This window comes from Flavobacterium sp. W22_SRS_FK3, from assembly GCF_052113665.1.
Classification (GTDB): domain Bacteria; phylum Bacteroidota; class Bacteroidia; order Flavobacteriales; family Flavobacteriaceae; genus Flavobacterium.
The window spans coordinates 173,015-230,685 of sequence record NZ_JBGQOF010000008.1 but is presented as its reverse complement, the minus strand read 5'-3'; the positions used below and the strand labels follow the sequence as shown (position 1 = coordinate 230,685).

Below are 57,671 nucleotides of genomic sequence, written 5' to 3'. Positions count from 1 at the left end.
CATTTGCTTTTTCTTCAATTCCTGTGGCTTCAGCAACGGCTTTTTCACGTACTACCTCTGCTTCAGCAAATCCAAGATCTTTAGAAGCAATTGCTTTTGCTTTCATTCCTGCTGCTTCCGCAAGTGCCATTTTTTCAACAATAACGGCGTCTACAATACCCTGACGTTCGTTAGCATCTGCTTTTGCATGCATAACCTGTGCTTCAGAAAGTCCAAGCGTTGCGTCTTCTTTTGCTTTAGCCTCTGCCAAAATTTTTCTTGCTTGCGCTTCTTTTTCGCTTGCAACCATTTGAGCTTCGGCATCAATGCTGGTTTCTTCTGCTCTTTGTTTTGCGGCTTCTTTTTCAGCTTCTGCAGCTCTAATGCGTTTGATATAAATCTCTTCACTATCTTTTTCAGCAAGTGTAATAGCTACTTTTTTCTGTCTGTCTGCTGTTTTGAAAGCTTCAATATCTTTCATGTTTTCTTGTTCCTGAACTACTCCTTTTTCAAGTACGACACGGTCTCTGATAACGTCCTGAATATTCTTGCGTTCAATCTCAACTGCTTTTTCTTTTTCGATCTGTGCTAAAGTCACAATTCGTTCACGTTCCGTTTGTTCCAGCTCGCGATCTTTTTCTACTCTTTCGGTTTCAACAGCTTCCGTACGTTGCTTGTTCTTTAAAGCCACAATTACCAATCTATCCTTATTTTCTTCGGCAATGGCTACTTTTTCAGAAGTATTGATTCTTGCTGTTTCAGATTTCAATCGTTCCTCTTCGGATACTTTTAGAATTTCTGCCTCCTCACGCGCCTTAATATTGGCTATTTCCCGTTTTTGCTGTTCTTCCTTCTCCGCAAGCTGACGATCCAGTGCCAAGATGGCTTCTCTTGCTTCAACATCTTGTTTGCGAATCGTTTTTTCTTCGTCTCTACGAATTAAATTCGACTTGATGTTTTGAGCTGCTGTCAGTTCGATAATTTTTTTAATACCTTCAGAATCAAGAATGTTATCTGATTTTAAATGAGCCAAAGGCGTTTGCTCTAAGTCATCAATGGCACAATCATCTAGTACATATCCGTTTAAATCGGTACCGATTATCGAAATAATTTCTTCTCTAAATTCACTTCTTGCTTCGTATAATTCAATAAAATCAAACTTTTTACCAACCGTTTTTAATGCTTCTGAGAATTTAGCATCAAATAGAGTTCGTAAAACTTCAACCTCCGAAGCTCTTTCACAGCCAATTGTTTGCGCTACATTTATAATATCCGTTGTTGACTTATTAATTTTTATAAAAAAAGTGACTTTTATATCTGCTCTAATGTTGTCTTTGCAAATTAAACCATTGACACCGGTGCGTTCTACATCTAATTTTTTAACAGAAATATCCATGATTTCCATTTTGTGCAAAACGGGTACTACAAGTCCGGCATTATAAAAAACGACTGTCCCTCCGGCTCCGGTTCGAACAATGACTTTTCCCTGAATGATTTTTTTGTACATTGAAATGATCCATACGAGCAAGCCAATTATGACTACAATTATTGCAATCATTGTAATAAGTAGAGAGTTTCCTAACATTTTTTTGGGTTATTAATTAAAAGGTAAATGATTATAATAATGAAATAAAGAGTTGGTTGTGTTATTAATTTAGCTTTCTAGTAATCAAATTTTTCGACGTAATAATATTTTTTATCTTCATTTTCTCGAACGATAACTGCTTGTTGTCCTGCTATTAATTGCTCGTCGGTATTACTTCGCGCCGATAAGCGAATGGGATCTCCATTAACACTTAACTGTACTTGTCCCGTTTTTAAATTATTCAAGGCAGAAAAAACAACGCATCTTCTGCCAAGAAAATCAATTTCGGGCTCTCCCTTGTGATTTACTTGTTTGTAAAAATAGGAAATAGGTTTGCTGAAAATTTTAACGACAAAAAGACTTAACAGAAAGTTTGGAATCAATAATAAAAAGCCAATCAGTATACTGTTGATACCTAAATAATAAGTGGTATTAATACTTATAAACCACATACTAAAAAAGATAATCGTCAGGATAAACATCAACGGTAATTCATCAAAATTGAAGTATTCCAAAATTTTCATGAAACCATTTCCGTCTGAGCTTTCCGGACGGTCAGGTATATCGTTTGTATGATGATCCAAATCGGTTTCGAGATCAGCTGAATCAAAATCAATATCGAACAGATCAGGATCAATGCCTGCTATAATTACCAGGATCCAATACAAGAATAGTATTATCGACATAATGCTAAAAAAAGCATTTACAGGTGAAAAGGAAATTTCTATAAGTTCTTTCATCGGCCTGGATTATTCTCTTGCGCTAGAGATGCCTAGCTGTTCTTTTAATTTCTCAAGTTCACTTATTGCCTTTGTTTCAGAAATATTTATTGCCTTGTCAATTTCATCATCAATTGATTTTGAATTCCCGGCAATTTCGCCGTAAGCTTCTGCCAGTGCTTCTTCCTGAGCAACTTTTTCTTTCATACGTTCCAATAAAGCAACTGTTCCGTTGCTGTCAATCTGGGCCATTTGTTTATTCAGACTTTTAGTAGCATCGGCTACTTTTACTCTTGATCGTAAAATTTTAAGTTCATTTTCCCATTTGGAAATATTTTGCTTAATGGTTTTTACGTTTGATTCCATTTGCAGCACATTCTGATCAAATTTTTCTTTGTCAGCAATGGCTCTTTTTTGCCCAGTAAAAGCTTCTTCTTTTTTGATCAAAGCCTCAGTAGCCAGACGATCAGCTTCAGCAGGGATTAATCCTCCAGACTGGGCTTTCTTCAAAATCAGCATGGCTTTTTCGTTATAATCTTCTCCTTTATTAGCATATTCTTCCACTTCGTTTTTGGCTCGAATACTCATTGCTTTCACCTGTGCCAAAGCTTCTAAACTTTTATCCAAGTCCGCTTTCATGTCTCGAATCCCTTGTTCAGTCATTTTGATGGGATCTTCTATACCATCAATTGCAGAATGCACTTCTGCTTGTCCTATTTTGAATAATCTTTTTAAAAATTGCATAATTACCTGTTTTTTGAAAAATTAATAATTTGATCTGAATATTCACTTAATAAAACACTAAGTGAATTTATGGTTGCTTCAAATTCATTTTGATCCAGATTTTCTATTTGCAGCGAATCCCTAAAAATTACTTTTCTGCCTGTGTCATCTAGCACAAAGGCACCGTGGATAATGTCCCGGTTTTTTTGCAAAAGTGACTTGTAAATATGATTTCCATCTTCTTTGATTTCAAAAATAAATTGTTCAAAAATCACGATAGGGTAAGCTACACAAATAATCAAATGGAAAATTCCCTCCGATTCATTGTTAACAATAAAAATCCCTTCTTTCGGATTCTCATGGTTAATATCCAACTGGAGATTTTGAAGAAAACCTTTAACACAAGCGTAATAGTCTTTCATAAATGTAAAATAATGATTTGATAAAAATCGGCTATTTAAGAAATAGTAACAAGTTAATTTTTACTTTTTATTAACAAAATGCAATAAAAAACTATTTAAATAACTCAAATGATTAGCAAAAAGTTGTATTTTTGCTAAATGTATTAGGCAAATATACGAAGATATTTTATAAATGCAAATAAAATTAGCAAATGATATTGATGTTTGGAAAAAATTTAAAGAAAATCAGAAATGTTCATAGCATGAGTCAACAGGAGTTTGCGGATATTTTTGATCTAAAGCGTGGTACATTAGGCGCTTATGAGGAAGGAAGAAGTAACCCGAAACTGGAAACAGTAATAAAAATTGCTAATCATTTTAGCATTGGAATAGAGGAATTACTAATTAAAGAATTAACCGTAAACAGACTACTGAAATTCAATGAACTTCTCGCAGTAGAAAGTAATGCTTTTAATGTTGTAGATTTTAATGCAATTCCATGTGTTTTACCCAATGACAAATATGATTTTATCAAGACATTTTCATCAGGAGTTAATTTAGATAAATTTCCTGTTATTAAGATACCGAATGTTGATAATGTCAATCGTATGGCTTTTTCAGTAGATGATTTATCGATGACGGGTGGTGCAATAGAATTTTTTCCAAAAGATATTCTTATTGGTACTGAATGTGATAAATTGTTTATTGATGCCAATACCTTTGTTGTGGTGCTTACTCAAAATGAGCTCTTATTTAGAAAATTTTTTAAAGTTGATGATCATTTCATTTTAAAAGCAGATCATCATGCGGTAGCAGATTTAGTGCTTTCTGTGAAAGATGTTGTTTTTATTTGGAAAATTGAACACATTATTCAGTACGGCATTAGTTCAAGAGAAATTTTTCTCGAAAATCGATTAGCGACTATCGAGCAAACTATTGCTTCTCTAAAGAATAACAAATAGATTCAGATCTTTAATAAAGGTTTTTACTTTATTTTACAAATTGAGAAATCAATTTTAATTATGCATAAGTTTTCTAAAATCAAAAAAACAATCTTTTTTTAGTTTTTTTATTCAGTTGGGCTTTGTTAATTTTCATGTGAGTATGGTGTTGTTTACTATAAAAAAAATAAAATTTATAAGAAACCCCGAAATTGAAAAAAAATAGTCAAAGGCTAGTTTATAATATAGAATGCTAATACATAACTTGGCTTTTAGTGGAAATGTCATTTTAATTCGTATTTTCGTAAATCCGAAAATACCGGTTCAAGATTCCCAAATCAAAAATTTTAAAATGAAAAAAAACTTAATAACCCTTCTATTTGTATTTACTGTAATAAATATATTTGGGCAAACGCCTACCGTTTCAAAATCTGACGAAACAGCTTCGACCGTTAATGATATGGTCACTAATAAAACGATAAAACCTGTTACAAAAGTTCCGCTAGATGAAGCTTTAATTCTTATTTATGATTACGACGGCAACCTTTTTACATTTGATTTAGAATCTGAAACAATTGCCTGGACTGTAAAAGCTACAGATTCCTATACTGAAATGTGCGCAAATGCAGTCGTATTGATTGATGGAGTTTTGTACGTTCCATTTATTAATGGTGAAATTTTTGCGATTGATAATTCAACCGGGGAAATTTTTTGGAAATCAAGATTAGGTACTGTTACAGATCAAATTGTATTAAAAAATCAAATTCCAGTTATAAATAATGGAAAACTGTTTATAACTGCTCAAAGTCCAATTAACAATATTTATGCTCTTAATACAAAAGATGGCAGTTTAGCATGGAAGTACAAGCTGGATTCAACAAATAATGATATTCCGGTGCTGTATTTTGACAATAAGATTTTTACCAAAAGTGGATCTAATGTTTATAGTTTTGAAGCTAATACAGGAAAACTTCTAAATCAAAAAGGCTTTGAGGAAGCGATGTCAGGAAAGCCTGTCACTGATGGCGAAAATGTATTTATAGCAAGTGAAAAAAATGGAATTTATGCCTTAACTCCTGATAAATTAGATGTTTTATGGGAATTTAAATTTGATGAAAATCAACATAGTGTCAAGGAACGTATATTTTGCAAAGAGAATAAAGTATATTTTGCAGCGCAAGGTCCAGAAGTTTCTTCTCTATATGCTGTGGATTCAAAAACAGGAACTCAGATCTGGAAAACAGACTTTAAAAATGATAATATAGAATATGTTATTGAGGAAAGTGATAATATTTGGGGATATACCCGTAAAAAGAAACTTTTTCAAATAGACTTAACCAATGGTGAAATAGCATCCGAGGTAAAACTGACAACACAGCCTATTTCAAATTTTGAATTTTTTGATGATAATTCCTTGTTTTATTATTCTGATGCAGCCTTAATTCAATTTGAATTTAGTACACATGACGAAAACGAAATGTATCTGAGAACCTCTATTAAAGATGATGTGTATAGTGCATATATAAAATTAATTCGATAACAAAAGAAGCCGTATCAAGATAATATTAATACGGCTTCTTCTTTTTACATTTTGCTTATTTCAGGAGGCAGGCTAAAAATAGTATGATTTGCTTAAATTATTAAAATCAATTTCTTTGTATAAAAATTTTTAAAGAGATATTCAAGTTCAGATTACTTTTCCATATTTCTAAAACTAAAGTTTCCCTAAATTGATTTGAATGTATTTTTAATTATTGTGAATTACCTTAGCTTAAAACAAAACTCCACTCCTAAGTGCAGTTTTGTTTATAATTTTTAGTATTAAAAAAAATTTAGAGTTGTTTACTGTACGTTTCAATCTCAAAAACTAAAGTTGCATTTGGCGGAATTACTCCTCCTGCACCTGCTTCTCCATAAGCTAAATTTGAAGGAAGAAAAAATATTGCTTTTTCTCCATCTGTCATCATATCAAGTGCTTCAATAAATCCAGGAATCATACCGTCTTTTTTACCTACAGTAAAAGGAAGAGCTTTGTATCCGCCTTGAGCATCTCTATTGGCATCGTATTTTCCATATGCTTTCGCTACGCTCGGCATACTGCTGTCAAATAGATTTCCATTTTCAAAATAACCTGCATAATGAAAATAAATTGTTGATCCTTCAGCACCTTTTACTCCGGTTCCTTTTTGTGTAATCACATATTTTAATCCGGAAGCAGTTGTGGCGGCAGTTGCTTTAGTTGCTGCAAAATAAGCAGCTTTCTCTGTAATTACTTTTTGAGATTCTAATTTTTTAGCTTCTTCTTTTTTAGCATCCTCTGCAATAACTTTTACAGCATCAAATTTTTTGGCTGCAGCACCTTTGCGTGTAATGGTGATTTTTGTCATAATATCGTCCTGAACAATTTTATTTACATTATCCATTCCTGAAACTACATGACCAAAAATAGTATGTTTACCGTTTAACCACGGAGTTTCTTTATGTGTGATAAAAAACTGACTTCCATTAGTAGCCGGACCGGAATTGGCCATTGCCAAAATACCGCCTTTATCAAATATTAATTCAGAAACGAATTCATCCTTAAAAGAAAATCCTGGACCTCCTGAACCATTTCCATCAGGATCACCACCCTGGATCATAAAATCATTGATAACTCTATGAAATTTTAATCCGTCATAAAATGGCTTTCCTTTAAGTTTCTCCACTTTTACATTCGGGTTTTTACCTTCTGCCAAAGAAATAAAGTTAGCAACAGTTACGGGTGCTTTTACATATTCTAAAGACAAAACGATATCTCCTTTACTGGTAGAAATTGTAGCAAAAATTCCTTCAGTCAGTTCTGGTTTAGCAGCTGGCTTTGTAGTTGCTGGTTTTGGTTTGGCAACAGGTTTTTTGGTAGTTTGCGCTTGGATATTAAATATTGCAAGGCAAAATAAAAATAAAAATTTAAATTTCATTGTATTTCAATTTATGTCTGTATGTGCTTTTAAAATGCATTATTGTGGCTTCTCTAATAATTGTATTTCAAAAATAATATTTGCGTTTGGCGGAATTACTCCTCCGGCTCCTGTAGTTCCATATGCTAAATGAGATGGAATAAAAATGACAGCTTTATCTCCAAATGACAGCTGCTCAATTCCTTCTATAAATCCCGGTATTAAACCTTGTTTACTTCCGGCTGTAAAAGGTATTGGCTGATATCCATTTGCCTGAGCTTTTTCTTCAATAAACTTTCCGAATGTTTTTGAAACCTCTTCTGAGCTTGAATCGAATAAAGTTCCGTCTTCTAAAAAGCCTGAGTAATCAATGTATACTTGCGTACCTGTTGCCGGTTTTTTGCCTGTTCCTTTTTCAGTAATTACGTATTCTAAACCTGTGTTTGTTTTTGTTGCTTTTGCTTTTAAAGCAGCCAAAGCAGCTACTTTTTCCTTTTGAACTTCAACATATTTGCTTTGTTCTTTCGCTACAGTTGAAAAATAATCATGAAATACTTTTACAGCATCAAACTTCTTTGCAGCTTCTCCATTTCTGATAATAGTTACAGAAACAATAGTGTCATCCTGTTTTACCTGATTTACTACTTCTTGTCCTTTTTCAACTACATGACCAAATATAGTATGTTTTCCGTCTAGCCAAGGTGTTTCAACATGTGTAATAAAAAATTGGCTGCTGTTGGTTGCAGGACCATTGTTGGCCATTGCTAAAACTCCGGCTTTGTCAAATTTTAAATCGGTAAATTCATCTTTAAATTTATATCCGGTATCTCCAGAACCGGTTCCTTCAGGATCTCCGGTTTGAATCATGAAATTTTCAATAACTCTGTGAAATTTTAATCCGTTATAAAAAGGCTTGTTTTTTAGATAATCTTTAGTTACAAATTCATTTTTCCCTTCTGCAAGGGTTACAAAATTAGCAACTGTAATGGGTGCTTTTTTATAATCTAATTCAACGATAATATGTCCTTTGTTTGTTTCAATGTCAGCATACAAACCATCAGGTAAATTGCTATGCTCGTTTTTACAGGAATAGAATAAGGTAACGGCTAATAGAAATAATAAAATACTTTTTTTCATTTTTAAAATGTTGTTTTATGGGGTTATTGTATCTTTTTTAGTTTTAACTGCTGGTTTTGCCTCGACAGGTTTTTGAGTTTGCTGAGCTGTTGTTTGTACTGGTGTAGCTGTAGATTGCGCTGCAGTTTGGTCAGGAACAAAATTGCGTAATGTAACAATACAGATTAACGATTGATTGGTTCCGATTTTTTTGTTGTCTCCATGATAGCCATAAGCAATATGAGATGGAAATAAGAAAGTTACGGTTTCATTCTTATGCATTAATTTAATTCCGTCTCTTAATCCCATCATAATATCCTGTTTGTCTACATAATATGTTTGTGGACCAAGTTCAGCTTCAGAATATATAGTTTTGCCTTTGATATCTTTTATTTCTAAATTATAATAAGCGATATCTCCTTTTTTAGGGGTTTGCGTATCAGTTAGATTTTTTTCGTCATAAGACAGCCAATATCCTTTTCTGGTTGCATAATATTTTACTTTCGGATTGCTTTTGATGATTTTTTTAATAATATCTTCTTCGCTTGCAACCAGTTTTTTGTTTCTGTCAGCAGATTTCTTCATAAACGTACCGGAAGCTTGAGAAACAGGTCTTCTGGCTTCTTCGTGTTGTTTGCAACTAACACATAAAACAGTAATAAGCAACGTATAAATGCTTAGTTTTAAGTAGTTCATATTGGGTTATATTTTTAATTTAATTACTAAATCTTCAAATTTTTTCAAGGTTTCTTCCATAGAGGATTCTGATCTTCCTCCAGCAGCATTGATATGGCCTCCGCCATTAAAATGATCTCTGGCAAACTGATTTACATCAAATCCGCCTTGAGAACGAAAAGATATTTTAATAATATTCTCTTCTTTATTTTCTATAAAAATAGCTGTAAAAACAATATCTTTTATACTCAATCCGTAATTAACGATTCCTTCAGTATCACCTTTTACATAATTAAAAGAATCAAGTTCTTCCTGAGTTAACGAAGTATAAGAAGTTTTATGTTCTGATAAAACTTTCATATTCTGCAAAGCACACCCTAATAATTGTAAACGGCTATACGAGCTATTATCAAACAATAAAACCGGGATTTCAGTATTTTCTACACCTAAATCAATTAATTCAGCCACGATACGGTGCGTGTTTCCTGTTGTTTTAGGAAAACGAAAAGAACCTGAATCAGTTAATATTCCGGTGTAAATGCAAGTCGCAATGGTTTTGTCTATATCTCCTTTTTTGTTTAAAAAAAGAATAAAATTATAAAGCATTTCGCAAGTAGAACCAAACGAAGTATCAGAGTAAGTATAAGCAGCATAATTATCCGGTTTTTCATGATGATCGATCATGATAAACGGAGCTGTCATCTTGGCTAAAGTATATCCCATTTCACCAGTACGGTGCAAAGCATTAAAATCAAGTGTAAAAATCAACTCGGCTTCTTCTAATATTTTAGTGCAGTTTTGAATGTCCTTTTCAAAGACTTTTACTGTTTCAGAACCCGGAAGCCAGGCTAAGAAATCAGGAAAATCATTTGGTGCAATAACCGTTGGCTGATGATTATTTTTTAATAAAAAATGGTATAGTGCTAAGGTTGAACCCATGGCGTCACCATCTGGCCCTCTATGCGGAATTATTGCAATTTTCTTTGGTGTCGCAAGCAACGACTGTATTGCCTGAATATCTTGTATTTTCATAGTGTGCGAATTTACATTTTTTTAATGTAATGTTGAAAACATTTTCTAGATTAACACACTTTTATAAGTTGGAAGTTATTAGTTAAGAGTTATAAGTTTTGAATTATGAAATTGGAGATGTTGTTTCACAGAGATTCGCTAATAAACGACAGGGATTCGCAGAGAATTTAAAATATTAGTCACTATGAAATGATTTGATATCAGTTATTCTTGAGTATTGGAATTTGGATTTTTAAACTCAAAGATTTTTTAATTCTTTTCTTTGTATTTTCTGATATAATTTATATTTGGCCCCTTTTACAATTTGTGATTTATAAATTCCCACAGAACCTGAAGAAAAATAGGCGGTTGTACAGGCTATCGCAATGAAAATTCCGGGCTGAATTCCAAATAATTCCATTCCCATAATAGTGCAGGCGATTGGAGTATGGGTTGCACCTGAAAATACTGCTACGAATCCTATTCCTGCTAAAAGAGCTATTGGCATTGGAATAATTAAAGACAAAGCACTGCCTAAAGTAGCGCCGACAAAAAATAAGGGTGTCACTTCACCACCTTTAAAACCGGCACCTAAAGTAAATCCGGTAAATAATATTTTGATCAAAAAATCATACCACGGATTCGCATTTGAAAACGAATCTATAATTACAGGAACGCCTAATCCGGAGAATTTTGTAAAGCCAAAACCAGCAATTGCAATGGCTAAAATGATTCCTCCAATAAAAGGTCTTAATGGCGGGTATTTAATATTTTTTGAAAAAAGAGAACTCCAAAAATGAGTGCTTCTGGAAAAAAGTAAAGCAGCTAAACCGGATAAAATTCCAATAATAACAGTATAAAGCAAAGTAGTGAAATTGAATTCAGATACAACCGGAATGCTGTAATGTGTATGTTTTACCTGCCAAATTTCAACAGTAAAATATGCGACAAATGCTACTGAAAAAGATAAAAGAATACTTTTAAAACTGATTTTACTGAAATATAAAACTTCCAAAGCAAAAATAGCACCAGCCAAAGGTGTTCCGAAAACAGACGCAAATCCCGCGCTTATTCCGAGAATAATCAGAATCTTTCTTTCTGAATTATTTAAATTGAAAATTTTTGTAAATTGATCTGCAATGGCACCGCCCATTTGTACCGCAGTTCCTTCACGTCCGGCAGATCCTCCAAATAAATGTGTAAGTAATGTTCCTAAAAGAACTAAAGGAGCCATTTTAAAAGGAATTATATCCTTAGGATTTTCATATTCTTCCAGTAATAGGTTGTTGCCTTTTACAACAGATTTTCCCCAATAATAATAACTTAATCCAACCAATAAGCCCCCAATAGGCAAAAACCAGACAATCCAGCCGTGATGAATTCTAAATTGTGTAACAAATTCAAGTGAAATTAGAAATAAAGCTGATGCAGATCCTGAAAAAAAGCCAATTAAACTACAGATAAAAATCCATTTGAAAATTGTCAGGAGTATTTCTTTTGGTTCTTGAAAATTCATTTATAAAAGTTTGCCACGAATTTCACTAATTAAAACGAATTTTAAAAGCTCTTGTTTATGAAATTTTTTAATTTGGGTAATTTTCTTAGGTAATTGAAAGAAAATTTAAGTAGAGAAATTCGTGACAAAAAATTATTCCTGAACAACAGCTGTAAATTCAATTTCAACTAAATATTCAGGTGCAACAAGTTTACTGATTTCATAAAAGCCCGTTGTTGGTTTTACATCTTTAAAAAAAGCTGCGTGTGCTCTGGCTACCTCTTCAAAGGTACCAATATTGGTAGTAAAAATTCGGGTTCTGATAACATCTTGCATTCCAACATTCAAATCTTCTAATACTTTTTCAATGCGTTCCAGAATATTATAAGTTTGTGCATAAGCATCATTAGCTTTTACTTTTTCTCCATCAACTATTGCCACAGTGCCCGATACTTCAATAATATTACCAATTCTTACGGCACGGCAATATCCCATTTTGTCTTCCCACGGTGAGCCTGTTAAGATGTTTTCTCTTCTCATTTCTTCAGTTTTATTGAATTGGTTTATAAAATTTTAAAAACGAATTCAGGTTATTAATTATGCTGCAATTTATAAAAGATGAGGATGAAAAATAGATAAAATTGTTTGAAATCATGTCGTTATTCACTCTTTTTTGTGATATTTTGAGATCCTTTTTTAATTTATTTTTGAAACTTAATATCATAAAAAAGCCAATAAAGAAAATATAAGCAAGTTCTAAACGATTTGTTTTAATGATTTATTCTGTTTCGTGCTGTTCAAAAAGTCGAAGTTTGTTTTGTGCAGCATTAAGATTTTGCTGCAAAACTTCAATTCTGTTAAGTAAATGATAAATGGCGTCTATCCCTTCAAAATTTATTTTAAGATCGAAATGCATGCGTATCATTTTTTCTACTGTAGGCAATTGTTCAGGCTGTAGATATTCATCTTCTTCTAAAACAATAATCTCAATCAGACCATAATTATTAAGTTCTGTTATAAAAGTATTTTCAATTTCGTGATACAGACAAAATTGTTTTATCTGAATTAAGTTTTTACTGTTCATGATTTCTTATTTTAGATAATTCCTGAAATAATTCTTTCTCTTTTTCGGATAATTTGGTTGGGATTTTTAATCTATAAGTAATAAACAAATCACCAAACTGATTTTCTTTTTTATAGACCGGAAATCCTTTGCCTTTTAGTTTAACTTTTGTTCCGGTTTGGGTTTCTGCAGGGACTTTTATTTTTACTTTTCCATCAAAAGTATTTACGAAAGTTTCACCTCCTAAAATCGCTGTATATAAATCAAGATCAACATCAGCATACAAATTATTACCTTCTCGTTTAAAATCAGAATTGTTTTCAATTAAAAAAGTAATATATAAATCTCCATTTGGACCTCCATTTGCACCTGGGCCTCCATGTCCGGGTATTTTTATGATTTGACCATTTTCTACACCAGCGGGAATTGTGATTCTGATGTTTTTACCATTTACAGTTAGATTTTGTTTAATGGTAGTATAAGCAGAAGCTAAATCTAACTGTAATTCGGCGTTAAAATCCTGACCCCGGTATTTAGACTGATTTCGGGAGCTTCTTCCTGAACCATACATTGAATTAAAGAAATCTGAGAAATCGCTTTCAGAGAAATTAGCTCCTCCAAAACCAGAAAAGTCCTGATTATTCTGTTGCTGTCTGGAGTATTGTTGCTGGTTAGGATCATATCCGGCTTTTTCAAATTCATCAGCATGTTTCCAGTCTTTTCCGTATTTGTCGTATTTTTTACGATTTTCAGGATTGCTTAAAACTTCATTAGCCTCATTTATTTCTTTGAATTTTTTCTCCGCTTCCTTGTCATTCGGATTCAAATCTGGATGGTATTTCCTTGCCATCTTTCGATATGCCTTTTTGATTTCGGCTTCACTGGCTGATTTGGTTATCTCTAATGTTTTATAATAGTCTATATAATCCATTTTTTTGAGTTTTAATATAAAATTAATTTTGCTATTCAAGGTATGAATAAGTTGTTAACTATCAAAATGATGTGATTTTTTTTAATTAAAAAATAACGTATTCATTTTTGGTTTAAAGTTTAGGGTCGGTCGCTAGTTTCGTATTTGGAATTTTTATATTTTTTTAAAACTGGAATTTCAATGATAATTTTTGGCAGGTTTTTTGATTCCAAAAATTAGCCTAATATATTGTTATAAAAGTCTTAAAGTTGAAGTGAGTAATTAATTTATGCTATTTTTGCTTTGCTACACTATTAATTTTATAAAATTTTTAAAAGCCGATTCGATAATGTTTTCAATGAAACACATTTTATTTTACATATTATTTTTATCCGTCTTTACTGCTTCTGCTCAGGCAGAATTTAACTCGGGTTTTAAATCTATTCCAGCTCCGAAGTTTGATGCTAAACCTAAAAAAATAACAGCCCCTGAAGTAAAAAATCCACAAACGGAAAATGCTGACATACCAAGTATCAAAACGCCCAATGTTTTTGAAAATACAAGTATAACTCCAAAATCTAAATTTCAGATTGGAGAAGAGAAAAGCAAATTTACGATGTCTACAGAGAATGATTTTGCCAATCCGGGAGATCGTTATATTCCTAAAATGGAAAAAGATCTGGACAAAGCTTTAAGGGAAGCTGGACTAAAAGAGGGTAGAGGAGAATTAGTAAAGAAGAACATATCTTTGGGTGATTTTAGAACTAAATCAGCTTATTTTATTGTCAAATTCAGAGATTTTGGAGCGATCGATGGGGATCTGGTCAAGGTTTCTTCAAATGATATTGTCATACAAAATCAAATATTTTTAGAGAGCAATTTTAAGCAAGTCAAAATTGTACTTTCAGATGGTTTCAATAAATTGGATTTTGAGGCATTAAATATAGGCTCTCTAGGAGGGAATACTGCTGAAATTCAGGTTTTTGATGACAAAGGAACTTTAATAACCAATGATTACTGGAACAATCTCGCAGCAGGTTTTAAAGCTTCGATTATTGTTACAAAAGAATAAAGCAAGGATCAAAGCAAAAAGTTTTTATACTTTTAAAACACTGATCCTTTGTTTGTTGCTGTAAATTTTTTAATAAAAAAACTATTCTACAATCCTTCTTTTAAGTGTTTGTAATTAGACTTAACAGTATCTAAAACTTCTTCCATTTTACCACCAAGCATTAATCTGGTCATTGATTTTGCCATCCCAATAACTTGTTCCCATTCCACTTTTGGAGGCATTGCCAGTGCATTTGGATTAGTAAAAATATTAAGTAAAACAGGTCCGTTATGGCGAAATGCATTTTCAATTGCTCCCTCAACTTCTTCCGGCTTATGAACATTTACGCCCTGAAAACCCATTGCCTGAGCAATTAGACTAAAATCCGGATTGACCATATTGGTTTCATTATCGGGTAATCCACTAACTTCCATTTCAAGTTTCACCATACCCAAAGCGCGATTGTTAAAAACAATAATTTTAACAGGAATGTTATATTGGTGAATTGTTGCTAAGTCTCCCAATAACATCGACAAGCCTCCATCGCCACACATGGCAATAACTTGCTTTTCGGGATGTGCGAGAGATGCTCCAATAGCCATCGGCATAGCATTTGCCATCGATCCGTGATTGAATGAACCTAGCATTTTTCGCTCTCCGGTACCTTTAATAAAACGTGCCCCCCAAACACAGCTCATTCCGGTATCTACTGTAAAAATAGCATCTTTATTTGCTAATTTATCTATGATATGTGCAACATATTCCGGCTGAATAGTGTCTTCTCCGCCATTATCATCAATATACGTGTTCATGTTTTCTTTTACACTTGCATATAATTTAAGTTGCGCTTGTAAAAAACTATCATCTGTTTTAGTTTTTAGCAATGGTAATAAAGATTCGATAGTATCGGCAACATTACCACATAAGCCCATGAAGAGATTTGCTCTTCTACCTAAACGCTCAGTACTTGTATCAATTTGAATGATTTTGTTATCTGAAGGCATGAATTTATCATAAGGAAAATCAGTTCCTAATAACAACACCAAATCTGACTCGTGCATGCTATGATAAGCAGAAGGCTGACCGAGCAGACCTGTCATTCCTATTTCGTTTGGATTGTTAGGCTGGATACTCATTTTTCCACGGAAAGAATATCCAACCGGGGCTTTGATATGATGCGATAATTGCACTACCTGATCGTGTGCCTTATCAGCTCCAATTCCGCAGAATAAAGTGATTTTATTGCTCTCATTTATAGCTTTTGCTACTTGTTGTAATTCGGAATCAGAAGGTCGAATAACGGGATTACAATGAAAATACTGAGTCGAAATATTGCTTTCAACCGCTTTTAATTGAGAAACATCACCGGGTAGTCCAATAACAGCAACACCTTTTTTTCCCAATGCATGTTGAATTGCTGTTTGTATAATTCGAGGAGCTTGTTCAGCAGTCATAATCATTTGATTGTAATAACTGCAATCGTCAAAAAGTTTAACAGTATTGGTTTCCTGAAAATAATCCATTCCCATTTCACCTGTATTTATTGTTGAGGCAATGGCTAATAGAGGAACGTGTGATTTGTGAGCATCATACAAACCATTAATTAAATGAACATGCCCCGGACCGCAACTTCCGGCACAAACAGCAAAACCGTCTAGTTCTGCTTCGGCTGCTGCTGCATAAGCGCCTGCTTCTTCATGGCGAACATGAATCCATTTTATTTTTCCATTTCTTCTTATCGCATCATTAAAATGATTTAAACTATCACCAGTTACCGCATATACTCGTTTTACTCCGGCCTCTACCAACATTTCAACTAATTGTTCTGCAACTATTTTACTCATCGATTGTGTTTTTAATTAATAATTTTTGTGGTATACTATTGGTTTTTGTTATGTTGGTTTTAGTGAGAAGTAAATACTAAATTCATAGAGGAAAGTAAGGAAGGTTTAATTCTCTTCTATAAATTTAATAAAAAAGAACTAGGTTTTTTCTGTTTTTTTGAATATTTGGCTTTTAATTACCGTTTATGAATTTTTTTGGAAAAAATGGCGAAGTTTTGGAGTTTTTATATTTTTTAAACTTTTAGAGTTTTAACCTTGGGACCTAAAAATTGGAACAATGAAAAAAAATATTGGTTTTTTCATCATTCCGATTTTTCATTTTCGAATATAAAAAGTATTTTTGCGCATGCAACACAACGTACTTATTTTAGATTTTGGATCGCAATATACTCAGCTTATTGCGCGTAGAGTTCGCGAATTAAATATATTCTGCGAAATCTTCCCTTACAATCACTTTCCTAGTGATTTATCAAGTTATAAAGCCGTAATTTTAGGAGGCAGCCCTTTTTCTGTTAGGGGAGAAGATGCTCCACATCCTGATTTATCTCAGATTAGAGGCAAACTTCCAATGTTGGCAGTTTGTTACGGAGCACAATATTTGGCACACTTTAGCGGTGGAGAAGTAGCAGCTTCGAATACCAGGGAATATGGTAGAGCCAATTTATCATATATTAAGGAAAATGAAGTTTTCTTTAACGGAGTTTCAGAAAACAGTCAGGTTTGGATGAGTCATAGCGACAGTATCAAGGCTTTGCCAACAAATGCAGTAAAATTAGCAAGCACGCATGACGTAGAATTTGCTGCTTACAAAATTGAAGGCGAAACTACTTATGCTATTCAGTATCATCCTGAAGTTTTCCATTCTACAGATGGTTCAAAAATGCTAGAGAACTTTTTGGTAAACATTGCCGAAGTACCTCAAAATTTTACGCCTAACGCTTTCGTGGAAGAGATTGTGGCTGAAATGCAAGAGAAAATTGGTAATGATAAAGTAGTTTTAGGACTTTCTGGTGGAGTAGATTCCACTGTAGCAGCTGTTTTATTACACAAAGCGATTGGTAAAAATCTATATTGTATTTTCGTAAACAACGGATTGCTTCGTAAAAATGAATTTCAAAGTGTTTTAGATCAATACCAAGGAATGGGATTGAACGTGAAAGGAGTTGATGCTTCCCAGCGTTTTTATGATGCTTTGGCTGGAGTTACAGATCCAGAATTAAAAAGAAAAGCGATTGGAAATGCTTTTATCGAAGTTTTTGATAACGAATCACACAAAATTGAAGACGTTACCTGGCTAGCCCAAGGAACAATATATCCTGATGTAATCGAATCAGTTTCTGTAAAAGGACCTTCGGCAACAATCAAATCACACCACAATGTTGGAGGCTTGCCTGATTATATGAAATTGAAAATTGTTGAGCCTTTGCGTATGCTTTTCAAGGATGAAGTACGAAGAGTTGGAGCAACTTTAGGAATTGATCCAGAATTGTTAGGAAGACACCCTTTCCCAGGACCTGGATTGTCTATTCGTATTTTAGGAGATATTACTCTGGAGAAAGTACAAATTTTACAAGATGTTGACAAAGTTTTTATAGACGGATTAAAATCTTGGGGTTTATATGATAAAGTTTGGCAGGCCGGAGCAATTTTGCTTCCTGTGAATTCTGTTGGTGTCATGGGCGATGAACGTACTTACGAAAAAGTAGTGGCGCTTAGAGCTGTTGAGTCTACAGACGGAATGACTGCTGACTGGGTTCATTTGCCTTACGACTTCCTGATGAAAGTGTCTAACGATATTATCAACAAGGTAAAAGGCGTGAATCGTGTGGTTTACGATATAAGTTCAAAACCACCTGCAACAATTGAGTGGGAATAATACGGTTTTTTAAAATTAAGGTCTTACATTTGTAAGGCCTTAATTTTTTTACCTACTATTTATGAGAGAACTTTTAACAATTTCTCTTGTGTTTATTTTGTCTTTTAACAAAATAACTGCGCAAGATTTAATTATTGAGCATAAAATTCAAAAAGGAGAAACTGCTTATTTTATTGCCCAAAAATATAAGGTTTCTATAAATGAAATTTACAAACTCAACCCCGAATCGCAAAGCGGAATAAAAGATAGCCAAATTCTTAAAATTCCGGTTCATGTTGCAGAAAAACCAAATCAAAATCAAAAAAAACATATTGTTGGAGCAAAAGAAACTCTTTTTGGTTTATCGAAACAATACGGTATTTCTGTTGAAGCGCTTCAAAATGCAAATCCTATTCTTGACAACGGACTTCAGATTGGTCAGGAATTAGTTATTCCGCAAAACACTTCAAATACTGTAAAAACTGAAATTACAGCTTCTTCGAAAGCCACACATTTAGTTGTAGCAAAGGAATCGTTATTTAGTATTGCCAGACAATATAATGTTTCGGTGCAGGATTTAGAAACTCTAAATAAAGATCTACTTCAAAACGGATTACAGATTGGTCAGACAATAGTAATTCCAAACAAAAGAAAAACCCTTGACGGAAGAGTTCGTGTTATTAATCAGGAAACTGTTTTTCATGTGGTTGAACCAAAGGAAACCAAATTTTCGATTAGTAAAAAATACGGTATTTCGATTGATCAGCTTGAATCTCAAAACCCAGAAATTGTAAACGGATTGGTTATGGGCAATAAACTGGCTATTAATACAAAAGAAATTAAACCTGCAAACGAGAGTGAAGAATTGATGCTGGCCCTTGCCGAAAAACAAGTTGTAGTTGAAAAAACTAAAGCCAAAACAGTTGAAATTGATGATTTAAAAGACAGATTGATTGTTCAGAGAGATATGAATCAAAAAATCATAAAAATTAATGATTTAAAACTCAATTTGAGTAACATGAATGGTTCCAAGGAAAATTCGGTTGAAAAACTGCGTCTGGTTTTAGAAGCAAATAAAAATGTTCAGGATATTTTAATGGCAAAATTAGATTCATTGGTCAATACGATGAATAATGATTTGGTTGAATTAAAAGGAATGGATATTTTAAATGTTGATGAATCAAAACGATTAGAAAGACAATCGTATGAAAGTATCGGAAAAACGAATGAATTATCTTCTCAGCTAAAAAAAGAACTGGCTGAAAATAGAAAAGCATACGCCGGTTTAATGAATAAAGTAGAAAAAATTGCTGTCCAAGAAAATCAGGAATACAAGAAGAAAATCCGAGAAAGCGAAAAGAATAACAATGTTATCTCATTACAACAGCGCCTTTCATTAGAAGAAATAAAACATTATAAAATAGAGCAGGAGCAAGGAGATGCACAAAATCAGTTTTTGATTGCAAAAATTGATTCGCTCGACACCCAGAAAAAAATCGAGGTAAAAAGGCATATCAGCAAAGCTTTTTATTATAGCATGGAAGCCAGGAAATTTGATGATAAACTGGCTTTGATAAAACTGAAAAAATATCAGGATGAGGTAATTAAAAAATCAGCTCCTGCAGAAACTTCAAAAGCGGTTTCATCTGAAGAAATCATGAACGAGCTTAAAGGCAATCCGCTTAAAAAGGATAAAACAATAAATGTTGAAGTTTTTGATAATCTAAAAGAAGTCTCTAATGGCTATTACTTAGTTTTGGGTATATTTACAGAAGCAGTACCAAGAGACAACTTAATTATGAAACTCATTGATTCAGGTAATTTTAATGCCAGTTTCTTCTTTAATATTAACAGTCTTTCGTATTATGTGTATTCGGATAAATACAATAATATGGAAGAAGTTCTATATCAATGCAAGAAAAAGGAAGAAGATGAGTTATATAAAAGCATTGTTATTGCCAAGACAGAAATTGATCTGAGAGAATAATTAGTAATGAATTAACTTTTGGACAGATTTTTGTTTTAAACATAAATTAGTATCTTGTTCACATTAATGAATAATTGTTTTAAAATCTATTATGAAATATTTTTTCGCCATATTTACTTTCGTTTTTTTTATCACATGTAATGCTTTTTCTCAGGAAAAAGTAGTTAAATACAAAGTGTCAAACGGAGAGACAGTCAATCAGATTGCACAGAAATTTAAGGTTACACCTTATGATATTTACCAGTTAAATCCGGATGCCAGAAATGGAGTAAAGCCTAATACAGTTTTATTAATCCCGAGTAATACTGATAATGCTGCTAAAAAAGAAGTTGCAACTACCAAAAAGGCCACTTCTCAAAAAGGAGTAATGCATGAAGTTCAGCCAAAAGAAACACTTTACGGGATTGAAAAAAAATATGGAGTTTCTGATGAGGCACTAAAAACTGCAAATCCTTTTTTAGTAACAGATGGTTTGCAAATTGGTCAGACATTAGTTATTCCGTCAAAAGATGCAGTTTCAAAAACGAATACATCTAAAACAACCGTACAGGAAAAATATGTGTTTCATGATGTTTTACCAAAAGAGACTAAATATTCAATAGCCAAACAATACAAAACTACTATAGAAGATTTAGAAAAACGTAATCCTGATATTGTGGCAAATCTTCCGGTTGGATATCGTCTGACTATTAAAGGAACGCCTCCTAAACCTCAGGTTATGACCAATATTTCTAAACCGGCTGATAGTTCAAAAAAAGTGACAACTTACATGGAATATCAGGTTAAGCCAAAAGAGACTTTTTATAGTTTAGGTAGAACATTTCATATCTCTCAGGAAGAGTTGATAGAGTTGAATCCAGCACTTTCTGAAGGAGTGAAAGAAGGTATGGTTTTAAAAGTTCCTTCTGGTTATTTAGTACCAGTTCCAATCATTGTTCAATCACAGCCAATTGAAAAAACGGTTGAAAATCCATCTGGGATAAAAATACTTGAAAAAGTAAAATCTGAAACTGTTTCGGCTAATCCTGAAGTGGTGGAATTATCTAAAAAGAGAGGCGAAAACGAACGTAAAAAGTTAGTTCTATTGTTACCTTTTAATTTAGCAAAAATGCAAAATGACACTGTAAGTTCTGTTAATAGAATAAAAAATGATAAATTTTTGAACATGACCCTGGATTTTTATTCAGGTGCAATGATGGCAATTGATTCTGCAAAAGTTTTAAAATTACCAATTGATATTTCAATTTATGACTCGGAAGAAACTAAAAACACCTCAAATGTTTCAGGTTTAATCATGCAAAATAAATTGCAGAATGCTGATGCAGTTATAGGTCCGTTCTATCAAAGTAATGCAGAGGCAACGGCTAATTCTTTAAGATTGTATAATGTACCGGTAATTTCGCCATTATCAAAAGATACAGCAAATCCAATTGATAATTTGTATCAGTCAATCCCCTCTAATGATGTAGTTAAAAATACAGTTTTTGATTATATGCGTTCTAAAAACGGAAATATCGTAGCTGTAGTGGATAAGAAAAAAGAATCCGTAATTAATTATATTAAACAAAATCAAAAAGGAGTTGTTTTTGCTTCTTTAACAGAGAATGGAAGTTTGGATGTTGCTAGTTTGAAGAGCTTATTATTACCTGAAAGAATGAATTATGTAGTAATGGAAACAGCCAATACCGCTATGGTAAAGTATACTATAAAAGCTTTGGTTGAGGCCCAGAAGACCTGTCAGGTGCAATTGGTAATTTTAGAACCCAATAGTACTTTGGATACTGATGAAATTTATTTTGAAAATTTAGTAAAATTAAAGCTGATGTATCCGTCTGTTTCCCGCGAGAGCGACGAACCCCGAGTATTGATTTTTGAAAAAGATTACACCTTAAAGAATAAAGTGAGTCCCAATACTTATGCAACTCGCGGTTTTGATGTAACTTTTGATACGATGATGCGTTTAGTTCAGGGGAAAACATATCAGGAAACTGCAGATTTAATGACAACAGAACAAGTCGATAATAAATTTCAGTATTATAAAAAAGAAGATGGCGGCCACGCTAATAAAGGTGTTTATCTTTTATATTATGATTCAGATTTAACTTTAAAAGTAGCAAATTAATGACATCCAAAGTAACCTATTTAGGCGATTTAAGAACAAAATCAATACATGTGCAATCAGGAAGCGAAATTATTTCGGATGCACCATTAGACAATAACGGAAAAGGAGAAGCGTTTTCTCCAACAGATACAGTTGCTAATGCTTTGGCAAGCTGTATGTTTACGATTATGGGAATTAAAGCTCGTGATTTAAATGTAGATTTAATTGATTCAACAGCCGAAGTAACAAAAATTATGAATGCTGAACCACGAAGAATTGGTGCTGTTGAAATTGTTTTTGAAATGAAAAGTAATGCTGATGAAAAAAACAAAACAATTTTGGAACGTTCGGCAATGACTTGTCCGGTTTTTTTGAGTTTAAACACGGATATAGAAAAGCGCATTACGTTTAACTGGAAATAAAACAAAAGAACGATTGAATTTTTAGAAGCGAGGAAGGGAATAAAAACTGTATTCTTTTTTCTTGCTTCTTTTTTCTTTTAAAAAATGGGACAAGATAAAAAACTGCTTATAAAATTAGCTCATACCAAAATGCCTTTCGGAAAATACGAAGGGCGTTTTTTAATTGATTTACCCGAGTATTATGTGGTATGGTATCACAATAAGGGTTTTCCAAAAGGCGAATTAGGGCAACAGCTCCAGCTTATTTATGAGTTAAAGCTTAATGGATTAGAAGAATTAATCAGAAATATTAAAAAGCAATATCCTAAATCTTAAAATAATTAGATAATGAGAAAATTAGATAATGTTTAGAGAGATAACTTTAAATATTTGGTTTAAAATGAATTTGATTCATTGTTTTCTAATTATCACTTGTCTATTTCTTAAATTTTTAAATTGGCACATTTTCTAATTTTCTAATTAGTAAATTGTCTAATTAAATTTGTACTTTTGCCAAGTTTTTTACACAACTACAATACAAACTACAATAGAATGAATCAAACAAAATATATTTTTGTTACAGGCGGTGTAACTTCTTCATTAGGAAAAGGGATTATCGCAGCGTCTTTAGCGAAATTGTTGCAAGGAAGAGGATATCGTACCACTATTCAAAAATTCGATCCGTATATCAATGTGGATCCGGGTACCTTAAATCCGTACGAGCATGGTGAATGTTATGTAACAGATGATGGCGCTGAAACAGATTTAGATTTAGGTCACTACGAACGTTTTTTGAACGTCCCTACCTCTCAGGCAAATAATGTTACTACAGGAAGAATTTATCTTTCTGTTATTGAAAAAGAAAGAAGAGGAGAATTCCTTGGAAAAACGGTTCAGGTTGTTCCTCATATTACAAACGAAATCAAAGACAGAATGCAATTACTGGGGAAATCCGGTGATTATGATATTGTTATTACTGAAATTGGCGGTACTGTTGGTGATATTGAGTCATTACCTTATATTGAGTCTGTTCGTCAGCTGGTTTGGGAGTTGGGAGAAAACAACGGAATTGTTATTCATTTAACATTAGTTCCTTATTTGGCTGCAGCGGGTGAGTTGAAAACAAAACCTACACAACACTCTGTAAAAACGTTGATGGAAAGCGGTATTAAAGCTGATATTTTAGTTTGTAGAACTGAGCATGAATTGTCACCGGATCTGCGTAACAAATTAGCTTTGTTTTGTAACGTGAAAAGAGAAGCAGTAATTCAATCTATTGATGCTTCAACTATATATGAAGTTCCAAATTTAATGCTTGAAGAAGGATTAGATATTGTGGCTTTAAAGAAATTAGATTTACCTAAAAAAGCCGCTCCGGATTTAAAAACATGGAATACTTTTTTACGTAGATTAAAAAATCCAAAACACACCGTAAATATTGGTTTGATTGGTAAATATGTTGAAATGCAGGATTGCTATAAATCTATTTTAGAGGCGTTCATTCATTCTGGAGCTGCAAATGAAACTAAAGTAAATGTGATCTCAATTCACTCGGAACACATTACAGCAGAGAATGTTGAAGAGAAATTAGGGCCTCTTGACGGAGTTTTGGTTGCCCCTGGTTTTGGTGAAAGAGGTATTGAAGGAAAAATCGAAGCTGTTCGTTTTGCACGTGAAAATAATATTCCATTTTTTGGAATTTGTTTAGGAATGCAAATGTCGGTTATTGAATATTCCAGAAATATTTTAGGTTATGCTGAAGCGAATTCTACTGAGATGAATGATAAAACAAAGCATCCGGTTGTGAATTTGATGGAAGAGCAAAAAACAATTACTGACAAAGGCGGAACAATGCGTCTTGGAGCCTGGAAATGTGATATTAAACCAAATACTTTAGCCCACAAAATATACGGTCAAAAAACAATTTCAGAACGTCACCGACACCGTTATGAGTATAATAACAAGTATAAAGACGAATTACAAAAAGCAGGTTTAATTGCTTCCGGAATTAATCCGGATACTGGTTTGGTAGAAATTGTAGAATTGGAAAACCATCCGTTTTTTATTGGTGTACAATATCATCCTGAATACAAAAGCACAGTTGCAAATCCACATCCAATTTTTGTAAACTTTGTGGCTGCTGCTATAAATTCACATAAAAAATAATATTAATATTCTAAGGGAATGTAATCTTTGAGTCTAGCTCATCACTAATAACCTTTAACGAATAACTTTTTTAAAATAATAATGGAAGAAAAAAAATTTGATCTTAATTCAATCATTGGCTTTGTATTGATATTCGGAATCCTGATTTGGATAATGTACCAAAATCAGCCTTCTGAGAAAGAGATTACTGCTGAAAAAGCCAAGAAAGAATTAGTCGCCAAACAAGAAGCTCAGGCGGAAGCTGACAAAACAAAAACAACTGTTTTACCAGTTGCTGCAGTCACTCCGGGTGATACTGTTCAATTAGCACAATTACAAAAAAAATTAGGTGGTTTTGCTTACTCTGCAACACTTCCTTCCGCTAAAGAGTCTTTTACTACTATTGAAAACGAAAAGATAAAACTTAAAATAGCTAATAAAGGAGGTTATATAGTTGAAGCTACACTTAAAGAGTTTGAAAAATTTGAGAAAGGTTCAGGACAATTAGTAGAATTGATTAAAGATAATAATTCGAATTTAAATATTCAATTATTAACAACTGATAACAGAACTTTAAATTCTAAAGATCTATTTTTTGAGCCAGCGATTACTAAAATTGGTGCTGATCAAATTTTGACAATGCGTTTAAAATCGGGTACTAGTGAATTTTTAGAATACAAATATACATTGAGGCCAAATGATTATTTAGTTGGTTTTGATATCCGTTCTCAAGGATTAAATAAAGTTTTAAATTCTGCTAAACCATTAGATTTAGTTTGGGATTTAAAATCGTATAGAAACGAGAAAAGTATTTCTATCGAAAAGCGTTTTGCTCAGCTTGAATATGAATATGGAGATGAAAAATACAGCTCGGTAAGTGACGGTGTAGGAAAAGAAGATACTCCGGAAAAAGTGAGTTATATCGCTTTCAAGCAGCACTTTTTTACTGCTATTTTGTCGACTGACAAACCATTTGAAAAATCTAAATTACAATCTGATGCTTTAGTAAAGGATGAAAAAATTGATACTACTTATATCAAGCAATTTAGAGCAACAGTTCCTTTGGCTTTTTCTAATGGAGAAATCGATTATAAAATGAGCTGGTATTTTGGTCCAGCTGATTATAAAGTTTTAAAAGCTTACGATAAAAACTTCGAAAAAATAATTCCGTTAGGTTGGGGTATTTTCGGATGGATTAACAAATGGATTTTTATTCCATTATTTGGATTCTTAAGTTCTTATATTGCCTACGGAATTGCGATTATCATCTTTACTATTATCATCAAATTGGCGATGTCGCCAATTACATATAAATCATTCTTATCACAGGCTAAAATGAAAGTTTTACGTCCGGAGATTACTGAATTGGGAGAAAAATTCAAAAAAGACCCAATGAAGAAACAGCAGGAAACGATGAAATTATACAATAAGGCAGGAGTAAACCCAATGGCAGGATGTATTCCGGCATTGATTCAATTGCCGTTTATGTACGCATCATTCCAGTTCTTCCCTTCTGCTTTTGAGTTAAGACAAAAAGGGTTTCTATGGGCAGACGATTTATCATCTTTTGATTCAGTTGTAAAATTACCTTTTCATATTCCATTGTATGGAGATCATATCAGCTTGTTTCCAATTTTGGCAGCAATTGCGATTTTCTTCTACATGAAAATGACTTCAGGAGATCAGCAGATGGCTGCTCCTCAGCAGGAAGGTATGCCGGATATGGCAAAAATGATGAAAATCATGATTTATGTTTCGCCATTAATGATGTTAATTTTCTTCAATAGTTACGGTGCTGGTTTGAGTTTGTATAACTTTATATCCAACTTAATTACTATCGGAATTATGTTTGTAATTAAAAACTACATTGTAGATACAGATAGAATTCATGCTCAAATTCAGGAGAATAAGTTGAAAGAGCCAAAAAAACAAGGTAAGTTTCAACAACGTCTTCAAGAAGTTATGGAACAGCAGGAAGCTGCTAAAAAAGCTCAGAATAAAAAGAAATAATATAGTTCTCAAATAAAAAAGGTCGAAATTAAATTATTTAATTTCGACCTTTTTTTATGATATCAAACCTTAAGTAATGGGATGAAAATTATTTTATTCCCATTGTGATAAATCTTTTCGGTATGTTTTTCTTTGACAATGGATTTTTGGATCAAAGTTTTTCCACAGCAAATGAATAGCGTTGTTTTCTAATAGTTCTGGAGTTCTAATGCAATTCTGAATTCCTTTTTCAGAGAAAGTCTTGTAATATTCATCAAAAATAATTGCTGTAACTCCTTTGTTTTGATAGTCTGGATGCACTCCTATAAGATAAAAAACAACATCTTTACTATGTTTTCTGGCTTTTAATAAATGAAGAAATCCAAATGGAAAAAGCTTTCCTTTTATCTTTTGTAAAGCTTCTGTAAAACTTGGCATTACAATACTAAAAGCAATTAAATTATCATCTTTGTCAACCACAAATTTGATATATTCAGGATTAATAAAACTAATATATTTCTTTTTAAAATATTCTTTCTGAACGTCAGAAATGGCTACAAAAGAAGCTAATTTTTCGTATGACTCATTAAATAAATCGAACATTTTGTCAACATGTGGCATAATGTCTTTTGTTTTTGTAAAAGTTAAAGCCCTTAAGCCATATCTCTTTTTAATGAGTTCCTGGGCTTTTAGGAAAAATTCAGGTTTTACGTTTGAAAAAGGAAAAATACTTTCAATATATTCTTTCTCTATCTGAAAGCCTAATTGCTCAAAATGAGTGACATAATAAGCATTGTTATACCAGGTAATCATGGTTCCAATTTGGTCAAAGCCTTCAGTCAAAACACCAACCTTATCTAAATTTGAAAATCCCATTGGGCCTTCCATATGCTCCAGGTTATTTTGTTTCCCTAATTCATATACTTTTTCCAGTAAGGCTTTAGTTACTTCGATATCATCAATGACATCAAACCAGCCAAATCGAACTTTCTTTTTATGTTGGTTATTTACTTCCCCCCAATTAATAATGGCTGTAATTCGGCCAACTATTTCATTGTTTTTATAGGCCAGATAAAAATAAGCTTCAGCATTTTCAAAAGCCGGATTTTTTGTTTTGTCAAATGATTCTAATTCATCTGCAATAATCGGCGGAACCCAGTATGGATTATCCTTGTATAAAGTGAATGGGAATTTTATGTATTCTGTTAATTCCTTTTTTGTCTTGGCTTCTTTAATTGTAATCATTAAACTTATTTTAATTTTATCAGATTAGAGATTCAAAATATTATTTTTTAGTTTTACGTTTTTTCTCATATTTTGATTTTCTTTTGCGTTCTTTTTCCTGGTAGTCTTCATCTTTTTTGGTCTTTTCCAGCTCAGCTTGTTCTTCCTTTGTAAGTTTATCGCTCTTGCTTTTCTTTTTAGGCTTTTTTGCTTTGCCAACTCTTGTTAGCTCTTCTTTATGATTGTCGTCATAACGTATAGAAAAACCAATTCCTCCATAAAGTAATGAAGGTGTATTTTTTATGTTTTTACTTATAGAAGCGTCAATTTGTACGTTTCTTGATAATAAATAAGCAGCACCTCCTCTAAAAATTGCATCGCTATACAAATCGCTTTTGTACCCCTGATTTTCTACAAAACCAGACCATTTGCTATTGAAGCCTCTTGTTAAGGTTAAAATGTATCCATATCCTGAATTGTCAGTACCGATATAATCCGCAAGAATATTTGATACTAATACCCATCTGCCGTCGCCAAAATGATTTTGAGTAATCAACATTATCTTTGGAGAAACACCTGATTTAGTTGAATAAAAATTCAGTGTGTTTGAATTGTAAGCATATGGATTATCTTTAAAAACAAAATTAGCACCTGCAAAAACAGAAACTGCAGGAATTAATTGATGCCAGTTAAATTTTTTATTGGCACTATAACTGTAAATATTAACATCTCCTTTATAATTTTTGAATGGATCATAAATTAAATATTTAACACCTAAATAAGTCTGCTTAAAATTACTTTTCTTGAAGCTCGTTGCCGGAGTTGTAAAATTTTCATTTTGATATTGAATATCTCCAATTAATTCCAGCTGTTCAACAAAAAGCCCCCATCGAAGTGTGAAATCAGTACCAAAGCCTGAGGCTTCATAATTTTGTATATCATGCTTTTCGTTAATGCCATAAAAACCAGCTTCAGCTTGTATTACAGATTTTCCAACAGAGAAAGCAGACATAGTTTCGCCTGGGCGATTTGAATTTATGACATCTGTATATTGAGCAAAAAAGTATTGTGGTAATAAAAATAGGCAAGCTATCAAAAAGTTTTTAATTTTTAACATATATGTATTTTTTGATTAAAAAGTAATAACGTTTTCAAATGTACTATATTTTATTATTTATTTAAGATTGATATTTTAATTTTGAAGAATCGTTTTATTAATTTTGAACAAAATTATACTACTATGCAAGAAGCGTCATTTTCAGGGTTATTTAAAACCATCATGTGGGTAATAGCTTTTTATTATATTTTTAAATTTTTGGCAAAAATATTTTTGCCTGTACTGGTAAAAAAAGCAGTTGAAAAGGCAGGTGAAAATTTTCAGAGACAACAACAATACAGTCAGGATAATACCTGGCAAAAAACGCGTACAAATAATGATGAGATAATCATCAATACCGCTAACGCAAAAAATCCACGCGAAACCAAAAAAGTGGGTGATTATGTTGATTACGAAGAAATAGATTAAGTTTGTATCCTAAATAGGATTCATCATTTAACCCAAACCAGCCTAAATTGAAAATAGTAAATAAATTTTATCCGCACGCCCTTGTAATATTGGGCTTTATTTTAGTTGCCCTAATTTATTTTTACCCGGTTTTACAGGGAAAACAAATTTTTCAGTCCGATATTGCTCAATATACCGGAATGGCAAAAGAGCAAAATGACTTTAGAGCTACTGAGCATTCAGAACCATACTGGACCAATTCTGCTTTTGGAGGTATGCCAACATATCAGTTAGGGGCAAATTACCCACATGATTACGTGGGTAAGTTAGATGATGTTTTACGTTTTTTACCACGTCCTGCAGATTATTTATTTTTGTACTTCTTAGGTTTTTATGGTTTGTTATTGGTTTTAAAAACTGATCCTCTTAAAGCTTTTATCGGAGCTATTGCTTTTGGTTTCTCTACTTATTTAATTATTATTCTTGGAGTGGGACACAATGCCAAAGCACACGCTATAGCCTATATGCCATTGGTAATTGCCGGTTTTATAATGGTTTTTCAAAAAAAATATATTTGGGGAGGTTTGCTCACCATGTTTGCGGTTGCATTAGAAATTAATGCGAACCATTTTCAGATGACGTATTATTTATTGATTTTCCTGCTGATACTTTCAGGCTACTTTGTTTTTCAATTTATTAAAGAAAAGGATTATAAAAGACTTTTGAAGGCTATTGGAATTTTAGCTATTGCAGGAATTTTTGCCATTGGAGCAAATGCAGGTAATTTATTAGCAACTACTGAGTATGCTAAATTTAGTATTCGTGATAAAAGTGAATTGACTTTTAACCCGGACGGATCAAAAAACACAACAACTGCATCGATGACTACAGATTATATAACAGAGTATAGTTATGGAATTGCAGAAAGTTTAAATTTAATTGCACCTAGAATTTTTGGTGGATCAAGTCATGAAGATGTAGGAACAGACAGCCGTATGTATTCTTTTATGATTGAGCAGGGAGTTCCTTCAGGTCAGGCTGATGATTTTGTATCAGGAATGCCTACTTATTGGGGTGATCAGCCAATTGTTTCCGCACCGGCTTACATAGGTGTTGTCGTTTTCTTTTTAGCTGTTCTGGCATTATTTATTGATGAACGAAAAATAAAATATGTTTTTCTTACAGGAGCTTTATTTACTTTAATGCTTTCATGGGGAAAAAATTTCTCTTTGCTGACTAACTTTTTTATCGAATACGTTCCAATGTATGATAAATTTAGAGCGGTATCATCTATTCAGGTTATACTGGAGTTATGCATTCCTGTACTTGCAGTTATGGGGTTACAATCCTTTTTTAAGGCAAAGGAAGATTCTGTACTGCAGCAAAAAGCATTAGTCCAGACAGGGGCTTTTGGTATTGGTGTTTTATTGATTCTAGTATTTGCGAAAAGTATGTTTCATTTTACAGGAATGAATGATAATGCTTATATGCAAAGTTACGGTCCAGCTTTTGTTGATGCCTTGAAAGAAGATAGAAAGAGTTTATATTCAGCAGATTTATTACGTTCAGGTTTTTTTATAGTTGTAACATTTGGAATTTTATGGATGTTCATCAAAAATAAATTAGCACAAAATACAACCTTAATTCTTGTAGGTATTTTAATGATTTTCGATTTGTTTTTTGTGGATAAAAGATATGTTTCTGCGAAAGACTTTGTAAGTCCTGTACAAATTGCAGCTCCTTTTCAGGAAACCCCAATTGATACCAAGATTTTGGAAGATAAATCGATTTATCGGGTTTTTGATGTGCAGGGACAATTACAGGGAAGATCTTCCTATTTTCATAAAACAATTGGTGGTTATAGTGCTGTAAGACCTAGAAGAATGCAGCAATTAATGGATTATCAAATTCAAAAAGGAAATATTGAAGTTCTTAATATGTTAAATGTTAAGTATGTTATACAAACAGATAAAGAAGGAAATGAGGTTCCTGTTGCAAATCCTGATGCGAATGGTAATGCTTGGTTTGTACGCACAGTTAAATTGGTAAATAAACCAGATGATGTCATGAAAACTTTAGATCATATTAACACAAAAACGGCAGCTGTTTTTAATGTTCATGATTATGAAGGTAAATTTAAAAGTGCAAGATTAAAGAAAAAATGGGATACAACCGGGACTATTAAAGTTCTGGAGTACAAACCCAACTACATCAAATACCAATCAGATAATGGTAAAGATGGATTGGCTGTTTTCTCTGAAATGTATTATAAAAATGGGTGGAAAGCATATATTGATGGTAAATTGACAGATCATTTTCCTGTAGATTATGTTTTAAGAGCAATGGAAGTTCCAGCAGGAAAACATATTATCGAATTTAAATTTGAGCCTCAGGTTGTTAAAACCGGAAGCATAATTACATTGACAAGTTCAATTGGAATGTTGTTGCTTTTGATTGGTGGAATTTATTTTGAAAAATTCTACCGTAAAGATTCACAAAGAATAAAAGAAGAAACTCAAAAAAATAGTTAGAGACTTAGAGGAGAACTTTGTGAGCTCTTTGAACAGAATTAAATGATGGAACAAAAAAAACTCTTAATCATTACCTATTATTTTCCGCCTGCAGGGGGACCAGGTGTACAACGTTGGTTAAAATTTGTAAAATACCTGCCGGATTTTGATGTTCAGCCAATTGTTTATATTCCTGAAAATCCAACGTATCCAATAATCGATGAAGGTTTGGTTAGTGAAATATCTGACAAAGTAGTTGTTCTTAAAAATAAAATCTGGGAGCCTTATCAGTTGGCTTCAATTTTTTCAAAGAAGAAAACCAAGAAAATTAGTTCCGGAATTTTACCACATCAAAAAAAACAGACCTTTTTAGATAAAATATTTCTTTGGGTTCGTGGTAATCTTTTTATTCCGGATGCACGTGTTTTTTGGGTAAAACCTTCTGTATCTTTTCTGGAAAAATATATTAAGGAGAATAATATTGATACCATTGTCACTTCAGGGCCTCCACACAGCTTACATTTAATTGGATTAGAATTAAAAGAAAAATTGAATGTAAGATGGTTTGCAGATTTCCGAGATCCATGGACTACTATTGGTTATCATAAAGCATTGCGCTTGTCGCATTATGCATTTAAAAAACATAAAATTTTAGAGCATAAGGTTTTGAATAGTGCTGATGCTATTATTGTAACCAGCAAAACTACCAAAAAAGAGTTTCAGGCAATAACCAACAAACCAATTTCGATTATTACAAATGGTTATGATATTGAAAATGTAGAGAAACAAACTTTAGATACTAAATTTACTCTGGCTCACATTGGATCTTTTTTATCAGATAGAAATCCAAAGTTTTTATGGGAATGTTTGATTGAATTACTTAATGAGATACCTAATTTTAAATTACATTTAGAGATTAAACTTATTGGAAAAGTAAGTCAGGAGGTACTTAATTCTATTGGAGAATTTAACTTGAATTCTTATCTGAAACTTCTTGGGTATGTATCGCATCATGAAGCAATTGCCTTTCAAAAAAAATCGCAGGTTTTACTTTTAATAGAAATTGATTCTGAAGATACAAAAAGCATTATTCCGGGTAAATTGTTTGAATATATGGTGTCAAACCGACCAATTATAGCTATTGGTCCTCAGGGTTCTGATTTTGCAGATATTATAAAAGAGACCAATACAGGTGTATTTTTTGATTATTCTGAAAAAGCGAAGTTAAAAAGTGTAATTTTGGACTTTTATAATCAATTTTTGGAAGGGAATTTACAAGCTAATGGAGTTAGTTTACAACAATATTCAAGAAAAAACCTCACCAAACAATTGGTCGAACTAATCAATTAGAAAAACAATAATAATTTCAAAAAATCAAAAGAGAGTAGAAAATAAAAAATAAATTCTACAATCTAAACGCTACAATCAAAACATGGGTATTGTTTTAAATCAGTCTTTCAAAAATACAATTATTACTTATATAGGTTTCGGCATTGGAGCTATTAATACACTTTATTTATATCCTGTTTTTTTAGGTGCGACCTATTATGCATTAACGAATTATATACTTTCAGCGGCAAATGTCATTATGCCTTTGTTTGCTATTGGAATGCAAAATACATTAGTCAAATTTTATTCACAGTATAAGACAGAGGAGGAGAGGGAGCAGTTTTTGTCGTTTACGGCATTGTTTCCGGTTTTAATGTGTATTCCTTTGGGAATTATAGGACTCTTTTTCTTTGATGATATCACTGCTTTTGTGTCAAAGAAAAATCCTGTTGTCAAAGAGTTTATGTTTTTGATTCCTTTTATCGGAATATGTATGGCATATTTTGAGATTTTCTATGCCTGGGCAAGAGTACATATGCATTCGGTTTTTGGAAATTTTATTAAAGAAGTCGGATTAAGGTTGTTTTCGTCTTTTGCTTTGATAGGTCTGTATTTTGGTTGGATAACGCTAATTGAATTTGTCTACGTAACGGCAGGAATTTATTTTGTCGCATTTTTAGTTACTATGTTTTATGCTTTTTATATTAAAAGGCCTAATTTTCAAATTTCAATACCTGAAAATGTTAAGAGCGTAATGGAATACACTTTTTATATCATTCTTTCGGGAAGTGTAGCGAATTTACTTTTAGACGGAGATAAAATAATGTTAAACCAATATATGGAAATTGAAAATATTGCATACTATTCTGTAGCTACTTATATTGCTTTGGTTATTTCGGTGCCAAGTCGTGCAATGCATCAGATTGTGTATCCAATTACAGCCAAATTAATGCATGAAAATAAACATGACGAACTAAATGATTTATATAAAAAAACATCTATAAATCTTCAGATGGTAGGTGGTTTTGTAATGTTGTGTATTTTTGTAAATATTAATCAATTATATCAAATAGTTCCTGAAGAATATCGAGGAGGAGTTCCGGTTGTTTTTATGATTGGTCTGTCAAAATATTTTGATTTGATATTAGGGAATAATAATGCTATCATTTTTAATACAAAATATTACAAAACTGTATTGTTTTTAGGTTTAGGTTTAGTGGTATTGACGTTTATTTTAAATATAATTTTTATACCTCTTTATGGTATTATGGGTTCAGCATTTGCTACTTTATTATCTATTACTTTTTATAGTTTAGCCAAATTGCTTTTTGTTGTTAAGAAACTCCATTTGTATCCTTTTACAAAGCAGAATTTATATTCCTTGGCAGTTACAACAGCTTTGTTTTTGGTCTTTTATTTTTGGGAATTCCCTCTTTATCCGTTAATAGGAATTGCTTTAAAATCCATTTTAGTGACGATTTTTTATATTTATCTAAATTATAAGTTCAATATATCGCCGGATATTAATAAGGTTATTGATGGACTTTTAAGGACAGTCGGAATTAAATTTTAATACGCCTTTATTGAGAAAACAGCAAGTGATTTAATTTTGAAGCTATTTTGTTTTTATATTTGTTAGAAGGATAACCATTTATTTCTAACATCATGAAAAATAAATTACTTTGTTTTTTAGTTTTATCTGTTATTTTGTTTTCTTCATATACTATTGCTCAAAAAGATACTTCAAAAGTAGTACAGACAAATGTTTTTCAGCCAAAATTAAAAGGGTATCCGGTCGTTCCTTTCAAGGATACTCTCTTTTATGTATACAATAAAGTAGGATCTTTTTCTGCAGAAAACAGAGCTAATACAATCACAGGAAAGATTAAGGAACTTTATAATGACTCTTTTTTTGATTTGGATTCAATTGTAGTTGTTCCTTCAGATATTTCTCAGGATATTATTTATAAAGATAACTTTGTAATTATGTCCGTTTTAGAGAATGATGCAAAAGTCGAAAATCAGACAGCAATATTTATTGCACAGCGAAATTTAAATTTAATTAAAAAAGCAGTTAGTTATCAGCATGAAAATTATTCGCAACTTCCCAAAAGGCTTGGATACACTATATTATTAGTTTTTATAATTGGCATTGTTTTATTTATAGTAGGAAAGGCTTTTAATTGGTTAAAAGTGCGTATTCTGAAAAAAAGCGATAGCTATTTTAAAGGAATTACTTATAATAATATCAACATTGTATCAGCTCAAAAACAGCAATTTTTAATAATGAGATTGTATGCAATTGTAAAAATTATTACCTTAATTTTTATTGTTTACTTTTCATTGCCTGTTTTGTTCAGCATTTTTCCTTCTACAGAGGTTTATACAACAACATTGTTACGTTGGATATTGACACCTGCAAAATCAACCATAATGGGATTTGTTGGTTTTTTGCCTAGTTTAATAACAATCATTGTTATTATTATCATTTTTAGGTATAGTATAAAAATTATCAAATTCTTTTTTGATGAAATTAAAAAAGAAAATATAAAAATTGATGGTTTTTACAGTGATTGGGCAATGCCTACCTTCAATATCATAAGGTTATTGATGTATGCTTTTATGCTGGTTATCATTTTTCCTTATTTACCGGGTTCAGATTCTTCAATTTTCAAAGGAGTTTCTGTATTTGTAGGTGTTTTATTTTCATTGGGTTCATCAAATGCTATTGCGAATATGGTAGCCGGATTAGTAATCACTTATATGCGTCCGTTTAAGATTGGTGATTTTATAAAAATTGGAGATGTGAGTGGAGAAGTTATCGAAAAAACAGCCTTGGTTACCAGAATCAGAACTACAAAATTCGAAGATATTACGATACCTAATGCAACGGTATTGTCAAGCACTTCGACTAATTTTTCAGCAAATACAAGCCATACTACAAATGGCTTGTTAATTCATACAACTGTTACAATTGGGTATGATGTGCCTTGGAAAGACATTTACGGAGCCTTAATCGATGCCGCGTTAAAAACAGAAATGATCGAACCAAATCCATCTCCTTTTGTTCTGCAAACCAGTTTAGATGATTTTTATGTTTCCTATCAGATTAATGTTTATACAAAAGAGCCCAATAAACAACCTCGGATTTATTCTTCTCTACATCAAAATATTCAGGATTCATTTAATGCAGCTGGAATTGAAATTATGTCGCCACATTATAATGCTTTAAGAGATGGAAACAAAACAACAATTCCTGAAAATTATATAGATAGAAATGGTAACTTCTCGGGGTCGTTTGATAAATAAAATGATATAATAGATTGACAGATAGGCTTATTGTTGAAAATAACAGCTGTTTATTTTGTATTTTATGAGATAAAAAGTAACTTTATGTTCTCGAATTAATAACAATTTGTCTTTTATATTGAAAAATCATTTGTAAATCACTAAAAGTGGGTATTGCTATATGTTTTGATTTTATCTACTTTTGTTAAAATTAATCTTTGAAAATAAACCTTGTTAATTTTAATTTAATGATTATGAAAAGGAATCAATTTAACCCCGAAGAAAGTCTACAGGTATTTTCTAATATGATCTCAAAAAAGGTTCATAATGGATTTGTACTTGAAGAACGTAACGACAAAATGCTTTTTGCAGTACTTTCAAAAGGAGGCAAAGCTGTAGATCATGGATTCAATTTTATAATTTTTTGTTTAACATTAGGCTTATGGTCAGTTGCCTGGTTGTATCTTACAATAGAAGCATCTAAACAAAAAAAGATTTTAGTTGCTATTGATGAAGATGGCGTTCCTTTTGAAGAAAGATGTTTAGTTGCATAGCAATTAAATAATTAAAAGTTTTAGCCACGAATTATTTCTCATTACCATTCGTAAAAAAGAAGTAATTCGTGGCTAATTTTGTTTAATTTAGTTTTTCTTTGAGATAAATTCCTGTAACAGATTCTTTTACTTTTACAATATCTTCTGGTGTTCCTGCAGCTAATAAATAACCGCCATTTTCACCACCTTCAGGACCTAAATCAATAATCCAGTCAGCACATTTTATAAGGTCAAGATTATGCTCAATTACAATGATCGAGTGTCCTTTTTCGAGAAGAGCATCAAATGAAGCCATTAATTTTTTGATGTCATGAAAATGTAATCCCGTTGTTGGTTCATCAAAAACAAATAAAGCTTTGTCTTTCGTAGCGCCTTTGACTAAAAAAGAAGCCAGTTTAATTCGCTGTGCTTCTCCACCGGAAAGAGTAGAAGAAGATTGTCCCAACTGTACATATCCTAAGCCCACATCCTGAAGAGGCTGTAACTTTTGAGTGATTTTGTTTTGTTTGTTTTTTTCGAAAAAAGCAATGGCATCATCAATAGTCATGGTCAGGATATCATTTATGTTTTTTTCGTCGAAATTGACTTCCAGAATTTCTTTTTTGAAACGTTTTCCTCCACAGGTTTCACATGGCAAAGAAACATCAGCCATAAATACCATTTCGACGTTTATGGAACCTTCTCCTTTACATGTTTCGCATCGTCCACCATCAACATTAAAAGAGAAGTGTTTGGCCTGATAACCTCTTATTTTAGAGAGTTTTTCTTTAGCATATAAATCACGAATGTCATCATAAGCTTTGATATAGGTAACAGGATTTGATCTGGAACTTCTGCCAATTGGATTTTGATCAACGTATTCTATATGTTTTATTTGTGAAAAGGATCCTGTGATATCGTTAAACTGTCCTGCTTTTTCCGAAGCATTTTCCAGTTTTTTTTGCATTGCAGGAAATAAGATTTTTTTAATTAATGTACTTTTTCCACTTCCTGAAACTCCGGTAATAACCGTTAGAACATCAAGAGGGAAAGTAATATTAATATTCTTTAAATTGTTTTCTCTTGCGCCAATTATATCAATATGGTTTTTAAATTTTCGTCTCTTTTTGGGAACAGAAATTTCTAAATCACCATTTAAATACTTAGCAGTAAGGGATTTTGATTTTAAAATTTCATCATAAGTTCCCTGCGCTACTAAATTACCGCCAAAAGTTCCGGCTTCAGGACCAATATCTATAATCATGTCGGCAGCTTTCATAATGTCCTCATCATGTTCAACCACAATGACAGTATTGCCCAAATCACGAAGCGACAGCAAAACTTTTATCAATCTTTCAGAGTCTTTAGGATGCAAACCGATACTTGGTTCATCTAGAATATACATTGACCCCACTAAACTGCTTCCGAGTGATGTGGCAAGATTTATTCGTTGCGATTCACCTCCTGAAAGTGTAGCAGAGTTTCTGTTTAAGGTTAAATAATCCAATCCAACTTCTGTCAAAAAGGATAAACGATTATTGATTTCGACCATTAAACGTTTAGCGATTTGCTGTTCGTAAACATTCAAATCGATATTCTTGAAAAAAGTAACCAAATGCTTAATCGGTAAATCGACTAATTCTGAAACTGTTTTTCCGCTAATTTTCACATAAGAGGCTTCTTCACGTAAACGCTTTCCGCGACAGGCATGGCATTTTGTTTTTCCGCGGTAGCGAGATAACATGACACGGTTTTGAATTTTATAATTTTTTTCTTCAAGTTCTTTAAAGAAACCGTTTAATCCCTGAAAGTACTGATTTCCTTTCCAAATCAAATCTTTTTGGTCTTCTGTGAGTTCAAAATATGGTTTGTGAACAGGAAAATCAAATTTATAAGCATGTTTTACAAATTCATCTTTATACCAGCTCATACTTTCGCCACGCCACGGATAAATAGCACTTTCAAAAACAGATAAAGAAGTATTTGGTACAACCAAATCAGCATCAATACCAATAATGTTTCCGTAACCTTCGCAAACCGGACAAGCGCCATAAGGATTATTGAAACTGAACAAATGTACATTTGGTTCTAGGAAAGTAATGCCATCTAATTCAAAATTATTAGAATATGTAAATCTTTTATCAGTGACTAATTCCTGAAGATAACAAATACCTTTTCCTTCAAAAAAAGCAGTTTGTACGGCATCGGCAAGACGATTATAAAATTCTTCTTCCTCTTTGACAATAATCCTGTCAATGACCAATAAAATATCTTTATTGTCTAATTTATGTGCATCTGTAGGGGTAAAATCATCCAGTCGAATCATTTCGTTATCTACTAAAATACGCGCAAAACCTTGTTGTAAAAGCACTTTAAGCTTGTCTTCTAACTGTCGTCCTTCTTCAAGGTGAATAGGAGAAAGTAATAACCATTTACTATCTAATTCCAAGGTTTTTACATCAGCAACGACATCAGTTACAGTGTTTTTTTTCACTTCTCTGCCGGAAATCGGCGAATAAGTGCGCCCAATTCTGGCAAATAAAAGTTTAATATAATCGTAAATTTCAGTTGAAGTTCCAACAGTTGAACGAGCGTTAGTTGTATTTACTTTTTGCTCTATGGCGATCGCAGGAGCAATTCCTTTAATATATTCTACTTTTGGTTTATCTAAACGGCCTAAGAACTGACGTGCGTAAGATGATAAACTTTCCACATAACGGCGCTGTCCTTCAGCATATAAAGTGTCAAATGCTAAACTTGATTTTCCTGATCCTGAAAGTCCTGTGATGACTACAAGTTTGTTTCGCGGGATAGCAACATCTACATTTTTTAAATTATGTACCTGTGCTCCTTTAATGATAATATTATGTTTTGGGTCGAGTGTAGAAAGATCAATTTGCATAAAAAAAGTCAATTTCTACAAAAGTAATCAATTTTGAATTGAGTTTTGTTAACGAGATTGTTCCAAATTTTAACAGAATTGCATAAGGTGTAATTGCTTAATATTGACTTGAACAAATAGATACATAGTTTTTTATTTTTGTTGAAGAAGAGCTTAAAAACAAATTCATTTCTTTCACATAGCGGTAATTTTGTTTCTGATCTTATTTTTTATATCCTGTAATTTTTTATTTCAAGCAGATTCTGCAGCTCTAAGATTTTAATTTAAAAAACAAGTAATAGCATTTATCAGCTGGAATCTTTTTAATCTGAGTCAAAAAACTTTGATAGTCTCTGTGTATGAAAATTAAGTGAAATGTCTTTTCATGATTCTAAAACCGATGTTTGTATTCGTTGAAATTATTTATTGTTTTAATATAAAAATACCCTATTTTAGAACTCCTTTAATACTATTTTAATATTCTGACCAAATTTTGAAAACTAAACTTTCTATTCTTTGTTTCTTGATGGGTTTTGCCTCGTTTTCTCAGGAATTACCTCCAATTGTCAAATATCCTTCTACTGTATATAGTGCCGGAAATCAGAGTTGGATGATTTCTCAAGATGATCAAAATATAATGTATTTTGCTAATAATGAGGGGCTTTTAGAGTATAATGGAACGAATTGGGAGTTATATTCAACTCCTAACGAAACCATAATGCGATCTGTAAAAGTAATTGATAATACCATTTTTACAGGTTGTTACATGAATTTTGGTTACTGGAAAAGAGAATCAAACGGAAAATTAAAATATACTTCGCTTAGCGATACAATCAAAAATAAAATTCTGGATGATGAACAGTTTTGGAATATTTTAAAGTATGATCAATGGGTTTTGTTCCAATCTCTAAACCGAATTTATATTTATGATACCAAAACAAAAACCTTTAAAATTATTTCACCTAAAAATGGTGTTATAAAATCATTCAGCACTAAAAATTCTATTTATTACCAAACAATAAATGAAGGACTTTTTGAAATAGAAGCGGGAAGAGAAAAATTGATTTCAAACAATCCGATTCTGAAAAAATATACGATTGTCAATGTTTTTACCATTGATGAAGGTTTGCTTATTCAAACGCAATTAGATGGATTTTATAAACTCATTGGAACAACTTTGACTCCATTTTCAACAGAAGTCGATGGACAAATAAAGTCAAGTTTTGTTTATAGCAGTCAAAAACTACACGATGGGAGTTATGCGCTGGGAACTGTTTCTAACGGGATTTTTATTTTATCGAATACTGGAAAACTAAATTATCATATTACACAAAGTAAAGGATTAAGCAATAATACTGCTTTGTCTTTGTTTGAAGATAACGATCAGAATGTTTGGGTTGGTCTCGATAATGGAATTAATTGCATCAACCTGCAAACGCCTGTACATAATTTTACTGATGATACAGGAGTTTTAGGGACAGTTTATGCTTCAATTGTATATAATGCGATGTTGTATGTAGGGACCAATCAGGGATTGTTTTGTAAAAAATACCAAAGTACTGGAGATTTTCAGTTTATAAATGGTACAAAAGGACAGGTCTGGTCTTTATTTGAATATAATAATACACTTTTCTGCGGTCATGATTCAGGTACTTTTATTGTAGAAAACACATCGGTCAAAAATATTTTCAGAAATTCAGGTACCTGGAAGTTTGAACCAGTACCAAATAATAAAAATATCTTGATTCAGGGAAATTACTATGGGATTTCGGTTTTAGAAAAAATCAATAATCAATGGCGATTTAAAAATAAAATTAAAGGTTTTAATTATTCGTCACGTTATTTTGAAATTACATCAGGTTTGGAAGTTTTTGTAAGCCATGAATACAAAGGGATTTTTAGATTTAAGCTGGATAATTCTTTTTTAAAAACAAATTATTTTTATACTTATTTGTCTCCTAAAAAAGGAAAAAACGCAAGTTTAACGAAATTTAATAATGTAATTTATTATGCTTACAAAGATGGAATTTTTAAATTAAATTCGACAACAAAGCAATTTGAAAAAGATAAATTGCTGAGTTCTGTTTTTGAAAAAGATGAATATACTTCGGGCAAATTAATTGTTGATCAGTCTAATAAAATCTGGCTGTTTTCTAAAAATTATATACATTATTTTTCTGCCAGTAAGCTAAGTAATCAATTAAAACAAAATGTCATCCCGATTCCGTCTTCTTTAACAAATTCGATGTTGGGTTTTGAAAATATTACTCAAATTTCAAAATCAGTCTATTTAATTGGCACTACAGATGGTTATTATACACTTAATATTGATGATTTAAGTTTTAAAAACTACACTGTCTTTATTACGGAAATTTCGATTAATAAGCAAAATCAAACTTTAAAGAATGTTGTTTTAAACGATGAAGGAAATTTTAAATCGAATGAAAACAATATTACTTTCAATTATACGGTTCCAGAATACAATAAATACATTAATTCAGAATACCAGTATCTCTTGGAAGGCTTTCAGAATGAATGGAGTGAATGGAATACAAAATCTTCAGTAAATTTTAAAAACCTGTTTCCTGGAAAATATACTTTTAAAGTTCGCGCAAAATATGCCAATACGCTTTTACAAAACACAGCAACTTATACTTTTGTCGTTTTAAAACCCTGGTATCTGACCAATCTGGCTTGTTCTGTTTATTTGTTATTGCTTTTTGTAATTGGGTATTTTGTAAATAAAGCTTATCGAAACTTCTATCAAAAGCAAAAAGAGAAATTAATTGAAGAAAATAATCTTTTATTAGAAATAAAAGAACTTGAAAACGAGCAGCAATTAATGCAACTAAGAAACGAGCAATTGTCGCAGGATGTAGATAATAAAAATAGAGAATTGGCAGTTTCTACAATGACTTTAAATAGTAAAAATGAACTTCTAGCATTTATTAAAGAAGACTTGAAAAAAACTTCTCAAGATGATAATAAAAATATCAAAACGGTAATTAGAACCATAAACGATAATATTACCGAAGAAGATTCTTGGAAAGTTTTTAAAGAAGCTTTTGATAATGCTGATAAAGATTTTTTAAAAAGAATAAAAGGTATTCATCCATTGCTTACTCCAAATGATTTGCGTCTGTGTGCCTACTTACGATTAAACCTTTCATCAAAAGAAATTGCTCCTTTATTTAATATTTCGGTTCGAAGTGTAGAAATAAAAAGATACCGTTTGCGTAAAAAGATGGAATTACAGCATGAAATAGGGTTAGTCGAATATATACTTGCTGTATAGTAAGTCAGAAATTGCTTTAAATCAACTATACATTACCACAACATTAACCTTTTATTGTGTTTTTGACACTTATTTGTTAAAGAAAATTAACATTGTGTTTTTGTAGATATATGCAGGTTTTTTTTATCATATTTAAAAATTTGTCGTTTTTTTTTGCGATGTATGTTTTTTGTTGTGGTTAATTTTATTTTATTATTAAAGGGATAGAATACATTTATCATTCAATAAAAACTAACTAATTATGAAACCAAAATTATTATTAATGGTATTGTTACTGTTTACCTCTTTTGCATTTTCGCAAAATTTTGATGTAAAGGGTACAGTGCTGGATGGCTCTGGGATGTCGCTCCCTGGAGTAAATGTAAAAGTCAAAGGTTCCTCGCAAAGTACAACAACAGACTTTGACGGATCTTTTAAATTATCAGGTGTTACAAAAGGGGCAACAATTGTTTTAAGTTATATTGGATTCCGAACTCAGGAAGTTTTAGTTTCTGATACTAAAATTACAGTTAAAATGAGTGATGATGCAAAGTCATTGGACGAAGTTGTCGTTATTGGGTATGGAAGTCAAAAAAAGAGAGAAGTTACAGGGGCAGTTTCGGTTGTAGATAGCAAGACTATTGAAGCCTTAAAGCCTGTAAAAGTTGAGCAAGCCTTACAAGGAACTGTTTCTGGAGTAAATGTAACGAGTCAGTCAGGTGCTCCCGGTGCGGGTTTAGATATTCGCATACGTGGTATTGCTACTAATGGAGAAAATAAACCAACTGCTATTATTGATGGTTATGTAGGAGACTTGAGTTTGCTAAATCCTAATGATATTGAAACTATTACGGTTTTAAAAGACGCACAAGCTGCTATTTACGGAACTATCGGAGCAAACGGAGTTATTTTGATTACCACTAAAATGGGGAAAAGAAATTCAAAAGCAAAACTTTCATATAACACTTATACAGGATTTCAGGAAACGTCGAGAAAACTTCAAACTTTAAATGCTACAGAGTATGCTCTTTTATTAAATGAAAGTTATGCTAACGCAGGAAAAACACTTCCCTATCCGAACGTTACTGGTTTAGGAAAAGGCACCAACTGGCAGAATGAAGTTTTTGGTAAAGGAGTTCCAATTATTAATCATGATTTATCCATTTCAGGAGGTTCAGAGAAAATTAACTATTCGGTTAGTGGATCACATCTCGATCAGGAAGGAATTGTTGGAGGTGAAAAATCTGGTTTCTTAAGAAATACTGCCAGAGTTGCTGTTGGTGCTGATGTCACCGACAAATTAAAGTTTAAAAGTAATGTTATTTATACTTATTTCACAAGAAAAACATTGAATGAAAATGGCCTGGGATCTGTTTTATTTAATGCATTAAACTTGCCTGCTACAATAAATCCTTATGATGTAAATGGAGATTTTACTGTAATTCCGCTTAATGGATTAGGAAACGAAATTATTAATCCTTTAGCCCAGATTGCTAATACCTATAATGATTATAATTATAAAAAACTTAATGGAAGCTTTGGCATAGATTATAAAATTTTTAAAGATTTTGTACTAACGAGTACCATCGGTTTTAATACTTCAAACAGCGAATCGAAAACTTTTGGAAAACAAGTTAGTTATGGCGGTAAAGTATTTGACGTAAAACAAAGTTCTGTTACACAGGGAGCCGTAAATGACAATGATTATTCATTTGACCTTTATGGCACTTATACTAAAAAGGTTGGTGAAAGTCATAATTTTGTCGGAACAATAGGAACCACTATATACAAAACCTGGGGCAACGGACTCTCAGCTACAGGGTATGATGTACCGTATAACTCATGGGAATTTGCTGATCTTAAATTAATAACAACTATATCAAAAGTATTGAATAATAGTTCTTATGATTATGATCAAAGAAGACTATCTTATTTAGGAAGATTACAATACGATTATAAAGGCAAATATTTATTGTCTGCTATGATAAGACGTGATGCTTCAACAAAATTTGGTCCGGATAATAAAATAGCATATTTCTCTTCTGTTACAGGAGGATGGGTTGTTTCTGACGAAAATTTCTTTGGACAGCCAAAAATAATTAATTTCTTAAAATTAAGAGCGAGTTATGGTGCTTTGGGAAATGATCAAATTGGGGATTACAGATATTTAGGTCAGCTTTCAGGTGAGGCAACTTATGTTTTTAATGATGAATTGGTTAGCGGCAGAGCTGAAGGTGTACTGCCAAATCCTAATGTAAAATGGGAAGAGGCTAAGAAATTTGATGTTGGTGCCGATATGAAACTATTAGACAATAAAGTTTCTATAGTTGCAGATTATTTTATCGATACAAGAAAAGATTTATTAATTCCTGGCATTGCGGTTACAGGTATTGGAGGTATAGGAGCTCCGGGTGCAGGTGCGCCAACAATAAATGCTGGTACTGTACGAAATTCAGGTTTTGAGTTTGCTGTAGATTACAAAGAAAAATTTTCTGATGCTTTTTCAATGAACGTTGGGTATAATGTAACTTTCCTTAAAAATGAAGTACTAGAAGTAAATAATGAAACTCATTATATAGAAAGAGGTGCTTTTTCTGTGGGTCAACAGGCACCAACGAGAATGGAAGAAGGAAAACCAATTGGGTATTTTTACGGATACAAAACAGATGGTATTTTTCAAAACCAGGCTGAGGTTGAAGCACATCCTTCTCAACTTGCTTTAGGTGCAAATGCAGTTCCCGGAGATTTGAGATTTGTAGATGTCAATGGAGATGGTGTTATAGATAGCAAAGACAGAACCAACATTGGAGACCAAATTCCTGCTGCTACTATGGGATTCAATTTACAAATGAATTATAAAAATATAGACTTTGCAGTTTACACTTATGCCTCTTTTGGTAATGACTTAATACGAAATTACGAGAGAAATCTTTCTGATGTCAATCATTTAAATTACGTTTTAGACAGATGGACAGGTGAAGGGACTTCAAATTCAACACCAAGAGTAACTACAGGGGCAACAGCAAATAGTATTTTTTCTGATTATTACGTTGAGGATGCTTCTTATTGGAGAATACAAAATGTACAAATTGGGTATACATTAAATCCTAAAATAGTTCAAAAGGCAGGAATTACAAAACTTAGATTATATGTAGGAGCTAATAATCTTTACACCTTTACAAAATACAAAGGTTTTGATCCTGGAGCTTCAACTGGAGATCCTATAGCGGGAGGAATTGATTACGGGTTTTATCCAATACCAAGAACCTATCTTTTAGGATTAAATCTTAACTTTTAATTGTTATCAAAATGAAAAAATATATTTATATATTCCTTTTAACAGGAATACTTTTCTCAACCATTTTTATTTCTTGTTCAGATGATTTTGTAGAAACTAAGCCAAATTATTCTATAGATTCTGAGAACTATTTTAACTCAAAAGAAGATTATGATCAGGCATTAGTAGCGGCTTATGATATACTGCAATCTACATACGTAAATGTATTGCTTGGCGAAATTGCTTCAGATAATACTTTAGCCGGTGGTGAAAGCCCTACCGATGTAGTTGGTTTTCAGCAAGTAGATGATATGATACATACACCTGTTAATAGTAATTTGTATGATATTTGGAATTGGATGTTTGCCGGTGTGCAAAGAACTAATTATATTCTTGAGTTTAAGGATAAAACAGATTTTGAAGGGAAAGCAGAAATTCTTGCAGAAACACGCTTTCTTAGGGCATACTACCAATTTGAATTAGTAAAATGGTTTGGTGGTATCCCTATGAAGGGAGATGCAAGGTTTAAACTTGGAGATGAAACTAAAATTCCTCGTTCGTCTGTTTCGGAAGTTTATGCTTCGATAGAGGCTGATTTAGTATACGCAATAGCTAACTTGTCTCCATCTGCATCTCAAAAAGGAAGAGTGACTAAAGGTGCTGCGCAGGCATTACTAGGAAAAGCTTATTTGTATCAGGATAAATTTTCGCAGGCAGCAAATACATTAGAAAGTTTGATAACTACTTCTCCTTATTCTTTAGTATCAGATTACAATTCAATATTTGAAATGGAAGGTGAAAACGGTTCTGAATCTATTTTTGAAGTACAATATACAGACGTTGAAGGTGCAGGATTTGGATGTTTACAATGTAGTGAAGGAAACGTAGCTGTTGGTTTCAGCGGAATACGTGGTTATGAAGGACCTGTGTTTTCGTCTGGCTTTAGTTTTAATATTCCAACCCAAGAAAGTGCAGATGCTTTTGAAGTAGGAGATAAGCGCAAAGATGTTGCAATTCTAGACATTGTGGCTTGGGCTGCAGCGAACACCGGTGTTAAATTCGCAAAAGGAAATGAGGATACAGGATTTTTTAACCGTAAATATTTACCAAGAAAAAGAAGCGCTAATGCAGCCGGAGATTTGAATTTGACCAATCCAAATAATTACAGAGCGATACGCTATGCAGATGTGCTTTTAATGGCGGCAGAAGCTTACAATCGTGGAGGAATAGATGATGGTAAAGCAAGAGGATATCTTAATCAGGTTAGAAGACGTGCTTTTGGAGACACTAATCATGATATATCTGCATCAGGAGCCGCATTGACTGATTTTATTTTGGCAGAAAGAAGACTGGAACTTTTTGGTGAAGGACATCGTTTCTTCGACTTAGTAAGAACAGGAAAGGCAGTAGGAACAATCCCTGGTTTTGAAGCTAATAAAAACGAATTATTTCCAATTCCAATTCAAGAAATTCAATTTTCAAACGGAAACTGGCAACAAAATCCTGGGTATATTAAATAACATCAATTATGAAAAAAATACATTTTATTATAAGTCTTTTCGTTTTTACGATCCTGTTGGGTTGTGCCAGCGATAACAGCGATATTGATTTGGATAGCATAGCTGCGCCAAAAAATATATCTGCTTTGACAACAGTAACACAAGATAATTCAGGTAAAGTTACTTTTTTACCTAAAGGAGAAGGTGTAACACAATACAAAATTGATTTCGGTGATGGAAGTGCTGTTTCAGAATATATTTCGCCGGGAGCTACCGTGACACATGCATATGCGGAAGGCGTTTATACAGCTAAAATTATAGCGATGGGATTAAATGGAAAAACTACTGAAGCAGCTCAGCAAGTAGTAGTTTCCTTTAAAGCTCCGGAAAATTTAGTAGTAGTTGTAACCAATGATTTATCAGTTTCTAAAAAGGTAACAGTTACAGCCTCTGCTGATTATGCTTTGTTTTATGATGTTTATTTTGGAGAAGAAGGAAAACCGGAGCCGATTTCGGCAAATAATAAGGAAGCCGTTTCGTATACTTATAAAGAAGCCGGAGTATATACTATTCGTGTAGTTTCAAAAAGTGCTGCGGTTGCCACAACAGAATATACCACTCAGGTTACTGCCAAACTGGTTCTTAATCCAACAACATCAGCTCCGGCTCCGCCAAACAGACAAGCTGGAGATGTGATTTCTATTTATAGTGCAAAATATACTAATGTAGCAGGAACTGTTTTCTATCCGAATTGGGGGCAATCTACTACTTTGACAGAATTTGATTTAGCAGGAGATAAAATGCTGAATTATAATAACCTGAATTATCAGGGGATTGCGTTGGCAGACGGTGTAACGATTGATGTGACCGGAATGGAATTTTTCCATATGGATGTATGGACAGCAGATTTAGATAAAATCGAAACATTCTTAATTAGTAAAACGAATGGAGAAAAGCCAGTATCAAAAAACTTGACAGCGAATGCGTGGACAAGTATTGATATTCCTATTTCGGCATTTACAAGTCAGAATTTAACTGTTGCAGATATTTTTCAATTGAAACTGGTTGGAACCCCGGCAGGAAAAAATGTTTATATAGATAATATTTATTTCTACAAAACTGCTGCTCAGTCTATAGAATTGCCTCTTGATTTCGAATCAGCTAGCTTAACTTATGCATGGGGAGGTTTTGGAGACTCAGGTTTTGGACCAATTCCCGTTTCAGTTGTTACAAATCCTGATAAAACGGGCGCTAATGTATCTAATAAGGTAGTTAAAATTGAGAAAACATCCGGAGCTCAGGTTTGGGCGGGTGCAAGTCTTAATTTAGAAAATACAATCGATTTTACTAAAGGGACTACTGTAAAAGTAACTGTGTGGTCTCCTAAAGTTGGTGCTGATATTTTATACAAAATGGAAGTATCAACATCGCCAAAAGACGGAAACGGAAATCCAACTGTTTTTTTCGAAGCGCATGCTACAACTACAACAGCAAATGCATGGCAAGTCCTAACATTTGACTTGACTACAGCACCGGGTTTTAGTACAGCCAATAAATACGACAGAGTAATTTTATTTCCGGACTTTGGACAAATGGGGACAGGTTCAATCTATTACTTTGATGATATAAAACAATCCAATTAAAAAAAGAAATCATGAGCAAAAAAATAATTATAAAAATAGTATCCTTATTTGCTATTCTCCTGATGACGGGTTGTCAGAAAGATGATTACACATTTGGAGATATAACAGCTCCAACAAACATTCAGATAACTGCTGAAATTGTTGGAAAAACAGCTGATGATCCTTATGGGGACGGATCAGGAATCGTTAAACTTGTAGCTACTGGTGACGATGTCATTTCGTATAAATATATATTTAGTGACGGAACTTCCGAAAATTCTCCTGGCGGTCATTTTGATAAACGATTTACTAAAACGGGTGTAAATAAGTATGTTGTTACGGCTGTTGCTTACGGAAAAGGAGGTATAGCGACCAATACTACAATTGAAGTTGAGGTTTTAAGCAATTTTAGTGATCCTGATGCTGTTAATTTCTTAACTGGCGGAACATCTAAAAAATGGTATTGGTCAGCTTCAGAGCCAGGACATTTAGGAGTTGGGCAAAATGATGGGGATGCGACTAAAAATTACTATGCCAATTATTATCAGGCAGGTGTTTTTGAAAAAGCAGGATCACCGGCCAGCAGTTGTTTATACGAAAATGAATTGACTTTTTCTCTTGATGGAGATGTTTTAAAATATCAATTAGACAATGGAGGATCAACTTTCTTTAATGCTTCTTATGCAAGCGTTGCTGGAGGAAGCTCTCCAGATGATGCTTGCTTAAGTTATAATGCAGGTGGAGTAAAAACAGTATCATTAAGTCCTTCAGAATCAGTTGTGACAAAAAATCCTAATCATGCTACGCAAACAAGAGGTACTATGTTAAACTTCTCTGATGGAGGATTTATGGGGTATTATATTGGTCAGAGTTCTTATGAGATTTTATCTATTACGGCTAACAGAATGGTTGTAAGAGCTGTTATGGGAAATAATTCGGCATTAGCGTGGTACCATATATTTACTACAACCAAACCTTCACAGGCTCCGGATACAAATGTAGATTATACCAATTTAGTATGGTCAGATGAATTTAATACTGATGGTGCTCCTGATGCGGCAAAATGGGGGTACAATTTAGGAACCGGAGATAATGGCTGGGGAAATAATGAAAAACAAAATTATACCAATTCTGCAACAAATGTAATTGTTCAGGGAGGAAACCTTAAAATTACTGCTAAAAAAGAAGCTTCCGGAGGAGCTGCTTATTCATCTGCAAGATTAGTAAGCGACAGCAAATTCAAGTTTACCTACGGCAAAGTAGAAATAAGGGCTAAACTTCCAATAGGTGCTGGAACCTGGCCAGCCATCTGGATGTTAGGGCAGAATTATGCAACAAATCCTTGGCCTGCCTGTGGAGAAATTGATATCATGGAACATGTAGGGAATAATCAGAATGTAATACTCGGGACGTTGCATTACCCAGGTAGATTTGGAGGAAGTGCTGATTCAGGCAGTAAAACAATTGCAAATGTTTCAACTGAATTTCACGTATACAAAGCAGTGTGGAGTCCGGCATCTATAAAAATATATGCTGATGAAACACTGATTCATTCTGTCGCTAATGCTGCTTCATTACCATTTAACAGTGACTTCTTTTTAATATTAAACGTGGCAATGGGAGGAAATCTAGGAGGTAATATTGATCCTGCTTTCACACAGTCTTCTATGGAGATTGATTATATAAGGGTTTATCAATAAATTAATTAGCAAAAATGAAATTGGAAGGTCAGTTTTAGCTGGCCTTCTTAATTTAGTAATTTAAAAATATTGGCATGAAAAAAGTAATATTGCTATCTATAATTAGTAGTTTTTGCATGGCACAAAATGTAAAAAGAAAACTGATTTGGGAAGAAAATTTTAATAAAAACATCAACGAATCTGTTTGGAATTTTGAACTCGGTGATGGCTGTCCGGCTCTTTGTGGCTGGGGTAATAATGAAAGACAGATTTATACCAAAACCAATCACGAAATAAAAGAGGGTCATTTGGTTATTGAAGCCAGAAAAGAAGGTGAAAAATACACTTCGACAAAAATCACCACAAAAGGTAAAAAAGAGTTTTTGTATGGCCGAATTGAAGCAAGAGCCAAACTGCCTGTTGGTCACGGTTTATGGCCTGCTTTCTGGATGTTGGGTGCTAATATTGATGAGGTTAAATGGCCTAAAACTGGTGAAATTGATATTTTAGAATATATAGGTAGAGATCCGCACATGGTCTATACGACCCTGCATACACAAGACAGCCACGGAAATACAATTAATACCAAAAGAACCGAATTTCCTAATATAGAAGAAGGGTATCATGTTTATGCGATTGAGTGGAATAAAGATAAAATTGATTTTTTTGTTGATACAACTTTAGTCTATACTTTTCAGCCCGAAGTTAAAAATGAAGATACGTGGCCTTTTAATAAGCCATTTTACATTATTATCAATTTAGCCATCGGAGGAAATTTTGGAGGACCTGCAGTTGATGATGCTGTTTTGCCTCAAAAATATTATGTAGATTATATTCGTGTTTATCAGTAACATAAAACAACTACTACTAAAAAAAGAAGTGTAACTTGTTTAAATCAAAGGATTTAGTTAATTACGCTTCTTTTTTTTAAATTGTTAAAAAATCTCTATTATCTGATTTTCGGCAACATTTCTATGATAAAGTTTAATATTAATTGATATTATTTACAATTTATTATTAATTAATATTCTATTTGTTTGCTTTTTAAAATAAAAATTTGTTAAATTTGGACAGATTATTAACATAACCAAAAAAAGACTAGCCTATACAATAAAATTACTTTTTAGAAAATTACTCCAAATTTTAAACAAACCTAAAAAAGTAGTATTATGGCTGATCTGCATATTCCTGACGCTCTATTGGTTAAACATTATGTTGAAGGCAATGAAAATGCTTTGGCAACATTAATAAAAAGGCATGAGTCCAAAATATATGGATTCATATATTCTAAAATTGCCGATAGAGATATTTCAAATGATATTTTTCAGGATACCTTTATTAAAGTTATTAAAACTTTAAAATCGAATTCATATAACGAAGAAGGTAAATTCCTGCCTTGGGTAATGCGTATTTCACACAATTTAATTGTCGATCACTTTCGCAAAACCAAAAAAATGCCAATGTACAGAGAAACAGAAGAGTTTTCGATTTTTTCGATCATGTCTGATGATTCTTTAACTATTGAAGGTAAAATGATTGTTGATCAGGTTGAAATGGATCTTAAAAAACTAATTCAGGAACTTCCGGAAGATCAAAAAGAAGTTTTGGTCATGCGAATGTACCAGGATATGAGTTTTAAGGAAATCTCTGAACTGACAGGTGTGAGCATTAATACAGCATTAGGAAGAATGCGTTACGCCCTAATGAATTTGAGGAAAATTATTGATAAGCATCAAATTATTTTAACTAACTAATACTATTTTGAATATTAGCTCGTTATACTAATATAAAACATTTTCATAGTATGGCGAAAATTTACTCTAAAAAGACATTAGCTTCCAAAGATTTAAAACCAAAGAAAGAAGTCGTTTCTTTTTTATTAAGTTATTCACAAGCTTTAAAAGTTGTGAAAATCGATAATAAAATTTTTGAAATCATAGCTAATTAAACAGCCCACTACTTTTGTCGGATGTTTATTTCGAAAGAAAAACCAAATGGTCGTTTTGGTTGAAAGCTCACTATTCGTATGCAAATACAAATAGTGAGTTTTTTTATGTGATATTTTTGTCTTTTCCCTTATAAAATTAGTTCTTCTGTTTGCATTTTATTAATATTCTGATATAAAATATTTTATGTAAGAATTATTTACATATTTTGTTAAAGTTTTGTTTTTTGATTATTAATTGAATATTTAATCTTATTTTGGTTAAAAAGTAAGTTTTTATTCAATAATTAGTGCAATAAAGGTTTTTTTTTAAATAAAAAATCTTTTATTATTTAGAAATCACTAATGCAAAAAAATAAATGTTTAACTAAATAACCAGATATCAATGAAGAAAAATTACTCTGTATTGCCTTGTTACTTATAAATCATGGATTCTTTATTAAGAATACTGTGATAGAAGGGAAATTTTACAAAATAATTCAGTTATAAATTTTAGCTTTTATTTATTATTTCTCTCAATTATGATGATTTAATTTTTTGCTGATCATTTTGGCAAAAAAAACATCCTGAACAAAACCCAAAATCTACTTAACAACCAAAACCAAACCAAAATGAGGAAGAAGTTTAAGCTGCTATCATGTCTGATATTGATAAATATCGTGGCGTTTGCTCAAAAAGAACAAATAAAAGAAGCCCAATCGTATTACGCAAAAGGTAAAATTGAGGAATCGTTGGCTATTTTGAAAAAAATTGAATATCTCGTTATCAACGCTCCTGATGATGTGAAATCTGATTTTTTTTTCACGAAAGGAAATGTGTATAAAGAGCTGGCTACAAAAAATATAGATGCTGCATCTAACTTCTCTTTAGCATCTGGTGCATATCGAGATGTACTTTTATATGAAAATGATTCTCGTAATTATAAATATGCCTTCAAAGCAAACTTAGCTTTGAAAGAGATGAAATCTGTACTTGTAGATGGAGCTTATAATGATTATAAAGCGGCAAGATATAAAGAAAGTGCAGACAAAAGTTATGAAGTTTACTTGTTTGATAAAAAAGACACTTTAAACTTATTCAATGCAGCTAATTCGTCATTAACAGCAAAAGATTATATTGAGGCAATTAAGTATTATGAAGAGCTCAAAAAAATAAATTATACAGGAAAAGGGGTCATTTTTTATGCTACAAATAAAAAAACAAAAGAAGAGGAAGCTTTTGTTTCTATGAGTGCAAGAGAATTAAGTATTAAAGAAGGAATTTATGAGAATCCCAGAAATGTATTACCCCCTTCAAAAAAAAATGATATTTTATCGTCTTTAGCTTACTGTTATCTGGAGAGAAATGATTATTCAAACGCATCAAGATATTATGAAGATGTATTGCAGGTAAATCCAGGTTGTATGGATTGTTGTATCAATCTTGTTTATATAAAAATGCAATTAAAAAAGGACTTAATTGATCAGATGAATGCATTGGGAACTACTCCTAAGGAAATGAAACAATATGATAAGTTGAGTGCTCAAAAAGATGAAATCGTAAAAAGTGCCATTCCATATCTTAAAAAAGCTTTGGTTATTGAACCAAAAAATGAGGAAGTCTTAAAATCGCTTTTAGGAGTATACAGGGCTTTAGACATGACAAATGAGTACAATGCTCTAAAAAATAAATAACAAATAAAAGTTAAAGAAGCTGTTAATTTTTCTTTTTAGCAGCTTCTTCAATCAATGATTTTTTTCCTATTGTCTTTGTGATAATATCTTTTTCCAGATTCCAGCTTCTTGCAGGTGAATATTCACGGCCATACCAAATTATCTGTAGATGCAAGTCATTCCATAATTCTCTTGGAAACAATCTTTTGGCATCCTTTTCTGTCTGAACCACATTTTTACCGTTTGAGAGATTCCATCTGTGCATTAATCTGTGAATATGAGTATCAACAGGAAAAGCAGGAACGCCAAATGCCTGCGACATAACAACACTTGCTGTTTTATGTCCTACAGCAGGCAAAGCTTCGAGAGCTTCAAAACTCTGCGGGACTTCTCCGTTATGTTTGTCAATCAAAATGTGTGAAAGACCATGAATTCCTTTCGATTTCATTGGCGACAATCCGCAAGGGCGAATAATTTCCTTGATTTCTTCTACCGACATTTTAATCATATCATATGGGTTATCAGCCTTAGCAAAAAGCAGCGGTGTAATTTGATTTACACGCACATCAGTACATTGCGCTGAAAGTAATACGGCAATCAATAAGGTGTAAGGATCTTTATGGTCAAGCGGAACTGGTATAGTAGGATAGAGTTCTTTTAACGTATTTATAACAAATGCAACGCGGGCTTCTTTATTCATTTCCGTATTTTTATTGATGCAAAAATAACATAATTTTCATGATGTGCCTAGTCCAGCTTTTCGTTACAACTCCTCATTGTCAAAGTAACATTTTTAAACATTAACAAGAGCTTCCTCCGGTCGCTTTCTTAATACAAAAAAATGCAAACTTTTACAATTCCGGGGTTTTCACTGCAATCTGGGGCAGAAAAATAATTAACAATTGATACTTAACAATTATAAAAGATGACAACATTAAAAAAAGGGGATAAGGCTCCAAATTTTTCAGGAACTGATCAGGACGGAAAAATACATCAATTATCAGATTATGCCGGAAAAAAATTAGTAGTATTCTTTTATCCAAAAGCCAGTACACCAGGATGCACTGCAGAAGCATGTGATTTAAGGGATAATTTCGAGCGTTTTAAAGCAAATAATTATGAACTTTTGGGTGTAAGTGCCGACAGTCAAAAAGCACAGGGAAAATTTAAGGATAAATATGAATTTCCTTTTCCTTTACTGGCAGATGAAGATAAATCTGTAATCAATGCCTTTGGTGTTTGGGGACCAAAGAAATTTATGGGAAAAGAATATGACGGAATTCACAGAACCACCTTTATAATTGATGAAAACGGAATTATTGATGAGGTTATTTCGCAGGTTAAAACAAAAGAACATACTGCACAAATTTTGAAATAAGGAAATTATTGCTCAATAAAAATGCCCTTTCAAAAAGGGCATTTTTTATATTTAGGTTCTTATTTGTAAAATAGTACTACTCTAAAACCAATCCTATCTGTCCATCATCATCCAGTTCCGTTTCAACAGATTCATCATCTGATAATTCCGGTTTTTCAGGAATTTCTTCAATGGGTTCTTCGTAAGGAAGTGGATCTAATAAATTCACTTGTTTCAATTTATCAGTTGTCAGCTGATTACCTATGGCTTTGAAACCTTTTACAGCAATAAAATCTTCAACATCAATATGTAAATCTTCTTTCTGAACTCCTTTTACTTTGGCAAAAACCAATTGTGCTACCGGACGATAATCTGTCGATACAATTTCTAATTGTGAATTTGGATGCTCGGTAATAAAACTTTCTTCTTTATTTTCATTTTCAACCAGGAAACGTTTTAAGAAATAACGTTCTTTTTCGCCATCATAATAAATAGCAGAAATTGGTTTTTTAGGTTTCCATTTCTCCAGAACAATCATATCTTCATCAAAATGAGTTGATAATTCAGGAATAATAACTTTCAATTTCCCCGATTGATTAATGATTAAAATTTTATCACTTGGCTTAAATTCACCAAGCAATTCACCTCTGGCATCTACGTTCAAACGTTTGACGGTTTCATCGAACCACACTTTTCTTGGCAGTAAAGTTGAAATTCCTTTCTCTTTTAGTTCAATTTTTTTGATCGGATATTTCGTTACCAGATTTCCTTTTGAAGCACGCCCTTTTATCGCTAAATTGGCAAAATCAATGTCAAATTTCAATTTTTTAATAGTTCCAACCTGACGTAATAAAATGGTAATCACTTCAGCTTCACCATTTGGATTATGCGAAAAGTAAACTACCTGCGAACCTGCTTTTTCATTGGTCAGATCGTACGCTTTATCACGCGTTACACCAGAAACATTGAAACGTTTGATATAAGATGGACCGGATTTTCCGTCACGGTAAATCATGTTGTAAATGGTACGTTTGTCACTTTTGTCAAAAATCGCAAGATGAATAATATCTTTACCCACAAAAGTTTTGGCATCAACCTTTGTAACGAGCATTTTTCCGTCACGTAAAAAAACAATTACATCATCAATATCAGAACAATCGGTAACATATT

44 protein-coding genes (2 of these 44 running past the window's edge) are annotated in these 57,671 nt (G+C 32.5%); 26 read left to right on the top strand and 18 right to left on the bottom strand.

The genetic code is table 11. The features are described from left to right. The 4 genes from ACEN2I_RS10255 to ACEN2I_RS10240 form a co-directional block, all read right to left on the bottom strand. Window positions 1–1,564, bottom strand: the 5' portion of a protein-coding gene (locus ACEN2I_RS10255) for a flotillin family protein (protein WP_441766012.1). 497 nt of this gene lie to the left of the window's left edge; the window shows 1,564 of its 2,061 coding nt (coding positions 1–1,564); its start codon is at window positions 1,562–1,564; the stop codon falls past the left edge of the window. A gap of 77 nt (window positions 1,565–1,641) precedes the next feature. Beyond that, window positions 1,642–2,304 (bottom strand): hypothetical protein, encoded by a 663-nt coding sequence (locus ACEN2I_RS10250; protein WP_441766011.1) that lies wholly within the window; start codon window positions 2,302–2,304, stop codon window positions 1,642–1,644. 9 nt (window positions 2,305–2,313) lie between these two features. After that, the gene (locus ACEN2I_RS10245) at window positions 2,314–3,027 is read right to left on the bottom strand and encodes a PspA/IM30 family protein (RefSeq protein WP_441766010.1); all 714 of its coding nucleotides are present in this window, start codon (window positions 3,025–3,027) and stop codon (window positions 2,314–2,316) included. Window positions 3,028–3,029: 2 nt separating this feature from the next. After that, window positions 3,030–3,428 carry a molecular chaperone Tir gene (locus tag ACEN2I_RS10240; RefSeq protein WP_441766009.1) on the bottom strand — a complete coding sequence of 133 codons (399 nt, stop codon included), beginning with the start codon at window positions 3,426–3,428 and terminating at the stop codon, window positions 3,030–3,032. Window positions 3,429–3,670: 242 nt separating this feature from the next. On the opposite strand from ACEN2I_RS10240, the gene ACEN2I_RS10235 reads away from it, so the two are divergent. After that, window positions 3,671–4,369: a helix-turn-helix transcriptional regulator gene (locus ACEN2I_RS10235; protein ID WP_441766008.1), complete on the top strand. Its 699-nt coding sequence runs from the start codon at window positions 3,671–3,673 to the stop codon at window positions 4,367–4,369. Between the two features lie 331 nt (window positions 4,370–4,700). Further along, on the top strand, window positions 4,701–5,888 hold the full coding sequence (locus ACEN2I_RS10230) for an outer membrane protein assembly factor BamB family protein (protein ID WP_441766007.1): 1,188 nt from the start codon (window positions 4,701–4,703) through the stop codon (window positions 5,886–5,888). Between the two features lie 292 nt (window positions 5,889–6,180). Here the strand turns inward: ACEN2I_RS10230 and ACEN2I_RS10225 are convergent, their stop codons facing one another. The 8 genes from ACEN2I_RS10225 to ACEN2I_RS10190 all read right to left on the bottom strand — a co-directional run bounded on the left by ACEN2I_RS10225 (window position 6,181) and on the right by ACEN2I_RS10190 (window position 13,575). Next, window positions 6,181–7,305, bottom strand: a complete 1,125-nt coding sequence (locus tag ACEN2I_RS10225) for a peptidylprolyl isomerase (RefSeq protein WP_441766006.1) — start codon at window positions 7,303–7,305, stop codon at window positions 6,181–6,183. A gap of 39 nt (window positions 7,306–7,344) precedes the next feature. Then, complete coding sequence (locus ACEN2I_RS10220) at window positions 7,345–8,421, bottom strand: peptidylprolyl isomerase (protein WP_441766005.1); 1,077 nt, start codon at window positions 8,419–8,421, stop codon at window positions 7,345–7,347. Window positions 8,422–8,436: 15 nt separating this feature from the next. After that, window positions 8,437–9,096: a gliding motility-associated peptidyl-prolyl isomerase GldI gene (gldI, locus tag ACEN2I_RS10215; protein ID WP_441766004.1), complete on the bottom strand. Its 660-nt coding sequence runs from the start codon at window positions 9,094–9,096 to the stop codon at window positions 8,437–8,439. Between the two features lie 6 nt (window positions 9,097–9,102). Next, the gene (locus ACEN2I_RS10210) at window positions 9,103–10,107 is read right to left on the bottom strand and encodes a DHH family phosphoesterase (RefSeq protein ID WP_441766003.1); all 1,005 of its coding nucleotides are present in this window, start codon (window positions 10,105–10,107) and stop codon (window positions 9,103–9,105) included. 238 nt (window positions 10,108–10,345) lie between these two features. Then, complete coding sequence (locus tag ACEN2I_RS10205) at window positions 10,346–11,602, bottom strand: voltage-gated chloride channel family protein (RefSeq protein WP_441766002.1); 1,257 nt, start codon at window positions 11,600–11,602, stop codon at window positions 10,346–10,348. A 132-nt stretch (window positions 11,603–11,734) separates the two neighbouring features. Continuing rightward, entirely contained in the window at window positions 11,735–12,121 is a 387-nt protein-coding gene (locus ACEN2I_RS10200; protein WP_441766001.1) for a RidA family protein, read from the bottom strand. 238 nt (window positions 12,122–12,359) lie between these two features. Beyond that, window positions 12,360–12,665, bottom strand: a complete 306-nt coding sequence (locus ACEN2I_RS10195; RefSeq protein WP_441766000.1) for a chaperone modulator CbpM — start codon at window positions 12,663–12,665, stop codon at window positions 12,360–12,362. Beyond that, entirely contained in the window at window positions 12,655–13,575 is a 921-nt protein-coding gene (locus ACEN2I_RS10190) for a DnaJ C-terminal domain-containing protein (RefSeq protein WP_441765999.1), read from the bottom strand. The genes ACEN2I_RS10195 and ACEN2I_RS10190 overlap by 11 nt, the downstream gene beginning before the upstream one ends. 337 nt (window positions 13,576–13,912) lie before the next feature. Here ACEN2I_RS10190 and ACEN2I_RS10185 point away from each other — a divergent pair, with 337 nt between their 5' ends. Next, complete coding sequence (locus ACEN2I_RS10185; protein WP_441765998.1) at window positions 13,913–14,626, top strand: hypothetical protein; 714 nt, start codon at window positions 13,913–13,915, stop codon at window positions 14,624–14,626. Between the two features lie 86 nt (window positions 14,627–14,712). Here the strand turns inward: ACEN2I_RS10185 and ACEN2I_RS10180 are convergent, their stop codons facing one another. Then, entirely contained in the window at window positions 14,713–16,449 is a 1,737-nt protein-coding gene (locus ACEN2I_RS10180) for a thiamine pyrophosphate-dependent enzyme (protein WP_441765997.1), read from the bottom strand. A 346-nt stretch (window positions 16,450–16,795) separates the two neighbouring features. On the opposite strand from ACEN2I_RS10180, the gene guaA reads away from it, so the two are divergent. The 7 genes from guaA to yidC all read left to right on the top strand — a co-directional run bounded on the left by guaA (window position 16,796) and on the right by yidC (window position 26,948). Next, window positions 16,796–18,325: a glutamine-hydrolyzing GMP synthase gene (gene guaA / locus ACEN2I_RS10175; RefSeq protein WP_441765996.1), complete on the top strand. Its 1,530-nt coding sequence runs from the start codon at window positions 16,796–16,798 to the stop codon at window positions 18,323–18,325. 61 nt (window positions 18,326–18,386) lie between these two features. Beyond that, window positions 18,387–20,291 (top strand): LysM peptidoglycan-binding domain-containing protein, encoded by a 1,905-nt coding sequence (locus tag ACEN2I_RS10170; protein ID WP_441765995.1) that lies wholly within the window; start codon window positions 18,387–18,389, stop codon window positions 20,289–20,291. Window positions 20,292–20,382: 91 nt separating this feature from the next. Next, window positions 20,383–22,413, top strand: coding sequence for a LysM peptidoglycan-binding domain-containing protein (locus tag ACEN2I_RS10165; protein ID WP_441765994.1), 2,031 nt, complete (start codon window positions 20,383–20,385; stop codon window positions 22,411–22,413). Continuing rightward, window positions 22,413–22,814, top strand: coding sequence for an OsmC family protein (locus ACEN2I_RS10160; RefSeq protein ID WP_441765993.1), 402 nt, complete (start codon window positions 22,413–22,415; stop codon window positions 22,812–22,814). The genes ACEN2I_RS10165 and ACEN2I_RS10160 overlap by 1 nt, the downstream gene beginning before the upstream one ends. 84 nt (window positions 22,815–22,898) lie before the next feature. Further along, a complete protein-coding gene (locus tag ACEN2I_RS10155) occupies window positions 22,899–23,129 on the top strand; it encodes a DUF3820 family protein (protein WP_441765992.1) in 231 nt (76 codons plus the stop codon). Window positions 23,130–23,345: 216 nt separating this feature from the next. Beyond that, on the top strand, window positions 23,346–24,959 hold the full coding sequence (locus ACEN2I_RS10150; RefSeq protein WP_441765991.1) for a CTP synthase: 1,614 nt from the start codon (window positions 23,346–23,348) through the stop codon (window positions 24,957–24,959). 81 nt (window positions 24,960–25,040) lie between these two features. After that, entirely contained in the window at window positions 25,041–26,948 is a 1,908-nt protein-coding gene (gene yidC / locus ACEN2I_RS10145) for a membrane protein insertase YidC (protein WP_441765990.1), read from the top strand. A 93-nt stretch (window positions 26,949–27,041) separates the two neighbouring features. Here yidC and ACEN2I_RS10140 read toward each other — a convergent pair whose 3' ends face one another. After that, window positions 27,042–28,172: a GTP cyclohydrolase gene (locus ACEN2I_RS10140; RefSeq protein ID WP_441765989.1), complete on the bottom strand. Its 1,131-nt coding sequence runs from the start codon at window positions 28,170–28,172 to the stop codon at window positions 27,042–27,044. Between the two features lie 40 nt (window positions 28,173–28,212). Continuing rightward, complete coding sequence (locus ACEN2I_RS10135) at window positions 28,213–29,268, bottom strand: transporter (RefSeq protein WP_441765988.1); 1,056 nt, start codon at window positions 29,266–29,268, stop codon at window positions 28,213–28,215. A gap of 123 nt (window positions 29,269–29,391) precedes the next feature. On the opposite strand from ACEN2I_RS10135, the gene ACEN2I_RS10130 reads away from it, so the two are divergent. From ACEN2I_RS10130 to ACEN2I_RS10105, 6 genes are all read left to right on the top strand, one after another. Then, window positions 29,392–29,676 (top strand): DUF4834 family protein, encoded by a 285-nt coding sequence (locus ACEN2I_RS10130; RefSeq protein WP_441765987.1) that lies wholly within the window; start codon window positions 29,392–29,394, stop codon window positions 29,674–29,676. A 47-nt stretch (window positions 29,677–29,723) separates the two neighbouring features. Continuing rightward, complete coding sequence (locus ACEN2I_RS10125) at window positions 29,724–32,186, top strand: YfhO family protein (RefSeq protein ID WP_441765986.1); 2,463 nt, start codon at window positions 29,724–29,726, stop codon at window positions 32,184–32,186. A gap of 45 nt (window positions 32,187–32,231) precedes the next feature. Further along, a complete protein-coding gene (locus tag ACEN2I_RS10120) occupies window positions 32,232–33,515 on the top strand; it encodes a glycosyltransferase family 4 protein (RefSeq protein ID WP_441766017.1) in 1,284 nt (427 codons plus the stop codon). Between the two features lie 82 nt (window positions 33,516–33,597). Beyond that, a complete protein-coding gene (locus ACEN2I_RS10115; RefSeq protein WP_441765985.1) occupies window positions 33,598–35,067 on the top strand; it encodes an oligosaccharide flippase family protein in 1,470 nt (489 codons plus the stop codon). 92 nt (window positions 35,068–35,159) lie between these two features. Further along, window positions 35,160–36,803, top strand: coding sequence for a mechanosensitive ion channel family protein (locus ACEN2I_RS10110; RefSeq protein WP_441765984.1), 1,644 nt, complete (start codon window positions 35,160–35,162; stop codon window positions 36,801–36,803). 233 nt (window positions 36,804–37,036) lie between these two features. Continuing rightward, complete coding sequence (locus tag ACEN2I_RS10105) at window positions 37,037–37,336, top strand: hypothetical protein (RefSeq protein ID WP_441765983.1); 300 nt, start codon at window positions 37,037–37,039, stop codon at window positions 37,334–37,336. 82 nt (window positions 37,337–37,418) lie between these two features. Here ACEN2I_RS10105 and uvrA read toward each other — a convergent pair whose 3' ends face one another. Then, window positions 37,419–40,217 (bottom strand): excinuclease ABC subunit UvrA, encoded by a 2,799-nt coding sequence (gene uvrA, locus ACEN2I_RS10100; RefSeq protein WP_441765982.1) that lies wholly within the window; start codon window positions 40,215–40,217, stop codon window positions 37,419–37,421. A gap of 472 nt (window positions 40,218–40,689) precedes the next feature. Between uvrA and ACEN2I_RS10095 the strand changes: the two genes are divergently transcribed. From ACEN2I_RS10095 to ACEN2I_RS10055, 9 genes are all read left to right on the top strand, one after another. Beyond that, on the top strand, window positions 40,690–43,491 hold the full coding sequence (locus tag ACEN2I_RS10095; RefSeq protein ID WP_441765981.1) for a triple tyrosine motif-containing protein: 2,802 nt from the start codon (window positions 40,690–40,692) through the stop codon (window positions 43,489–43,491). 241 nt (window positions 43,492–43,732) lie between these two features. After that, window positions 43,733–46,768, top strand: coding sequence for a SusC/RagA family TonB-linked outer membrane protein (locus tag ACEN2I_RS10090; protein WP_441765980.1), 3,036 nt, complete (start codon window positions 43,733–43,735; stop codon window positions 46,766–46,768). Window positions 46,769–46,779: 11 nt separating this feature from the next. Further along, window positions 46,780–48,267, top strand: coding sequence for a RagB/SusD family nutrient uptake outer membrane protein (locus ACEN2I_RS10085; protein WP_441765979.1), 1,488 nt, complete (start codon window positions 46,780–46,782; stop codon window positions 48,265–48,267). An 8-nt stretch (window positions 48,268–48,275) separates the two neighbouring features. After that, window positions 48,276–49,889 carry a hypothetical protein gene (locus tag ACEN2I_RS10080; RefSeq protein WP_441765978.1) on the top strand — a complete coding sequence of 538 codons (1,614 nt, stop codon included), beginning with the start codon at window positions 48,276–48,278 and terminating at the stop codon, window positions 49,887–49,889. Between the two features lie 11 nt (window positions 49,890–49,900). Continuing rightward, window positions 49,901–51,568 (top strand): glycoside hydrolase family 16 protein, encoded by a 1,668-nt coding sequence (locus ACEN2I_RS10075; protein ID WP_441765977.1) that lies wholly within the window; start codon window positions 49,901–49,903, stop codon window positions 51,566–51,568. A gap of 74 nt (window positions 51,569–51,642) precedes the next feature. Continuing rightward, the gene (locus ACEN2I_RS10070) at window positions 51,643–52,398 is read left to right on the top strand and encodes a glycoside hydrolase family 16 protein (RefSeq protein ID WP_441765976.1); all 756 of its coding nucleotides are present in this window, start codon (window positions 51,643–51,645) and stop codon (window positions 52,396–52,398) included. A 318-nt stretch (window positions 52,399–52,716) separates the two neighbouring features. Further along, the gene (locus ACEN2I_RS10065; RefSeq protein ID WP_441765975.1) at window positions 52,717–53,301 is read left to right on the top strand and encodes an RNA polymerase sigma factor; all 585 of its coding nucleotides are present in this window, start codon (window positions 52,717–52,719) and stop codon (window positions 53,299–53,301) included. A 50-nt stretch (window positions 53,302–53,351) separates the two neighbouring features. After that, on the top strand, window positions 53,352–53,495 hold the full coding sequence (locus ACEN2I_RS10060; protein WP_441765974.1) for a hypothetical protein: 144 nt from the start codon (window positions 53,352–53,354) through the stop codon (window positions 53,493–53,495). 608 nt (window positions 53,496–54,103) lie between these two features. Next, complete coding sequence (locus ACEN2I_RS10055; protein ID WP_441765973.1) at window positions 54,104–55,165, top strand: tetratricopeptide repeat protein; 1,062 nt, start codon at window positions 54,104–54,106, stop codon at window positions 55,163–55,165. A 22-nt stretch (window positions 55,166–55,187) separates the two neighbouring features. Here ACEN2I_RS10055 and ACEN2I_RS10050 read toward each other — a convergent pair whose 3' ends face one another. Continuing rightward, window positions 55,188–55,844 (bottom strand): endonuclease III domain-containing protein, encoded by a 657-nt coding sequence (locus ACEN2I_RS10050; protein WP_441765972.1) that lies wholly within the window; start codon window positions 55,842–55,844, stop codon window positions 55,188–55,190. A 225-nt stretch (window positions 55,845–56,069) separates the two neighbouring features. Between ACEN2I_RS10050 and bcp the strand changes: the two genes are divergently transcribed. Next, window positions 56,070–56,522, top strand: coding sequence for a thioredoxin-dependent thiol peroxidase (gene bcp / locus ACEN2I_RS10045; RefSeq protein ID WP_441765971.1), 453 nt, complete (start codon window positions 56,070–56,072; stop codon window positions 56,520–56,522). A gap of 76 nt (window positions 56,523–56,598) precedes the next feature. On the opposite strand, the gene ACEN2I_RS10040 is transcribed toward bcp, so the two are convergent. Beyond that, window positions 56,599–57,671, bottom strand: partial view of a DNA gyrase/topoisomerase IV subunit A gene (locus tag ACEN2I_RS10040; protein ID WP_441765970.1) — the final stretch only. Its footprint extends 1,645 nt past the window's final position; 1,073 of the gene's 2,718 nt are visible here — the last part of the coding sequence; the start codon falls outside the window, past its right edge — the gene reads right to left on this strand; the stop codon is at window positions 56,599–56,601.

What these genes read in the sequence shown, in the direction of transcription:
- uvrA (WP_441765982.1), bottom strand. Translation starts at nt 40,217, where the DNA reads ATGCAAATTGATCTTTCTACACTCGACCCAAAACATAATATTATCATT.
- ACEN2I_RS10120 (WP_441766017.1), top strand. Translation starts at nt 32,232, where the DNA reads ATGGAACAAAAAAAACTCTTAATCATTACCTATTATTTTCCGCCTGCA.
- ACEN2I_RS10080 (WP_441765978.1), top strand. Translation starts at nt 48,276, where the DNA reads ATGAAAAAAATACATTTTATTATAAGTCTTTTCGTTTTTACGATCCTG.
- ACEN2I_RS10155 (WP_441765992.1), top strand. Translation starts at nt 22,899, where the DNA reads ATGGGACAAGATAAAAAACTGCTTATAAAATTAGCTCATACCAAAATG.
- bcp (WP_441765971.1), top strand. Translation starts at nt 56,070, where the DNA reads ATGACAACATTAAAAAAAGGGGATAAGGCTCCAAATTTTTCAGGAACT.
- ACEN2I_RS10235 (WP_441766008.1), top strand. Translation starts at nt 3,671, where the DNA reads ATGAGTCAACAGGAGTTTGCGGATATTTTTGATCTAAAGCGTGGTACA.
- ACEN2I_RS10165 (WP_441765994.1), top strand. Translation starts at nt 20,383, where the DNA reads ATGAAATATTTTTTCGCCATATTTACTTTCGTTTTTTTTATCACATGT.
- ACEN2I_RS10170 (WP_441765995.1), top strand. Translation starts at nt 18,387, where the DNA reads ATGAGAGAACTTTTAACAATTTCTCTTGTGTTTATTTTGTCTTTTAAC.
- ACEN2I_RS10250 (WP_441766011.1), bottom strand. Translation starts at nt 2,304, where the DNA reads ATGAAAGAACTTATAGAAATTTCCTTTTCACCTGTAAATGCTTTTTTT.
- ACEN2I_RS10070 (WP_441765976.1), top strand. Translation starts at nt 51,643, where the DNA reads ATGAAAAAAGTAATATTGCTATCTATAATTAGTAGTTTTTGCATGGCA.
- ACEN2I_RS10050 (WP_441765972.1), bottom strand. Translation starts at nt 55,844, where the DNA reads ATGAATAAAGAAGCCCGCGTTGCATTTGTTATAAATACGTTAAAAGAA.
- ACEN2I_RS10065 (WP_441765975.1), top strand. Translation starts at nt 52,717, where the DNA reads ATGGCTGATCTGCATATTCCTGACGCTCTATTGGTTAAACATTATGTT.
- ACEN2I_RS10150 (WP_441765991.1), top strand. Translation starts at nt 23,346, where the DNA reads ATGAATCAAACAAAATATATTTTTGTTACAGGCGGTGTAACTTCTTCA.
- ACEN2I_RS10230 (WP_441766007.1), top strand. Translation starts at nt 4,701, where the DNA reads ATGAAAAAAAACTTAATAACCCTTCTATTTGTATTTACTGTAATAAAT.
- ACEN2I_RS10190 (WP_441765999.1), bottom strand. Translation starts at nt 13,575, where the DNA reads ATGGATTATATAGACTATTATAAAACATTAGAGATAACCAAATCAGCC.
- ACEN2I_RS10245 (WP_441766010.1), bottom strand. Translation starts at nt 3,027, where the DNA reads ATGCAATTTTTAAAAAGATTATTCAAAATAGGACAAGCAGAAGTGCAT.
- ACEN2I_RS10075 (WP_441765977.1), top strand. Translation starts at nt 49,901, where the DNA reads ATGAGCAAAAAAATAATTATAAAAATAGTATCCTTATTTGCTATTCTC.
- ACEN2I_RS10055 (WP_441765973.1), top strand. Translation starts at nt 54,104, where the DNA reads ATGAGGAAGAAGTTTAAGCTGCTATCATGTCTGATATTGATAAATATC.
- ACEN2I_RS10060 (WP_441765974.1), top strand. Translation starts at nt 53,352, where the DNA reads ATGGCGAAAATTTACTCTAAAAAGACATTAGCTTCCAAAGATTTAAAA.
- ACEN2I_RS10180 (WP_441765997.1), bottom strand. Translation starts at nt 16,449, where the DNA reads ATGAGTAAAATAGTTGCAGAACAATTAGTTGAAATGTTGGTAGAGGCC.
- ACEN2I_RS10185 (WP_441765998.1), top strand. Translation starts at nt 13,913, where the DNA reads ATGAAACACATTTTATTTTACATATTATTTTTATCCGTCTTTACTGCT.
- ACEN2I_RS10225 (WP_441766006.1), bottom strand. Translation starts at nt 7,305, where the DNA reads ATGAAATTTAAATTTTTATTTTTATTTTGCCTTGCAATATTTAATATC.
- ACEN2I_RS10160 (WP_441765993.1), top strand. Translation starts at nt 22,413, where the DNA reads ATGACATCCAAAGTAACCTATTTAGGCGATTTAAGAACAAAATCAATA.
- ACEN2I_RS10110 (WP_441765984.1), top strand. Translation starts at nt 35,160, where the DNA reads ATGAAAAATAAATTACTTTGTTTTTTAGTTTTATCTGTTATTTTGTTT.
- ACEN2I_RS10105 (WP_441765983.1), top strand. Translation starts at nt 37,037, where the DNA reads ATGAAAAGGAATCAATTTAACCCCGAAGAAAGTCTACAGGTATTTTCT.
- guaA (WP_441765996.1), top strand. Translation starts at nt 16,796, where the DNA reads ATGCAACACAACGTACTTATTTTAGATTTTGGATCGCAATATACTCAG.
- ACEN2I_RS10085 (WP_441765979.1), top strand. Translation starts at nt 46,780, where the DNA reads ATGAAAAAATATATTTATATATTCCTTTTAACAGGAATACTTTTCTCA.
- ACEN2I_RS10210 (WP_441766003.1), bottom strand. Translation starts at nt 10,107, where the DNA reads ATGAAAATACAAGATATTCAGGCAATACAGTCGTTGCTTGCGACACCA.
- ACEN2I_RS10195 (WP_441766000.1), bottom strand. Translation starts at nt 12,665, where the DNA reads ATGAACAGTAAAAACTTAATTCAGATAAAACAATTTTGTCTGTATCAC.
- ACEN2I_RS10240 (WP_441766009.1), bottom strand. Translation starts at nt 3,428, where the DNA reads ATGAAAGACTATTACGCTTGTGTTAAAGGTTTTCTTCAAAATCTCCAG.
- ACEN2I_RS10220 (WP_441766005.1), bottom strand. Translation starts at nt 8,421, where the DNA reads ATGAAAAAAAGTATTTTATTATTTCTATTAGCCGTTACCTTATTCTAT.
- ACEN2I_RS10130 (WP_441765987.1), top strand. Translation starts at nt 29,392, where the DNA reads ATGCAAGAAGCGTCATTTTCAGGGTTATTTAAAACCATCATGTGGGTA.
- ACEN2I_RS10115 (WP_441765985.1), top strand. Translation starts at nt 33,598, where the DNA reads ATGGGTATTGTTTTAAATCAGTCTTTCAAAAATACAATTATTACTTAT.
- ACEN2I_RS10140 (WP_441765989.1), bottom strand. Translation starts at nt 28,172, where the DNA reads ATGATTACAATTAAAGAAGCCAAGACAAAAAAGGAATTAACAGAATAC.
- ACEN2I_RS10205 (WP_441766002.1), bottom strand. Translation starts at nt 11,602, where the DNA reads ATGAATTTTCAAGAACCAAAAGAAATACTCCTGACAATTTTCAAATGG.
- ACEN2I_RS10135 (WP_441765988.1), bottom strand. Translation starts at nt 29,268, where the DNA reads ATGTTAAAAATTAAAAACTTTTTGATAGCTTGCCTATTTTTATTACCA.
- ACEN2I_RS10200 (WP_441766001.1), bottom strand. Translation starts at nt 12,121, where the DNA reads ATGAGAAGAGAAAACATCTTAACAGGCTCACCGTGGGAAGACAAAATG.
- ACEN2I_RS10090 (WP_441765980.1), top strand. Translation starts at nt 43,733, where the DNA reads ATGAAACCAAAATTATTATTAATGGTATTGTTACTGTTTACCTCTTTT.
- gldI (WP_441766004.1), bottom strand. Translation starts at nt 9,096, where the DNA reads ATGAACTACTTAAAACTAAGCATTTATACGTTGCTTATTACTGTTTTA.
- yidC (WP_441765990.1), top strand. Translation starts at nt 25,041, where the DNA reads ATGGAAGAAAAAAAATTTGATCTTAATTCAATCATTGGCTTTGTATTG.